This window comes from Simiduia sp., assembly GCF_058345725.1.
This window is the reverse complement of the sequence record NZ_JBTUOC010000016.1, coordinates 1-52,771: the sequence shown is the minus strand read 5'-3', so window position 1 is coordinate 52,771 and position 52,771 is coordinate 1. Positions and strand designations below refer to the sequence as shown.

Here is a 52,771-nt window from a genome sequence, read left to right as displayed (position 1 = left end):
AGGTAAATTTCTCAAATTTTATCGTGTGTGGTCCTGGCGCCCACATTTAAACACCCGGAGTGGGTTGTCCGGGCCACACTGTCATGGGGCGGCCCCGGGAATCCCCTGGACGACCAGAAGTGGCGCCCTGGGAATTCGCCGATTTTAGAGGAGGTTAGAAGGCAAACCTTAGCCCCAGTTCAAGGGACCGGCCTGGCTCGGGTGCGTAGGCGCGCAAGAAGGAGGTGGCATTGCGAATTTCGGCATTGCCGAGGTTGTTGCCGCGCATAAACACCAGCAGCGATTGATTGGCGCCCATTTCAAAGGCCCTGCTAGCGCTCACATCGACACGGGTGTAACCATCCACCGCCAGCTCGCCCTCGCCCGGGTGGCGCTGTTCGCTTACCTGGGTGGTGCGCAATTCGGCATTCCAGTGGCTGTCGGCGTAGCTGATTGACAGGCCAACTCGGGCGGGCGGGATGCGCGGAACGTCGCTGTCATCGTCCAGGGTTGCACGTACAGTGTCTGCCGACAGACTGAGTTCCCAATGTTCGGCAAAGGGCAGGCCCAGGGCGGCCTCGGCGCCGTAAAAGCGCGCGTCCTGCTGGGTGAATTGATACACCGGCAATTCGTCCAGTTCGGCGCCGGTGTTGGCCTTGTAAATAAAGCTGTCGATTTGGTTGTTAAACAGGTTCAGCTGCAGGTGTAGCGGGCCTTCATAGTGGTAGGCCAGCTCCAGATTGTTGCTGGTCTCGGCTTCCAGGGCCTCGTCGCCCAGGACGTAGTTTTGCTCGGCCAGGTGTGGGCCATTGGCAAACAGTTCCTCAACGGCGGGCGCGCGCTGAGCGCGGGCCAGGCCAAAGGTGAGGTGGCTGGCATCGGTAAAGTGCCAGTGTGCGGCACCCGAGACGCTCAGGGTGGTGAAGTCCTGCGCTGCGTGGCCCTGGGGCGCGAGCTCGGCGTACTCGCCGCGCAGGCCCAGTTCCAGTACCCACTGGCCAGTGGTGTATTCCTGCAGGGCAAAGGCACCCAGGTTCTGGAGGTCCGATTTGGGCACAAAGGCCTCTTCGCCAATGGCGGCGTAGTCGCGCACCTGATACTGCAAGCCCAAGGCGCCGCGTAGGGCGTCGCTATTGCGATGAATCAGCTCGGCGCGGCCCTCCCAAGCCTTGTTTGCAAAGCGCGTGCCTACTTTCTGGCCTTCTAGTTCTGTGTGCTGGTAGTCGGTGTAGCCCAGGCGGTAGGTGACTTTTTCGGCCCAACCGTCGCCTAAAGTATGTTCGCCTTTGAGGTCGTAGCGGGTTTGTTCCATGTCGATGCGAATAAACGCTTCTTCGTGCTCGTCATGGTCCTCTTCGTGCTCGTCATGGTCCTCTTCGTGCGCCTCATGATCCTCGTGATCTTCTTCGTGGTGTACGTGGGCACCCGGTGGAATACCGTAGTTATTGCTCGATTGTGATATGGCAAGGCCAATGAAGCCCGCATCGTAATGAAAGGCTGAGCCGAGTGCGTAGCTGTGGGCCTCGCGCTGGGTGTTTTCCACGCGCCCGTGGGCTTCTTCGGCCTCATCCTCTTCGTCTTCGTGCACCGAGGGGTGGTGAGCGTCGCCCGGGATTCGCACATCGTCGCTGGTGCTAGTGGTGCCGCTGAGGTGCCATGCCAACTGTCCGTTGCCGCCCTGCACAAAGCCCACGCCGGTTTGCTGCTGATTCACCGATTGATAGCGTAATTCGCCGGCGCCCTCGATACCTTCAATGGGGCTTGCTGGGATGCGGTTGTCCAGCACGTTGACCACGCCGCCAATGGCATCGTTGCCGTAGCGCAGTGTGGCTGGGCCGCGCAATACTTCAATGCGGTCGGCGAGCAAAGGCTCCACGGTGTTGGCGTGATCGGGGCTGGAACTGGCGGCGTCGCCTGTGCCCAGATGGTCTTGCATCACTTTCACCCGGTTGGCACTTTGGCCGCGAATAACCGGTGCGCCCACCCCGGGGCCGAAGCTGGCCGAAGTGATGCCGGGCTCTTGCTGCAGGGTTTCGCCGAGGGTGGCAGCCGCTTTGCGGCGCAGGGCCTCGCCGCTGAGAACCGAGGCGGGCTGGCTGAGGGTGTCGCCGGTTTTGCCGAGGGGCGAGGCGGTGACCACCACCTCCTCCAGGTCTGAGCGCTCAGTTTGTGCAAGGGTGGGGGCTGCGGCGCCGGCAACGGCCAGCCACAACGCAGTGCGACCCCAGTGAGGGGCGGATAAAGCAAATAGCATGTTCAGTACTCCACGGCCCGTACGGCAGGCGTCGGGCTCCAGCATTTAATAGATTGGGGGGTTAGGCTGAAATTTCGTGGGTTTGGGGCGGATCGCGCTTGCCGCGCTTTTCCAGGTCGCGGTGCAACCGGTGGTAGGGGGAAGTCTCCAGCCAAGTGCCGTGCTCGGGCGCCTGAAGCTGGGGCTTTTCATCGTTGCAGGCCAGCACTGTGGATTGCTGACACAGATAGCAATCGGCACTGAGTTGCTGGTGATCGTGCTGTACTTCGAGTGCCTGCGCAAAGACCAGGCACAGCGCCATGACTGCAAAAAGCAGCGCGCGGCGTTTGGCGAAGGCAGTGCGTCTCAGCATGGTCGGTGTTGTGAAGTTGTGGCTAAGTGGTCTAGTCTACTGATGTTGGTGCCAATCTGCCAGAGCCTGTGCAGACCACCCGAAAGAGGGCAATTTTTGACTAAAACAGCCGTGACTGAGGCGCAATTAGACCCCAATCAAACCCTGCGCTTGACCGTCAGCGGTCGATTTGGATTGGAGGCCCACGCGGCTTTTCGGGCCGCCTACCAGCCTTACCTGGGGCGTGTGCGCAAGTGCGAAGTGTGCCTGCGCGAGTGTACGGCCATAGACAGCGCGGGTTTGGCGCAACTACTGATATTGCGCGACCTGACAGGTCTGGGCCCGGCGCAATTTTCCTTGGTGGATTGCAGTAATGATGTGTGTAGATTGCTTGGCTATGCCAATTTTGAAAGCCTTTTTACCATAATCCCCCGCCCCTGAGCTGGGCAGCCCCTGTCGCAGCCTATATAATCCCCGCTCCTCGAAAACCAGCCACTGGAGTCCCGTAGTGGAGCGCACCGCCAACGTCAGCCGCGATACGCTGGAAACGCAAATTTCCGTAAACCTTAATCTGGATGGCAAAGGCCAGGGTCGGTTCGATACCGGCGTGCCGTTCCTAGAGCACATGATGGACCAGATTGCCCGCCACGGCATGATCGATCTGGATGTCACCTGCAAGGGCGACACGCACATCGACGATCACCATTCGGTGGAGGATATAGGCATCACTATCGGTCAGGCCATCGCCAAGGCGGTGGGGGATAAAAAGGGCATTCGCCGCTATGGTCATGCCTATGTCCCTTTAGATGAGGCCCTGTCGCGGGTCGTCATCGACTTTTCCGGTCGCCCGGGTTTGATCATGGAGGTGCCCTTTACGCAAAAGCGCATTGGCAACTTTGACACCGAGCTGTTTTGGGAGTTTTTCCAGGGCTTTGTGAATCACGCCCAGGTCACACTGCACATCGATACCTTGCGCGGCTTCAACGCGCACCATCAAATTGAAACCGTATTTAAGGCCTTTGGCCGCGCGCTGCGCATGGCGTTGGAGCAGGACCCGCGCATGGCGGGCCAGATGCCGTCGACCAAGGGCACCCTGTAACGATGGCGCAATCCATTGCAGTAATTGACTATGGTATGGGCAACTTGCACTCGGTGGCCAGCGCCCTGCAGCATGTGGCGCCCGACGATCAAGTGCTCGTCACGGCAGACCCGGCCCTGGTTGCCAGTGCCGATCGGGTGGTGTTTCCGGGCGTCGGTGCCATCAGGGATTGCCTGGCTGAAATCCGCCGGTTGAAGTTTGACCAGCTGGTGCGCGAGCAAGTTGCCAGCGGCAAGCCCGTGCTGGGTGTGTGTGTGGGCATGCAGGCGTTGATGACCCACAGCGAGGAAAATGGCGGCGTTGACTGCCTGAATATTTTGCCGGGCCAAGTGCGGTTTTTTGGCCAAGCGCTGCGCGGCCTCACGGGCACCGAGCGGTTAAAGGTGCCACATATGGGTTGGAATCAGGTGACCCAAGTGGATCACGCGCTGTGGCAGGGCATCGACGATCTCAGTCGATTCTATTTTGTGCACTCCTATTTTGTGCGCGCAGAAACGCCCGAGTTGGTGGTTGGCCGCTGTCATTACGGGGTCGACTTCGATGTTGCCCTGGCGCGCGACAATCTGTTTGCCGTGCAATTTCATCCGGAAAAAAGCCACACAGCGGGTTTGCAACTGCTGCGCAACTTCGTTAACTGGCGCGGCCAGTCTTAATTTCTTAGGTTAGGTATTCTCATGTTAATTATTCCCGCCATCGACCTCAAAGACGGCCAGTGTGTGCGCTTGCGCCAGGGCTTGATGGATGACTCCACCGTGTTTTCCGATGACCCAGTGGCCATGGCTGCTCAGTGGGTGGCGCAAGGTTGCCGGCGGCTGCACTTGGTGGATCTCAACGGTGCCTTTGAGGGCAAGCCGGTAAACGGCGAGGTGGTAAACGCCATTGCCAAGGCCTACCCAGACCTACCTATTCAAATTGGCGGCGGCATTCGCAGTGCCGAGGTGATAGAGGCCTACCTGGCTGCCGGTGTCAGCTATGTCATTATTGGCACCAAGGCGGTGAAAGAGCCGGCCTTTGTGACCGACATGTGCAAAGCCTTTCCCGGCCACATCATCGTGGGGCTGGATGCCAAAGACGGCTTGGTAGCAACCGATGGCTGGGCGGAGGTGTCCGACGTGCAGGCCACCGAGCTGGCCAAGCGCTTTGAGGCCGATGGCGTGAGCGCTATCGTGTACACCGACATCGCCCGTGATGGCATGATGCAGGGTGTGAATGTAGAGCAAACACTGACCATGGCGCGGGCCTCCAGCATTCCCGTGATCGCCTCGGGCGGTATTACCAATATGGACGATATTTGCGCCTTGAAGGCCGTCTCCGACCAAGGCATTTGTGGTGCCATTACCGGCCGGGCCATCTACGAGGGCACCTTGACCATGGCCGAAGCGCAGCGCTACTGCGACGCAACCTAAGCCGTTCGCACAGGAGAGCAGCATGGCATTGGCAAAGCGAATCATTCCCTGCCTGGACGTGGAAAACGGCCGTGTCGTAAAGGGCGTGCAATTTCTCGATATCCGCGACGCCGGCAACCCGGTTGAAGTGGCGCGCCGCTACAACCAGGCCGGTGCCGATGAAATCACCTTTTTAGACATTACCGCCAGCCACGAAGAGCGCGAGACCACGGTGCATACCGTAGAGGCCATTGCCTCCGAGGTGTTTATCCCGCTTACGGTGGGCGGGGGGATTCGGACAGTGGACGATATCCGCCGCATGTTAAATGCCGGTGCCGACAAGGTCTCTATCAACTCAGCGGCTGTGTTTAACCCGGAGTTTGTGAAGCAGGCCTCCGACCGCTTTGGCGCCCAGTGCATTGTGGTGGCGATAGATGCAAAGCGGGTGTCGGCGCCTGACGAGGCGCCGCGCTGGGAAATCTTTACCCACGGCGGGCGCAAGCCCACCGGCATCGATGCCGTGGAGTGGGCGGTGCGCATGGCCGCCTACGGTGCCGGAGAAATTTTGCTGACCAGCATGGATCAGGACGGCATGAAAAGCGGTTTTGACCTGGGGGTGACGCGCGCAATAAGCGATGCGGTGCCGGTGCCGGTCATCGCCTCGGGTGGCGTTGGCAACCTGCAGCATTTAGCCGATGGCGTGCTGCAGGGCGGCGCCGACGCAGTGCTGGCGGCCAGTATCTTCCACTTTGGCGAATACACAGTTGCACAGGCCAAAGCGCACATGGCGGCCCAGGGCATCGAAATGCGTCTGTAACGCCGCGCTCGCCAGAGCTGGTGCCTCGGTGGCGTCTGGCTTTGACGGCCGCATGCTTCCTTCGTTGTTTGCTTCGCTCCGGAGAATCTGAAGCCTCTGCCGGGTCGATGGCGCTTGAGTCGCGGTGGCGGCAGCCAGGCGAGAGTTGTATTGCGTCAATGATGCGGGCTTGGCGACTTGCACCTTTTGCGCAGTCACACCGATTAAGCTGATTAGCCCAGCCGCAAATCTGCTTGAGCGCTATTTATGTCGGCCGCGACGGGTCGGTATCCGGCGGTGCGGCACTAAATCCCATGATTATGAGGTAGGCACGACAAAGCCGATACCGGGTTGCCCGGGTATCGGCTTAATGTGGCACTTGCGCAGCGGGTGCTAGGCGGCGTGGCGGCCGTAGCGCTCGAGCGTGGGAATTAGCGGTGCCCCAGCGCCCATGATGAATTCGATAAACTCAGATGCACCGGCACGGGCTTCGCTTAGGCTATCAAAGGGGCCAATGGCCACGCCTTCGCGGGTGCGGTAATACCAGTAATCATCTTTGTTAAAAAAGCGTTCTTGACGTGTGGGGACGTGTCCCTGTTCACCCATTCGTTGAAGACTCATAGTAATGCCTATTCTCGTCATGTCAGTAAGCTGACTTTGCGACCTCTTTAATGCTGAGGCCATTCCCTCAAAACGAGGGGCCCTTTTACAGGGCAATCCGGTATTGGATTGCCAAGTCTAAGACCACGGTGGTGCCGGCAGCGACCCTAAAGGGTTCTTGCTAAGGGTGTTTTTGCTGTGCGGTAGCTTGCTTTGCACAGCGTTAGCCACACGCCTTGTTGCCAACCCGCTTAGTTTATCGAACATGAAGCAAATTACTTAGATCAATTTGGTATAGTTTAGACATATTTTTATCGTATTAACGTGCTAAGCCCTGTCTCCAAGGGGTTTTTACGCGCCAAAGAGGGGAGTTTGTGTGACGCGGCTCCTGCTGGTTGTGTGAAAGAAGTCTCAAATAGGTGTACGAGGGTACTAGTTTTATCTGTTTGTCCAGATGGGGCAGTTGTTGGGCTAATACCGCGAGCGTGGTGGGGTAGGGGTGGCCGATGGCGATGGCAAAGCCCTTTTCTTTGGCGGTTTTCTGCGCTTTTTCCAGTTGGGCGGCGATGGCCTCTGGAGTTTGTACATTGTCTAAAAAGACATCGCGTTGGGCTGTGGCAATGCCCTGTTGTTTGGCCACTGTAAACGCAACGCTCTGGGGGTGGGTTCTACTGTCGATAAAGTAGCGCTGCTGACTTGCCAGTGCACTCATCACGGCCTGCATGGGTAAAGCCTGGGTGGTGAGCAGGCTGCCCATGTGGTTGTTCATGCCCCCGGCCTGGGGAAAGCGCGCAAAGTGCGCGCGCAGGCGCTCGCCAATGTGTGTGGCGGGTAGATTCGCATCGAGGCCGCCTGGGTCCAGGCGCGCGCCATTAACCGTGGCCATGGGGATGTGCAGCATCACCGCCTTGCCGCGCAGCCAGGCCATTTGCGCCAGAGTTTGAGAGTGAGGTGCCTCGGGGAGTACGGCAAAGCTGAGTGCAAAGGGCAGCGCGATCAGTGCCTCGGCAGTGTCGCGCTGGTAGCCAATGTCGTCGATGATGATGGCTAAGTAGGCGCTGTCACCGTCGCGCTGGTGCGGCGCGGCGGCCAATCCCTGCACCGCTAATGCCGCTGCCAACCACAGCCACTGCCAACCGCTGCGCACGATTAGTCGTGTGTATGGCCGTTGGCGCTGATGACCGTCGCTTCGGCTTCCTTTGCCGGTGCATTGAGGGTGCGGCCAAACAGCTTATAGCCCTTTAACAGGTTAATGGCCTCAAACAACTGGTTGTCTTTCTCGAGCATTTCGCGGTGCTCCTGCTGCGCGCTAGTGCGCTGTTTGGCTTTGCTCTCTTCGCCGCCATTGGCGTTATCCAAATGCCCCGACAGATCCGCCTCAGTGTACTGCGATCGAGGGCGGATGGCGGTTAGTTTAGCGCGCTCTACATGGATGTCCGGCACTATGCCCTGGGCCTGAATGGAGCGACCGCTAGGGGTGAAATAGAGCGCGGTGGTGAGTTTAATAGCGCGCTCTTCACTAATGGGAATCACCGTTTGTACCGAGCCTTTGCCAAAGCTTTCGGTGCCCAAAATAATAGCGCGGCGATGGTCTTGCAGGGCGCCGGCGACAATTTCGGAGGCCGAGGCCGAGCCGTCGTTAATCAATACCACAATGGGCAGACCGTTGGTGATGTCTCCGGCCGTGGCGCTGTAGCTGTTGTCGGCGTTTTCAATGCGACCCTCGGTGTAGACGATGAGGCCCTCTTCGACGAAGGCGTCGACCACTTCCACCGAGGCCTGCAGCACGCCGCCTGGGTTATTGCGCAAATCGAGCACAATGCCTTGCAGCGGCGCTTTCTTTTGCAGCTTGTTGATGGCGTCAATCATGTCTTTGCCGGTGCCCAGTTGAAATTGGGCGATACGCACATAGGCGTAGTCATCGCTCATGCGGCGCGCGCGCACGCTTTTTACTTTAATGGCGTCGCGAATGAGGGTGAGCTCGCGAGGCTGGTCTTCGCCCTCGCGCACAATAGTCACCTCGATTTCGCTGCCCTTGGGGCCGCGCATGGCCTTGACGGCCTCGCTCAAGCTCATGCCCTTCACGGACTTTTCCCCAAGTTTAATAATCAGGTCGCCCGGTTCGATCCCCGCACGCGATGCCGGGGTGTCGTCCATGGGAGCGATTACTTTGACGAAGCCGTCCTCCATGCCCACTTCGATGCCCAGGCCGCCAAATTCACCGGTGGTATTGGTTTGCAAGTCTTCGAAGGAATTGGCGTCCAGGTAAGAGGAGTGCGGGTCTAACTCGGACAGCATGCCCTTAATGGCATATTCCAGCAGCGTGCGGTCGCTAATGTCTTCCACATAGCCCTGGCGGATGTGGTCGTAGACCTTCGTAAACGTGCGCAGGTCGTCCAGTGGCAGCAGACCTGGATCTTCGCTTTGGCTGTCGTCGGCCCACACCGGACCATTCAGGCATAGAGCCAGGCCGGCGGCGGCAATGAGTGGGACGACGCGCGAGGCGCGAAGGGAACGCGGATACTTCATGAAAGGGTTGCTCCTGAATCGGTGGGGCCGCAACGACAGTGTTCACTACAGTGTAATGCATGGCGCGGGCAATTGTTCATAGGTAGGCAATAAATAGGCACGGGAGTTCAGCGCATTCGGCGCGTTTGCGATCAGCCGCGACACCAGTGCGACGGGTCTAGGGGTTTGCCGGCGTGGCGGATTTCAAAGTAGAGGCTGGGTTTGGATTGGCCACCACTGGCGCCCACCCGCGCGATGACTTCGCCATCGGCGACCCAGTCGCCGGTTTCTTTGTACAGCACCTGATTGTGTGCATACAGGCTCAGGTAGTTGTTGCCGTGGTCGATAATTATCAGCATGCCCTGGCCGCGCATATACTCAGAAAAAACTACCCGGCCCTGGTGTATAGCCTTTACCTCTCGCCCCTCTGGCGCGCCAATGAGTACACCCTGCCAACGCAGTTGGTTGCCGGCCCGCAGGCTGCCAAAACGCGCCGTCAGCGTGCCCTGTGTGGGCCAGCCCATCTTACCTTTGCGCTGTGTAAAAGGCTGGCCGGGAAGGGCCAGTGCCACGTCGCTAAGCTGACGAGCCACTTCGGCCAATACTTTTTCAAGGTGGGCGCGATCGGCTTCTGATTTTTGCAGCTGAGCATCTTTTGAATTGATGGCGCTGTTGAGTTGGGCCAGAGTGCGTTGGCGTTCGGCTTTGCGCTCGGCCAGGCGCTTGTGCTCGCGCGCCAAATCTTGTTGGGTGGCGGTGAGTTTGGCGGTTTGTCGCTCGATGGCTGGGGCGATTTGCGCCAGCTCTGCCAGGGTGGTTTGGTAGGCGGTGATTTTGCCTTGGCGGTCCGCCAGCAGGGCCGCGTTGTAGTGTGCCATGCGCGAAATCAGTTCGGGCTGCGTTTGGGTCAATAGCAATTGCAGTTGTGAGGGGCTGCCCGATTTATAGGCCGCCACCAGTTGCTCGCGAAATTGCTGTTGCTGGCCGCGCTCGGCCTCGGTCAGTCGCGCCTGCTCGGCATTAAGCTCTGCTAGCTTTTTTTTTGTGCCGCCAATTCGCTGTTGATGCGCTCGATGTCTTTGAGCAATTCGGCAATGTCACTCTCATTGCGTTTGAGCTCAACACTGAGGCTGTCGCGGCTGCTTTTTGCCGCATCCAGTTCGCCTTCCAGCTTTTGAATCATGGCCTGTAGCTCTTCCAGCTTGGCTTGGTAAGCGGCCTGATCTTGAGCGAACAGGTGCGGGGCAAACCCCAGGCTGAGGGCGAAGGCTGTAGCGAGAATAAACTTCATAGTTGACCTGAGTAGAGTGGCACATTCACTGAGCGCCCAGCATAAAATGCTGGGCGCTCAAACGCCAGTGCGACATTACAGGAATTTGACGAGGTTCTTACCGGTCATTTCTGAGGGTTGTTCGATACCCATGAGTGCCAGCATGGTTGGCGCGACATCGGCCAGCGAGCCGCCGTCGGCCAGTGCCAGGCGGCGCTCGCCGGCATACACGAAGGGTACCGGCAGCGTGGTGTGCTGCGTGCTGACTTGGCCGGTGGCATCGTCAAACATTTCTTCCACATTGCCGTGATCGGCTGTGATCAAGGCCTCGCCGCCCACCTTGGCCAGCGCCGCCAGCACTTTTGCCAGTGCCTCGTCGACGGCCTCCACCGCTTGAACGGCGGCGTCGAAAACACCTGAGTGGCCCACCTGGTCGCAATTGGCATAGTTGCAAATGATGGCATCAAATTTTTGCGATTCGATGGCTGCCACCAGCTTTTCCGTGACTTCTGGCGCGCTCATAGCCGGAGCCAGGTCGTAGGTGGCCACCTGGGGCGACGGCACCAGGATACGCTCTTCGCCCGCGTACAGGGCTTCCTGGCCGCCGCTGAAGAAGAAGGTCACGTGGGCGTATTTCTCGGTTTCGGCTATGCGCAATTGGGTTTTGCCTAGCTTGGACAGATAGTCGCCCAGCGAGTTGGCCATAGACTCCGGCGGAAATGCGCAGGGCGCTTTGATATCGGCGGCGTATTCGGTGGTCATCACAAAATCCGCCAGTTGCGGTACCAGCTCGCGCTGAAAGCCGTCGAAGTCGGGCTCCACAAAGGCGCGGGTAATTTCGCGGGCGCGGTCCGGGCGGAAGTTCATGAAAATCAGCGCGTCGCCGTCGTTGACGGTGGCCACTTCTTGGCCTTCGGCCACAATCACGGTGGCCTTCACAAACTCGTCGTTTTCATCGCGCGCGTAGGCTGCGCGCAGGCCGGCGATTGCGTCGTCGGCATCGTACTCAGCTGCGCCGGTGGTCATCAGGTCGTAGGCAGCTTGCACCCGATCCCAGCGGTTGTCGCGGTCGAGTGCGTAGAAGCGCCCAATAATACTGGCGATGCGACCCACGCCCAAGGCGTCAAATTTGGCCTGGGCTTTGGCCAGCGAGGCCTCCGCGCTGCGCGGTGCCGTGTCGCGGCCGTCCAGCATGGCGTGCAGATAGATTTCTTTGGCGCCGCGCTGAGCGGCCAGGTCCAGCATGGCCAGCAGGTGATCCTCGTGGCTGTGCACGCCGCCGGGCGAGAGTAAGCCCATGACGTGCACGGCCTTGCCGGCGCTGACAGCTTTGTCGATGGCGTTGCAGTAGGCGGCATTGGTGAAGAAGTCGCCGTCGCTGATGGCTTTGTTCACGCGGGTGTAGCTCTGGTACACCACGCGCCCAGCACCCAGGGTCATGTGGCCCACTTCGCTGTTGCCCATCTGGCCTTCCGGCAGACCCACTGCCAATCCAGAGGTGTTAATCAGGGTTTTCGGATTCTCGCCCCACAACTTGTCCCAGGTGGGGATTTTGGCGGCGCGAATGGCGTTGTGTTCGGTGCGTTCGGAGTAGCCGAATCCATCGAGAATGATTAATACCAGGGGCTTTTTGGCAGACATGAACGGAGAGCCTTTTAAATCAACTGAAACGGGAGGGCAATTCTACCCTGTCCCGGGGTGATAACTCTATGACACCGACCCTTGATGCGGGCAATCTTTGGCCGATATGCCGCCGGTAAGTGGCACGGACGCGGTAAAACTGCGCGGCAATAGATTAAAGCTGTCTTGGTTGCGCCGCACTGGTCGGTTTAGCGCCGCGCTGTGGGGCGAAATGCCGGCCGAGGTGTCTGCATGCCATGCTTTTTGAAAGGCGAGTCGCTATACTGGCGCGCTCGCGAGACTCGAACAAAGGAACACCCGTGGATTTTATTATATTTCTCACCGAGCAGTGGTTGCTGGTGGCGATGTTGGCATTGTTGGTATACGTCTATTTCTGGCGCGAAGGGGCCAAAGCGGGCGCCACCCTGTCTATCCATCAGATGACTGCCCTGATTAACAAGGGTGACGCCGTCTTGATTGATATTCGCGACGCCGCCGAATACAAGGCCGGGCATATCGTCGATGCCATTAATCTGCCGCACAACAAGCTCGAGAAAGAGGCCGATGCACTGGCGAAGCATCAGGGCAAAACCCTGGTGTTGGTGGATAAGTTGGGGCAGCACACCGGTGCCGCAGGACGTTTATTGCGCGCCAAGGGCTTTGACGTGGCGCGCCTGGGCGGCGGCATGGCCGAGTGGCAGGGGCAGAACTTGCCACTGGTTAAAAAGTAAGACTTGTAACTCAGCACTTGAATGTGCGTCTAAGGGCCGCATTATTGTGGCAATAGCGCCTGACATTCAGGCCATTCAAGTGTGTAGGAGTCCCTATGACCGTCCCCGTTACCGTGTATAGCACCACCATCTGTCCCTACTGCGTGCGCGCCAAGCAATTGCTCAGCCAGAAGGGGGTGGCCTATGAAGACATCAATCTGGACCGCAATCCCGAACTGCGCACCGACGTCATGCGTCGCAGCGGACGCCGAACCGTCCCTCAAATTTGGGTGGGCGACACCCATGTGGGCGGTTTTGACGAGCTGTGGGCGCTGGACCGCGCAGGTAAATTGGACGCGCTGCTGGTTGGCGACACTGGCGGGGCTTGAATTTGGGCCCTGCGCCCACATGTTAGGAATTCTCTAACAACAACTCTAAATAATTAGCGATATCGAAAGGCACTAGTCATGACAGATGAAAACACTCCCGGCGCAGCAGCGGCCGAAGAAGCACAATCCTCGGCACAACAGTTTGCTCTGCAGCGCGTTTACCTGAAAGACATGTCTTTCGAAGCGCCCATGGGCGTCAAAGCGTTCATGAAAGAGTGGAAGCCGCAGGTCGATCAAGAGCTGAATACCAAAACGGCCAAAATTGACGACACAAACTACGAAGTGGTGTTGACCCTCACCATCACCGTCAAACTGGGTGAAGAAACCGCGTTTTTGGTGGAAGTGCAGCAGGGTGGCCTATTCCATATCAGCGGCCTGCCCGAGCAAGCATTACCGCAGCTGTTTAACACGGCCTGCCCGCAAATTTTGTTTCCCTATGCCCGCGAGGCCGTCGACAACCTGGTAGTAAAGGGCAGCTTCCCTGCGCTGATGCTGCCACCGGTAAATTTCGACGCATTGTTTGCGCACGCGGTTCAGCAAGCCAAGGCCAAGCAGCAGGCAGAGGGTGCAGCCCAACCCGCCACCGAGCAGTAATTCTGAGCGGTGCTACAGCGGCGCTTCGGCGCCGTTTTTCGTTTCTGGCTTGGCAAAGAGGCACGCCTAAAGGCACACTGCGCTCTTGTAGGATTTTTCCTGAATCAAAGGCTGGGTGATCTGCCATCCGAATGCACACGTTACATGCCCATTCTCTCGCCCGGATTGCGCGCTGGCTGGTCGGCCTGTGGTTGATTGCCGACGCGGCCGCGGACGTGCAGGTAGCGGGAGTACCGGAGCATTTGGCCGACAATATTCGGGCCCATCTATCGCTCTCCGCCGAGCCTTGCGATGCCCCCCGCTGGCGCTTAACACAACACCGCAAGGGGGCCAAAGACGAAGCCGCCGCGGCGCTCAACGCCTTTGGATACTATCACCCCACCATCGAACAGCAATTTAGCGAGCAGCAGGATTGCTGGCAGCTGCAGTTACAGGTTGATCCCGGGCCGAGGGTGCAGCTGCGCACCGTGCAAGTCACCGTTGATGATTTACCTCCCGATATCGATCCAGAGTTGCGCGCGCTCATTCAGGTGCCGCAGTTGCAAGTGGGCGACGACCTGGTCCATCAAGCCTACGACGATTACAAGTCGGCACTTTTGGAGGGCGCCCGCGCGCAGGGGTACTGGCGCGCCAGTTTCAGCGAGGCCGAGCTGGCCATCTACCCGGCCGAACTGGCGGCCGACGTGCGCCTGGCTTTTAATCTGGGGCCGCGTTTTTTCTTCGGCGAATACCGCTTTACCGACGTGGGCTTGGAGCCGCAGTTTTTGCGGCGCCTGGCCGGCAATGTCCGCGGCGAACCTTACACCAGCGATGCGGTGCAAAAAATTTACAGTCGCCTGCAGGGCAGCGATTATTTCCGGCAGGTGTTGCTCAATCCGCGCATCGATAACCAGGGCGGCGACCAAACGGTGCCAGTGGACGTGGACCTGGCCATGCAAAGCCAAACCAGCTTCGGCGCGGGCGTGGGTTTTTCCAGTGATCAGGGGGCCCGCCTGCGCGCCGATTACCGCAACCGCTTTGCCAATAGTCGCGGACATAAATGGCGAGTCGATGCGCTTTGGTCACAGGCGTTGAGAGAGTTTGGGGGCACCTACACGATTCCCCGCCAAGATGCAGCCCGCGAGTGGTACGACATCAACCTAGGCCTTATTCACGAGAATACGGTCAGCTACGAGAGCCGGGCGCTCACCAGTCGCATTCGCGCGGTGGAGGCGCTGCCCCACGACTGGGTGCTCAACACCAGCATCAACGTGCGCAACGAAAGCTACGTGATCGGTAGCGAGGCACCCGATCGCAAGTTGCTGATCGTGCCCGGCGTGGGTTTGAGTTGGGTCAGTGCACCCAATGAAGTACGCCAGACCATGGGTATTCGTCTGGAGGGCGATCTCACCGGCAGCAGCAAGTACTGGCTTTCCGATGCCGACTTTATGCAGCTGCGGTTCAAGTCAAAGCTCATAATACCGCTCTCGGAGCGGGGCCGGTTATTGGTGCGCGGCGAATTGGCCGGTACTTTAAAGGACGACTTTACCGACCTGCCGCCCTCGGTGCGCTTTTTTACCGGTGGCGACAACAGCGTGCGCGGCTACCAGTACAACTCTTTGGGTACCAAGAACGACGAGGGCGAGGTCATTGGCGGCAGCCATCTGGTGGTGGGTAGCGCAGAGTACGACTACCTGTTTTTACCCAGTTGGTCGGCTTCGCTTTTTGTGGACGCAGGTAACGCCTTTGATACCGTGCTGGAGCTAAAGCGCGCGGTCGGCCTGGGTATTCGTTGGTATTCACCCGTGGGCCCGCTGCGCCTGGACATTGCGCACCCGCTGGATCCAGACGACCCCAAAGACACCTACCGCCTGCATCTATCTGTGGGAGCCGATTTATAAATGGCGTGGGTAAAACGCACAGCTTTTTACCTCTCCGGCGGCCTGTGCCTGTTGCTGGCGCTGCTGTTCGTGCTGTTGGGCGCCTTGGTGTTTACCGAGGCCGGCGCCCGATTCGCGATGCAGCGGGCCCTCCCACTGCTGCCCGTGACAGTGCAATTCTACGAGCTCACTGGCAGCGTTTGGGGCGGCTTGCGCCTGCGTCAAATTAGCGTGTCCACCGATCAGCCGGACCTCTACGGCTTCGAGCACATAGCCGCGGGCGAGCTGCAGTTCCGTTGGCAACCGCTGGCGCTGTTGGCGGGCCGGGTGGATGTGGGCCAATTGTTGGTGAATGATGTAACCGTGCAGTTACCCGCTGCCGAGGCTGACGCGAGCCCGCCCTCGCTACCGGTGCTCGCGCTGCCGGTACAAATCGGCATAAAGCGCTTGCAGGGTCAGAATATCCGCATTCAGCAGCCCGATGGCGAATGGCACATTCCCGATTTTCGCGCGCGCTTGGTGGCCGGCGGCGACAAAGTGATAGTGTCCAACTTGCAGCTCAATTACGAGGGCGTGGACTATCAGCTCTCGGCGCGCGCGCGATTGCGCGAAATCCTGGAATTTGAAGCCAACCTCGGCTCCCACGGCGTGAAGGCCAAAGGCAGTTGCCAGGTGGAAACGGTTCTGGGGTGCCGAGCCAATCTGCAGTGGGAAAACTTCGAGCACCCGCTCACAGAAGATTTTGCCTCCCCCAGCGGTACACTTGACCTGCAATTGCAGGGGATGCAGCTGGCGGTGATCGGCGAGGCGGATTTGCGCTGGCCTTTTGAGCAAGCGCCGATCGATACGCGTTTGACGCTCGCTGGCGACGTGGATTTTGCGCAGTCGCAGGCGCAATTGCACTCGGTGGTAGGCACCTTTGCCGAGGGGCAGGTGCACGCCAGTGGCACCCTGAATTGGGCCGAGCAGTTCCAAATGGCGCTGCAGGTTCGGGCGGACAAACTGTCGCTGGCCCATTGGCTGCCGCCTGCACTGGCCGAGTCCTCCGTCAGTTTGCGCTCGCAATTGACCTTGCACACGCTGGCCGACGGCGTGGATCTGAACTGGTCGCTGGCGCACATGGATTTGAATTTTGGCGCCCGCCCGCTCACGGGCAACGCAGCGTTTTACGTGCAGCCGTCGGGCGTGGGCGTGCGCGGCTTGTCGTTGGTGGGCGAGTCGGGTCAATTGATTGGCGATGCCTACTATGGGTTTGACGAGCAGGTGCGGGTAAAGGCCGCGCTTAACACCCGCAATCTCGGCAATATGGTGCCCGAGCTGGCCGGCGCGGCGGATGTGCGCCTGGCGCTGTCGGGCACAGTGTCGGCGCCCACCGCCCAGCTGAGTGTGGACGGTCGCGCGCTGGCGCTGGCCGACTGGCAGGTGGGTGAGCTGCTGTTGAATGCCGATATCCAGGCGGGCGCGGCCGCCTCGGCGACCCTGCAGCAGCGCCTGTCGGGGTTAAAGGTGGAAACCTTTTCTGTGGCCGCCAAGTCAGTGACGCAGGCGGGGCAAGCACTGGGTGATGTTAGTGCGTCCATTGCGGGCACGGCCGGTGCCCACACGCTGCGAGTGCAGGGCGTGGCGGCCGAGGCGGGGCTGGCCCTCAATCAGCTGACCCTTGAGGGCGCCTTGAGCTTGCCGGCGGCACAGAATTTTAGCGACTTGTTTGAGGGCGCGCGTTGGCGCCCCCGCATCACGGCCTTGTCATTGGTCGATGGGTTTCACGCCCAGGCCTGGACGCTCGAACAGGCCAGTGCCGGCGAAGTGGACGCCTCGCAGCTTGTGTGGGAGCCCCTGTGCCTGCAGCAACAGCGCGTGCGCCTGTGTTGGGATAGTTTGCACGTGCGCGATTGGCAGGCGCTACAGGTCAGCGGGCGGGTGGCGGGGTTTTTCCTTGATCGCGAGCGCAGTCTCTATACCGATTACTACGACAGTTTGCCAGTGGGTTGGCAGTTGCGCGGCGAAGCCAGTGCCGACTGGCAGGTGGCGGCTAAATTTCCCCAGGGCGCGCTGACCGGGTTGACGCTGGATGTGGCCATGGCGCTGAAAGGTGCGGGGTTGCGCTACGAGGAAAGTGGTGAAACCGCACTGGATTTACCTATCGAGAGTTTCCGATTGCGCATTGCCGGCGATGAAAAACAATTGGACGCCCTGGGTACCGCCGAGCTGGCCGACCGAGAGCGCGTGACCTTCACCGCCAGTGCGCGCCAGTGGCTGGATGCCAATCGCGAGGCCGAAGGCAGTCTGCGCGGTAGTGTTAGCCAGCTGCGCTATCTGCAGCCTTTTGTGCCCAGCGTGCAGGCCCTGGATGGCAAGCTCACCATGGACCTCGCGCTCAGTCTCCCTAAGGGGCGCGCAGATCCGGTCTACGACGGCCGCATTGTGGTATCGGAGTTGTCCATGCTGGTGCCGGCAGCAGGCACTGAGGTAAATGATTGGCGCCTGGTGCTCGAAGCCGAGCGCGGCAATTTGCAGGTGTCGGGCGGCGGCAAGCTGGGCGAGGGCAGTGCCACGGTTGAAGGCCTGGTGACGCCGGCACGCGATATGTCGGTGCCCTTGTCGGAGCGTTTGTTTGACGCCAAATTGCGCATTGCCGGTCAACATTTGACACTGGTTAATCTACCCGACGTAACGTTGCGCGCCAGTCCCGATCTCACCTTGCGCGGTCGCGGCCGCGATTGGCGTTTGTCGGGCGAGGTGTTGGTGGAAAACTCCAGCCTCACATTAAAGCAGCTGCCGGAATCGGCAGTGGGCGTGTCGGAGGATGCGCGCGTGTACGGTGTCGAACAATCCCAGCCCCAGCGCAGTCTGCTGAACCTAACCAGCGACGTCACGCTGCGTTTGGGCAGCAATGTCAATTTCGAAGGCTTTGGATTGACCACCTCGGTGAATGGGAATTTGCGCTACAGCCGCGACGCGCTGCGCGCCAACTCGATGCACGGCGTGGTGGGGCTGCCTGAGGGGCGCTTTCGCAGCTACGGGCAAAAGCTCGATATTGAAGACGGCCGCATAATTTTTTCCGGCCCCGTGGACAATCCGGCGCTCGACGTGCGCGCCGCGCGTAAAATTGACGATGTAGAGGCGGGTATCTGGTTAACGGGTACGGCCAAGCATCCAAAAACAGAGCTGTATTCGAGTCCGCCTATGAGCGAGGCAGACATACTGGCGTACATCGTCAGCGGCAAGCCCATTTCGCAATCGGGCCAAGGCGACTTGGTGGATATGCAGTCGGCGGCGCTGAGCCTCGGGCTGAAGCAGGCGCTGCCGCTGCTGCAGCGCATTGGCGGCCAGCTGGGCCTGTCGGACATTTCCATTGAAGAGACAACCACGGGTGGCAGTTCCATTGCCGCCGGTAAACGCCTCAGCGATAAATTGTATGTGAAGTACGTCTACGGTCTGATCGGCGCGGCGGGCAATTTTGTGGTGCAGTACAAATTGTCCGACCAGCTCACTCTGGAAACATCCTCCGGTGAAACTCAGGCCATCGACTTAACGTACAGTTGGGATTCAAAACCACCCACACCCGAACAGGCCGCCGCAGAATTGGCTCCAGAGACGCCCAACCCCTAGCGAGCGGGCGTAGCTGTCACTAAATCTTCACCCCCGTGTCATACAGGGTTCACGCCGTAATCAGACACTGAACGCATGATGAAAAATGCGATCACACGGCTCAATCAGGCGGATACTAAAGCCTTTCTGTTTCTTGCTACCGCAACGAACCAAGGGCGGGTGCAAACACTCGCACGCTGTATATCCCGGCTCGCCGATGGCCCTTTGTATTTAGTGGTGGGCGTTTTGTTGGCGCTATTTGAGCCCCAGCGCGGGCGCGTATTTTTATTGGCTGGGCTGTGTAGTTACGCCTTGGAGTTGCCGCTCTACATAGGGCTCAAGCGTCTTTTTAAACGCGCTCGCCCGTTTCGTCAACTCAATTGCTGGCACAGTTTGGTGCCGGCAGATGAATTCAGTTTTCCCTCGGGCCACACGGCCGCTGCAGCTGTATTTGCCGGCTTGTTGGGAATTTTCTATTTGGATGCCTTTGTGCTGCTGGCCGCGGCGGTGACGCTGGTGGGCGCCGCGCGGGTGGTATTGGGCGTGCACTTTCCCGGCGATATTCTCGCCGGTGCCTTGCTGGGGGCCGGTTGCGTACTGCTGGTAAATGCCTGTCTCCTCGGCGCAGGCTTCTATTCACTGTCGTAAACCGGGGAGCAAAAGTGAAGCGAATATTGTATGGCGTACAGGCAACCGGCAACGGTCACATCACGCGCGCGCGCGCCCTGGTACCCTGGCTGCGACAGATGGGTTTCGAGGTCGATGTGCTATTGAGCGGCCGCCCGCGCGAAGAATTGTTTGGCATGGAAATATTTGGTCACTACCGCACGCGCAAGGGATTTACCTTTGCGCTTGCCGATGGTCGCGTGCGGCCAATATACACCCTGATTAACGCCGATATGGCTAAGTTCTGGCGCGACGTGCGAGACTTAAATGTCCAGGACTACGATTTAATTCTCACGGATTTTGAGCCGGTGACGGCCTGGGCGGCAAAACTGCGCGGGCGCGAGTGTATTGGCATTGGCCATCAGTACGCGTTTCGCGCCAAGGTGCCAAAGATGCCGTTTCATCTGGCGTCGCGACTTATTCTGCGTTGGTTCGCGCCGGTGAGCACCGCCATCGGATTGCACTGGGACAGCTTTGGCGGCCCGGTACTGCCGCCAATGATTGAGCCGGATCAAGCCTATCGGGCGCCGCTGCCCGGTTGCTATTTAGTGTATTTACCCTTTGATTCCACCGAGCGGGTGCTCGATTTATTGCGTCCGTTTACCGAGGTGAAATTTGTATTTTACAGCGGTGTGGACGCGCCCTTCAGCGAGGGGCATATCCAAGTTAAACCCTATTCCCGCTCGGGATTCAAAGAGGATTTGGCGGTGGCCGAGGGGGTGATTTGCGGCGCGGGCTTTGAACTGCCCTCAGAGGCCTTGAGTCTCGGTAAGAAATTGCTGGTGCAGCCTTTGCAAGGGCAATTTGAGCAGGGCTCTAATGCCCGTGCACTGGCGCTGCTAGAGCGCGCACAAATTATGCACCACCTAAATCCCGCGCCCCTGCGCGATTTTCTGGCAGCGCCGGCGGCTTTGCCTTTGCACTACCCCGATGTGGCGCAGGCAATTGCCAAGTGGCTAAAGGATGGCCGGCGCGAATCGGTGCAGGCGTTGGCCAACCGGTTGTGGAATCAAACGCAAGTTCAGCAGCCCAAGCTTGCCGTCAATTTCGAGCGGCATTTGACAGCTAGCTAGGTTGTCGACGGGCGGATTAGTGTTGGGGCAGGTAGCGGCGCACGATATCGTCGTAGGCACCCGTGGTTTTCAGCGACTTTAGCCCCGCATTAAAGTCGTCCCGGATTTTTTTATCGGCAAACAGCGCGTAGCGCGGTGCAATGGGAAACAGCGGGTGAATGGTAAAGGGTTGCTGCATCCCCGCGATTTGTTGGATTTCCATCAAGTAATACAGGAAAATTTTTAAATCCAAAACAATGACGTCTGTGCGTTCCATAAACAGCATAAATAATTGTGAACGCTGCTTGCTAACTTCTTCGAAGCGCGGATTGGCGCTCGCCATGGCGCCAAATGCCGGCCCTAAAAACAGCGCTGAGTTTTGAAAGGCGATGACTGATTTGTCGTGCAGGTCGTCGACGCTGTCGATAGTGAGCTGTCGGTGACTCAGTGTGACGGCCACATTCTGGTAGTGCACTATCGGGTCTGAATAGTAGAACCCTGCTATCTCGCCGGGTGGAAAATTAAAGGCACCATCAACCCGGCGCGATAATAACTCGGCCATCAGCCGTCGATTGGTGGAGTAGCTGAAGTGAATGTCGTAGCCGTGAAGCGCCAGCGCCTCTTGCATCAAATCGCTGACAATGCCTCGGCTATCCTCGACGATGAAATAGGGAGGAATGGACGACGAGGTGATAAACCTAAGCGCTCTCGCCTGAGTGCTGGCGCAAAAGCTAGTTAAGCTCAGCAGTATCACCCCGATGAATGCGAGTCTGCACACGGCCATAGTGCGCTCCTGATGCAAAGGGGCTGACCGGCGTGCCTAAGGCGCGCGGTCACTCTATTGAGATTAGAGGGGCCGCGCGCGTGGGCTAGGTTTTAATTTGAATTAAAACGCAGCGTCACATAATAAAAACTTACCAGCGTCGCGATCGGGCGGCGGGGCGGTCTCTTGTGCCCCCAGGAGAGGCGAGGGCTATTCGTCGTCGCTGCCATCATCGCCAGCTTCGTCGTTCATACCCAGCTCCTTGAGTTTGCGCGTGAGGGTATTGCGGCCCCAGCCCAAGAGATTGGCGGCGTCGCGCTTGCGCCCGGCGGTATGCTTGAGCGCCGTTTCGATAAGCGCGCGCTCAAAGGCGGGCACCGCCTGGCTGAGGATATCCTGCTGGCCCCGTGCCAGCGCCTGGTCGGCCCAGGCGCGCAGCGCCTTGTCCCACTCGCCATTGGTTATGCCCTTGTCCTGTGTCTCCAGTAGTTCTGGTGGTAGGTCGCTGGATTGCACTTCGCGCCCACTGGCCATGACGGTGATCCAGCGGCAGGTGTTTTCCAGCTGGCGCACATTGCCAGGCCAGTTCAGGTTGCACAAAATATTCTCGGCATCGCCCTGCAGGGTTTTCGGCTCGACGCCCAGCTCCCGCGCCGCTTTTTGCAAAAAGAATTGCGCCAGCTTGGGAATGTCTTCGCGCCGTTCAGCCAGCTTCGGAATATGAATGCGGATCACATTCAGGCGGTGAAAGAGATCTTCGCGGAAGCGGTGGTCGGCCACCAACTTTTCCAGGTTTTGATGCGTGGCGGCAATAATGCGCACATTCACTTTAACCGGCGTGTGGCCGCCTACCCGGTAGAATTCGCCGTCGGCCAGCACGCGCAGCAGGCGGGTTTGCGTATCGGCGGGCATATCGCCGATTTCATCTAAAAACAGGGTGCCGCCGTTGGCCTGTTCAAAGCGCCCCTGGCGCTGGCCGCCGGCACCGGTGAAAGCGCCTTTTTCGTGGCCGAACAGTTCGGATTCAATCAGATCCTTGGGAATGGCCGCCATATTCAGTGCGATAAAAGGCGCCTGCTTGCGCGGACTGTGCCGGTGCAGTGCGCGTGCCACCAGTTCTTTGCCGGTGCCGGACTCGCCGTTAATCAACACAGTGATGTTGGATTGCGACAGCCGGCCAATGGCCCGAAAAACTTCCTGCATGGCAGGGGCTTCGCCAATGATTTCTGTGCCCACCTCGTCATCTTCCGGCGCCGGGGCCTGCGCTTTTTGCTCTTGCGCGTGTGCCAGTGCACGTTTGGTCACCGCCACTGCCTCGTCCACGTCGAAGGGCTTGGGCAGGTATTCAAAGGCGCCGCCCTGGTAGGCTTGCACGGCGCTGTCCAAGTCCGAGTGCGCGGTCATGATGATCACGGGAACCGCCGGGTGACTCTCGTGAATTTGTTCCAGTAGTGCCAGGCCGTCGATGCCGGGCATACGAATGTCGCTGACAATGGCGTCGGGCAGGTCGCGCGCCAAGTTGGCCATGACACTTTCGCCAGACTCAAAGCTGCGGGTTTCTAGGCCCGCCTGTTGCAGCGATTTTTCCAGCACCCAGCGAATAGAGCGGTCATCGTCGATGATCCAAACGCGATTAGTTTTTTGCATTGGGCTGTTCCATGGGTATGTAAATCGTAAATTGGGTTTGTCCCGGCCAGCTTTCACATTCGATCAATCCGTGGTGCTGGTTGATGAGCTGTTGCGAGATGGCCAGGCCCAGGCCGGTGCCTTCGGCGCGCCCCGAAATCATGGGGTAAAAAATATCTTCTATCAGCTCTTTGGGAATGCCGGGGCCGTTATCGATAATGTCGATGCGGCACACCAACCCGAAGTGGTAGCGGCCGATGGTGAATTGCCGCTGGATACGCGTGCGCAGGGCTATGTGTCCCTGTTCGATTTGGTTTTCCTGCAGGGCCTGCATGGCGTTGCGCACCACGTTCAGCGTGGCCTGTACCAGCTGTTCGGCGTCGCCTAACAAATCGGGAATACTGGGGTCGTAATCGCGGGTGATCGTCACCTGGCCGCCGCTTTCGGCGTCGACTAACACGCACACACGCTCTAGAACCTGGTGAATATTAATGGGCTGTAAATTGGGCGGCTGGCGCGGGCCCAGCATCCGATCCACCAGGTTGCGCAGCCGGTCTGCCTCTTCGATGATCACCTGGGTGTACTCTTTCAAGCTGCCGTCGTCCAGCTCGCGCGCCAGCAATTGCGCTGCACCGCGAATACCGCCCAGGGGATTTTTAATTTCATGGGCCATACCGCGCACCAGATTGCGGCTGGTGTCTTGGGCCGACAACAGGGCCTCTTCCCGCGAGATGCGCAGCAATCTATCCAGGGGCTGAATTTCTATTAGCAAGCCGGCGGGCTGGCTTAGCGGTGTGACGGTGTAGTCCACGGTAAGGTGGGTGCCGCTGCCCAGTGTCCACTCCGCGCGCCGGCGTGTGAACTGGTGTTGTTCATTTAACGCCTCTTGCAGGTCTAGCCGGGCCGCCTCTGATTCGTGCACAAAGTTGATCAGTTGCTCGCCCACCACCCGCTCGCCGCTAATGGCCAACAGCATTTCTGCGGCGGGGTTGATGTGCTGCACCCGCAGCTTGGCATCGGCTACCACCACCGCGGTATTTAGGCTGTCGAGCAGGGTTCTGAAAGTGAGATCGGATTTAGTCACGGCAACACCATTGCGAGCCCGAAGGCAGGTGAACACAACCCTGCAAAAACTAAACCAAGTTGAAATTGCGCGATTTTCGGGCTGTGGTGGGGAAGTTGCTCCCCAAAGTGAGGCGTTTAGCCTAGCCCATAACGCGCTGACGCACCATATTGGTGCGTCAAAAGATTGAGGCGATTGCTTTTGGTGCTCTTGGGCTTAATTGCGCGGGGTGGGGCGGGGGACTTGAGCGCGGTGCACGTAAACGGTGACAGGGGATGATTCGGCCAGCACTCGCTGATCCTGGTCGTACACAATGACGCTGATTTGGTGCTCGCCCCGGTAAATCTCGGGCACGGTAATGCTGTTGCCGGTGCTGCTGCTGCCGATGGGCTCGCCGTTGGAAAGCAGTTGGTAGCGCAGGCCGGGCTCCAGCTTGCGGTTAACCTCAAAGCTGACCGTGAGATTGCGATCGCCGGGGTTCAGGTGAGTTTCCGGTGCCGGACTATTGATGTACAGCTGGTAGGGGGGCAATTCGGGGCTGTCCTTTGGGGCGCCCTTGGCCGGTAATTTAATACGCTCGGAGCCCGGCGCCACGTTGGTTTCCCGCAATTCCACCGCCTCGGCTTTGTCGGTGGGCGTGTCGGTAAAGATCACCTTGCCGTTTTCATCGGTGGTTTTGTAAATCTGCGCTTGGGCCAACGTGCACAGGGCCAGGCTAAGGGTCAGGCTGAGCAGTAATTTCATAAAGCGTTCCTCGTTAGGCGCGGCTGATTCGGGCAGCTGGGCACAGCAATAGCGGGAGTATAAACCAAGGCGGCCTATCAATCAGACAAACAAAAGGCCCGCAAGTTTCCCTGCGGGCCTTTTTGTGCTGCCGTTCTCCTCTTGCGAGGAGAATGGTCGCTTACACCGAGTAGTAGAGTTCGAATTCTACGGGGTGTGGGGTCATGTTGATCTTCTGGATGTCGGCCTTCTTCAGCTCGATGTACGAGTCGATGAAGTCGTCGGAGAAGACGCCGCCACGGGTCAGGAACTCGCGGTCTGCATCCAGAGCGTCCAGGGCTTGCTCCAGGCTTGAACACACAGTTGGGATTTCCGCTTCTTCTTCTGGCGGCAGGTCGTACAGGTCTTTAGACGCTGCTTCACCTGGGTGAATCTTGTTCTGAATGCCGTCGATACCGGCCATCAGCAGAGCTGAGAAGCACAGGTAGGGGTTGGCAGTTGGGTCTGGGAAGCGGGTTTCAATACGCTTGGCCTTGGCGCTCTGTACGAAAGGAATGCGGATTGACGCAGAGCGGTTGCGGGCAGAGTAAGCCAGCATGACCGGTGCTTCAAAGCCAGGTACCAGACGCTTGTAAGAGTTGGTAGAGGCGTTACAGAAGGCGTTCAGTGCGCGTGCGTGCTTGATGATACCGCCCACGTAGTACAGGGCCGTTTCAGACAGGCCAGCGTAGCTGTCGCCGGCAAACTGGTTCACGCCGTCTTTCGAGAAAGACTGGTGCACGTGCATGCCAGAGCCGTTGTCGCCAATCAGGGGCTTGGGCATGAAGGTGGCGGTTTTGCCGTAGGCGTGGGCCACGTTGTGTACACAGTACTTCAGGATCTGCACTTCGTCGGCTTTCTTCACCAGGGTGTTGGCGCCAACGCCAATTTCACACTGGCCAGCGGTGGCCACTTCGTGGTGGTGAATTTCAATTTCGAGGCCCATGGCTTCCATGGCGTTACACATGGCACCGCGGATGTCGTGCAAGCTGTCCAGTGGTGGCACGGGGAAGTAGCCGCCCTTTACGCGTGGACGGTGGCCGGTGTTGGCGCCGTCGAAATCATCGCCTGAAGACCAGGCTGCTTCTTCAGAGTTAATCTTGTAGAAGGAGCTGCCCATGCCAGAGTTGAACTGCACGCTGTCGAAGATGAAGAATTCTGGCTCAGGACCGAACAGGGCCTTGTCGCCCAGACCGGTTGAGGTCAGGTAGTCTTCAGCGCGCTTGGCGATCGAGCGCGGGTCGCGGTCGTAGCCTTGCATGGTTGAAGGTTCAACGATGTTACAGCGCACGATCACGGTGGGCTCTTCGGTGAAGGGGTCCATCACAGACGCGTCGTCGTCGGGCATCAGGATCATGTCGGATTCGTTGATGCCTTTCCAGCCGGAGATGGAGGAGCCATCAAACATGCGACCTTCTTCAAAGAAAGACTCGCTGATAGTGCTGGCTGGGTAAGATACGTGCTGCTCTTTACCTTTGGTGTCGGTAAAACGCAGATCGACCCATTTGGCTTCGTGTTCTTTGATCAGGTCTAAAGTTTTTGACATGGATGCCTCCGAGTAGTCAGACCGGTTAACAAATTGTGTGTTCATCGCGCCCTTCGAACGTTCCAGTCCATCGGACTGGGGCCGAACGTGGCGCCGATGAAGGGTAATCGAGTAAGGGCAAAATATATGCCAAATCGAAATATCCCGCGAAAGCCGCAATTTCGGGCTGTGCGCCAGCTGAGTGCACGGCGCGGGCAAAAATGGTGCACCAAGCTGGTGCTGCTGCGCCCTGCGCGCACCATTATAGGTCATATCAGCATTAAGGCGCTTATTTGTTGAGCATGTATAATGCGCGGCCGTTTATTTCAGCCCTATGACGCGCCACCACCATATTTGGGTGGCCTAAAGCGCCCAGCGCCAGAGGAGAGTTCTGCCATGCACTTCATCGTTAAACTGTTTCCCGAGATCACAATCAAGAGCCCGCCGGTGCGCAAGCGCTTTATCAAACAGCTGCGCGATAATTTGCGCGCTCAATTGGTGCAGCTGGACCCGGGCATTCAGGTGGTGCGCGATTGGGAAAAGATCGAAGTGATGTGCGAGCAGGGCGATGAAGCCCTTTGGGCGCGGGTGGCCGACGTGTTGTCGCGCACACCGGGCATTGCCAATTTCGTACGGGTGCAGCCCTATCCGCTGGGCGACATGCACGACATTTTTGAGAAAACCCTGGCGGTCTGGGGCGATCAGCTGGCGGGCAAAACTTTTTGCGTAAGGGTGAAACGCACCGGCCAGCACGCCTTCTCATCCATCGAGGTCGAGCGCTATGTGGGCGGCGGCCTGAATCAGCACACTCAAGCCAAGGGTGTCAGCCTTAAACAGCCGGACGTCACAGTAAAGCTAGAAATTCGCGCCGACACCCTCTACGTAGTGGAAGAGCAGACCCCGGGCTTGGGTGGCTTTCCGCTGGGGTCGCAAGAGGGGGTGCTATCGCTGATTTCCGGCGGTTTTGACTCCACTGTGGCCAGCTATTTGATGATTAAGCGGGGGGTGCGCACCCACTATTGTTTCTTCAATCTGGGCGGTAAGGCCCACGAGCTGGGCGTTAAGGAGGTGGCTTTCTATCTCTGGAACAAGTTTGGCTCCTCGCATCCGGTGAAGTTTGTGACCGTGCCCTTTGAGGGCGTGGTGAGCGAGATTTTGCAGCATGTGGACAACAGCTACATGGGTGTGGTGCTCAAGCGCATGATGTTGCGCGCCGCCAGCCAGGTGGCGGCCGAGCTGGATCTGCAGGCGCTGGTGACGGGCGAGGCGGTGGCGCAGGTGTCCAGCCAAACGCTGCCCAATTTGGCGGCCATCGACGCGGTGACCGACACGTTGGTATTGCGGCCGCTGGTGGTGATGGACAAGGGCGATATCATCGATATTTCGCGCGCCATCGGCACAGAGGATTTTGCCGCCACCATGCCCGAGTACTGCGGTGTGATTTCCGTCAAGCCCACTACGCGCGCCAAAATGGACAGGGTGCTGCACGCCGAGAGCAAGTTTGATTTCGACACTCTGGAGGCCGCCATCGCCGCGCGCAAGACCCAGTTCATACAGGATGTGGTGGCCGACCTGGAGCAGACGGTGGTCAGTGTCGAGCAGGTGAGCGACCCGGCAACCAGTGTGGTTATCGATATTCGCCACCCCAACGAAGAAGAGTTGCGACCGCTGCGGCTGGCTAACGTTGAACTGCTGAAAATTCCATTCTTTGCGTTGAATACGCAATTTGCCAGCCTGCCCGCCGATCGCCAGTACCTGCTCTACTGCGATAAGGGGGTAATGAGTCAGTTACACGCCGAACACCTGAAAGATGCCGGCCACGCCAATGTGGGTGTCTACCGGCCAGAGGTGAAAGCGGCGGGCTGTGAGCTCAACCGCTAGAGCGCTGGCGCGCGCCTCAGGGGGCCTCTGGGTCGGGCGCCCTCAGGCGCAAAAACATACCGTGGCGCGCAAAAATGTCGGCACCCTCGGCGCTGGCCGCCACTTCGAGTATCGCTTGCTCTAACCGGGCGTGGTGCCGCGCGTAATCGTCTATTTCTGGTTTGATGCACAGCACAATATCCAGGGCCGGCAGTGCCAGGCGTCGATAGGCAAAGGAGGGCGACAGGGCCACCAGCGGCGGCTCCATGTGCTCTTGAAAATCCACCACCAGTCCCAGACGCCCCTTGGCAAACATGCGCACGATGGCGCGGTCGGGGTTGCTGTCATCGGTCAGCACCCCTTCCGGCAGCAGTTTAAACAGCGTGTGGCTGGTGGCCTGTGGCGCGTAGATTACCTGGCCCTGCAGCTGGTTGAGGGCGGTAATGTCCGGAAATTGCGCTCGGTTCACATACACCGTGGGCCGCAATAGTCCGAGCGGCTCCGTGGAGCAGTGGTAGAGCTGGCGTACCGGCGCGATATACAAGCTGCTCACCAGGGCCAGCGGCAGGCGACCGGAGCGGGTGAGTTGCACCAGCCGCTGTTGGGGCAGCTGCTGGAAGCTAAGCGGTTGTTGGGTGCGCAGGGCGGCGGCGCGCAGCAGGTCGATGGTGACGCCCTCGGCCCTGGCCGTTTCTTCGTTAAGGTATTGAAATGGTGGGAATTTTACAAAAGTGTAAGCGAGCGGATCGGCGGCTCTAGCCGGTATAATGCTAAGCAGGCAACACAGGGCCGGCAGAAGCCGGTGCAGCAGCGTACGAAGGGGCATGGTGGGTCCGTCGGTGGTTGGCGCCTCAGCCTTAAGGCTAGTAGAGCTTGGGCGCTGGGTAAATGAATCCGACTTTTGTACCCTTTTGACTGTTTATTGAGCACCGACACCGGTATAATGCGCGCCCTTTATTCTGTAGCTTTTCTGCAGTAGCTTTATTTTATCGTACCTTTATTTATACCCCCCTTTTAAGAGATTCCTGTTGTGATCGAGAAATTACGCAATATTGCCATCATCGCCCACGTTGACCATGGCAAAACAACCCTTGTGGACAAGCTGCTAAGCCAGTCCGGCACCCTCGATCGCAAGAATGTGGGCACCGAGCGCATCATGGACTCCAACGATCAGGAGCGCGAGCGCGGCATTACCATTCTGGCCAAGAACACCGCCATCGAGTGGAACGGCTATCACATCAACATCGTAGACACCCCCGGCCACGCCGACTTTGGCGGTGAGGTAGAGCGCGTGCTGTCGATGGTGGACTGCGTGTGCCTGCTGGTAGACGCCGTCGATGGCCCTATGCCGCAAACCCGCTTTGTAACGTCAAAGGCCTTTGAAAAGGGCTTGAACCCCATCGTGGTGATCAACAAGGTCGACCGCCCAGGCGCGCGCCCCGATTGGGTAATGGATCAGGTGTTTGATCTGTTCGACCGCCTGGGTGCCACCGATGAGCAGTTAGATTTCCCCGTCATATACGCCTCTGCGCTGAACGGCATTGCCGGCATGGAGCTGGACAACATGGCCGAAGACATGACGCCCCTGTTCCAGCTGATCGTCGATAAAGTGCAGCCGCCAGAAGTGGACCGCGACGGCCCCTTCCAAATGCAAATTTCGGCACTGGATTACAACTCCTACGTGGGTGTTATCGGTGTGGGCCGCATCAAGCGCGGTAGCGTCAAGCCCAACCAGCAGGTGGTGGTTGTGGATCACGAAGGCAAGACCCGCAAGGGCAAAGTGCTGCAGGTTATGGGTTACCTGGGCCTTGAGCGGGTTGAAGAAACCGAAGCCTTTGCCGGCGACATCGTGTGCGTGACCGGTATTGAAGGTCTGAATATTTCCGACACCCTGTGCGACCCGCAAAACGTCGAGGCGCTGCCTGCGCTGATGGTGGACGAACCCACTGTGAGCATGACCTTCCAGGTCAACGACTCGCCCTTCGCCGGTAAAGAAGGCAAGTTTGTGACCTCGCGCAATATCAAAGACCGCCTGGATCAAGAGCTGATTCACAACGTGGCGCTGCGCGTGCAACAGGGCGATACGCCGGATAAATTTATTGTGTCGGGCCGCGGTGAACTGCACTTGTCGGTACTGATCGAAAACATGCGCCGCGAAGGCTTCGAGCTGGGCGTGTCGCGCCCCGAAGTTATCCGCAAAGAAATTGACGGCGTAATTCACGAGCCCTTCGAGCAGGTGGTGATCGACGTCGAAGAGCAGCACCAGGGTTCCATTATGGAAGAGCTGGGTTTGCGCAAGGCCGAGATGACTAACATGGAGCCAGACGGCAAGGGCCGCGTTAAGCTGGAATTCATCGTGCCCTCGCGCGGTTTGATCGGCTTCCGCGGTTTGTTCCTGACGCTGACCTCGGGTTCCGGCATTATGACCAGCATTTTTGACCACTACGGCCCGGTCAAAGACGGCGAAGTGGCCAAGCGCATCAACGGCGTGTTGATCTCCATGGTGAAGGGCAAGACCCTGGCCTACGGCCTGCACCCGCTGCAAGATCGCGGTCGCCTGTTCCTCGGTTCTGCGGTAGAAGTCTACGAAGGCCAGATCATCGGTCTGCACAGCCGCGGCAACGACCTGGTGGTTAACCCCACCAAGGCCAAACAGCTCACCAACGTGCGCGCTTCGGGCACCGACGATGCGTTGACGCTGTCGCCGCCAATCAAGCACACCCTAGAGCAGGCGTTGGAATTTATCGAAGACGACGAGCTGGTGGAAGTGACGCCACAGAGCATTCGTCTGCGCAAAAAATTGCTCACCGAAAACGAGCGCAAGCGCGCCAAGAAGTAATTCTAGGCTGTATAAAAAAACCGGCTGCGGCCGGTTTTTTTATGTCCGCCTCACCCATAGCCTACACTGAGCGACTGCTCCCTAAGCTGGCCCCAAAAATGAAACAAACTCAAAAAGCCTCCGCCCCAAACTTTTCTGACCCGCGCTTAATCGAGGTATGGCAGGAGTGGCTAAAGGCGCCCGCTGGTCAAGCGCTCGATAAATGGTTGAAGTATCAGCTGCCGAAATTGCATTTGCGTTTTGAGGATGCCAAAACCGAGCGCGCGAGTCTGGCGCTGGCGATGATTGAAGCCCTGCGTTTTCAGCAATTGGCGGCCGCCTGCGAATACGTCTTTGAGCAGGACGCAGACGATACCATTGATTGGGTAGCGTGGGATGCTCAGTGGCAGCCGGCACAATTAACGCGCATGGACCCGGCCGTCTTCTGGGGCTGGCTCAGTTTGCGCGTGGAGGGTAAATTGCCCAACGGGCGCGCCTACCATCAGTTCGAATGGCAGGGGCGTCGGCACTGTTTTGCCGCTCTGTCAGGTGCCGTCAGTGCCGGCAGCGCTTTACAGCTGTTGTGGCACGGTCTGCGCCCCAGCTGGCGAGGCCTATTGGACCAGCGCGCCGTCGCCAGTGGCTGGACGGATCGCGACGTGGCGCATTTTATTAGCCGCCAAACCCAAACGCCGCCCCTGTGGTTGCGTGTGTTGCCAGGCCAGGATGCCAAGACACTGTGCGCCCAATTGCAGGCCGATGAAGTTCAGGCCAAGCTGCAGGGCGAGTGCCTGTGTGCAACCGGTGGCCGAGGTGTGCAGGCCACGCTGCCCTACAAGCGCGGCCAGCTGGAAATTCAAGATCTCGCCAGTCAGCAGATTGCGCTGGCCGTCGACGTGCAGCCCGGCCAAAAAGTGTGGGATGCCTGCGCCGGCGCCGGCGGTAAATCCCTGGCCATTGCCGCGCGTATGCACAACAAGGGCTCGCTCTATGCGACTGATCTGCACGAGCATAAATTAACCGAGCTAAAGCGCCGCGCCAAGCGCGCCGACATTTCCAATATTCGCAGTTTTACCTGGGATGCCAAGGCGCCCTTAAAGCTGCCGCAGGAAGTGGCGCGCCAACAGGGTTTTGATTGGGTCTTGGTAGACGCACCCTGCACTTCGGCCGGCACCTGGCGCCGCAATCCCGATGCGCGTTGGCGCTTTGCAGCGGCAGATTCGCAAGAGCTCATCGTCATACAGCAAAATATTTTAATGCAAGCGGCACCTGCCGTGCGCGCGGGTGGTCACCTGGTATACGCCACCTGCTCGTGGGACGTGGCAGAAAATGAAGCACAGGTGGGGTGGTTTCTGGCGCACCATAGCGCGTTTAATTTGGTCGAACAGCAATTGCTGGGTTGCCCGGCAGAGGATGCAGATACCATGTTTGTGGCGGTGTTGCACAAAGTCTAAGCGTTGAGGTGTAACGCTACAGCTGCGCGGCTGCCAGGGCGTGTTCACTTTATCTGCGGCGAGGGTAGGTATGATCAATAGAGGTTTTTGGTTTATAGTGCACCAAAAGTACCGCTGCTCGCCTGTGGCCGCAAGTCAGGAGGCTCTAGGGGTGGTCGCTGCCAAGGAAATTCGCCCGTAGCGCGGGTGGCGCCGACAAGGTTGCGATGAATCGCTCGGTACCCATGCCGTCCATTCCTTTTTCTGCAAAAAAACATGCCTGTTGGTATATCTAGACATAAGCGACAAGGAAGATTGCGATGATGTTTAAACGGCTTGTTATTGTGCTGAGCTTTTGGCTTGGCGTTGCCTGTGCCGACGAAATCAATATCCCCAAATTCGATGGCGAGATCGTCAGATATTTAAACCCCAGTGGCGGGGAAATTCGCTTGGGGGAGCGCACGCTGGAGCAGGTGACTTTCTGGTTTCGCACTCTGGGCGGCAATAATCATCAGTGCCAAATGGCCGGCATCGGCAAATCCAGAGATGGCGAAACCTACCGTTACAGCCAGATCGAATCAAGCGTACACTGCTCGCTATCTATCATTGTGTTAAACGACGCCGTGGTTCTGATCGATAATGCCAATCAATGTAAAAAAATCAGCTGTGGTCAGAGAGCAGCTATTAATGGCACGGTATTTCACCAGGAAAAGTAGCGCAGGTTATGGACTGAGATTGTGCCAGCATCCATTGTGGGTGCAACTGAGGCGCCAGCAAATTCATGGTTAAACGTAAGGGCAGTAAGTTAACAAGGGAGAAAAATCAGTGAAACGGAAGTTGCTATGTTTATCGATACTGTGGGTGTCTTTGCTGGCCCATTCAGGCGAGCTCTTCTCCTTTAATACCTACAAAATTCAAATGCGCGCGTTGGATTGGATTAGGTACAAAGACCCCGAGATAGGTAAGAAAAAACTGACGCCGGACTCGGTGATGCCCTTTGTGCAAAAGGATGGTGCTGTCTATGCGATAGCCTTTTTCACCTATGAAAGCGCTGGTGAATACGGGTTTACTTATACCTGCGTACAGATGGATGAGCATGGTGAGCTGCTGGGTTTCAAGCCAGCCGTCGGCGTATACAAGGGTAAGTGGGGTGACTATAGGCCCGTCAACTCCGGATGCAGTGGTGGCTAGTTGACATTTATCGCGTAATCCATGCTCTGCGTTTTTACGATTAGCGTTTTGCCGTGCGGGGAATAAATGCCGTGATCCGTATTGATGCTGCTGCGAGCCTATAAATAGGCGGTATAAATTGAAAATCACGTGTGTTTTTTTAGGGCAATATTTAAAGCCCGCAGGGAGGGATGAAGAGTGAATAAGGGAGTGGCACTGCAGACGATTCAAGTAAGCATTCAGTGCTTTCTGGGTGATTTCGCACAGTAGAGTCCCCGCTCGCTTAGATGCAGAGCTGGCAATTTTCTTTCGGCGGGTAGATGGTTTTCCAGGCGCCGGGGGCGATATGAATACAACTTTTTCTATAGGGCACGCAGAATTTCCAGATTGGATATTGAAGCTGTTCGGGGTTGAGCGCGCTGTATTAACTAATTCCTACGACATAAGCACTGATTATGGATGATCTAATTTCTCTGTTGTTGAAGCCATTGCTCCTCGTACTGCTTTGGCTGTTCAGGGTGGTGTTTTTTATTGTGGTTGAGGTGGTGCACGGGTATATCACCTGGGCGGTCGGTTGGTGTTTTTATCGCTTGTTGAGTCTTGGTCGCTACCCGAAGGTGGGTGTTTGGCAGGATGATCGCGCATCCATCGCCACGGCTTTGCTGGTGTCGCTGTCTGGCGCTGTATTGATCGCCCTGTTGATCATGGCGCTAATAATTCTATGAGGCGAGGAGAGCCGCTGAACTAAGTTTAATGCCGATTGTAATCGTGTTTAGTGGGTAAGCGCCCAAGGCCTCAGTGCTTGAGTTGCCGATTTTCTTGAGCGCCATTGCTCAATAGCTCGGTTTCCCGCTTAACGATGTGATAGCACTCGCAGCTTTTCTGTTCCAATACTTTCCGGTTAAGAATGTGTACAAATCCGTCTTCAAGGCTAATCGCCCTTTGATTTTCGAGCGCTGCAGATGCAAGGTCTATATCCGTGGGGCTGGAGTCAATTTCTTTGGCTATGGTAGTTAAATTGGTCAATATTTTTTCACCCGAGAAGCGATCATCGGAAGTGAGCAGCCAGCGACATAGCTTTTGCGAAACTGAGTGGTCTTTGTTGCACAGAACAGTGTGGGTGGTATGTGTCACTAATGTCAAAAGATAGCGCAGTAACAGGGTTTGCATATCGCGATAATCGGCGCATTCGCGGCGCATAAATTTTACCGGCAGTCGATAGCAATAGCCCGCGACGCTGACAATGCTTTTGACCGGCGTACTACCGCCTCCCATTAAGTAATTAAGCCCAATAACACCCTCGTTCCCCACGGAACAAATTTTTCCCTGGCTGCCATCGCCTAAGATACAAATTTGTGAAATTGCTGACGACGAGGGAAAGTAAACGTGTTGCAGTTTGGCGGCTGGTTCGTGTAGCACCTTACCCAAGTGTAACGCGGTGAGTTCCAAGTGGGGAAAAATACGCAATTGCGCCGAAATGGGGAGGGCGGCGAGTAATTGATTGTTAAGTGGATCGCAGTTTGTTGCCATGCCAGTAAACCAGATTGTGCGCCCATTTGCTGGACCGGACAATATTAAGGTTTTCATCTAAAGGCCGGCTTGAGTATTCAGTGTACATGAAATACGCGCGGTGCGGATATTTACCGTGCTGGCGGGTGATTAGAGTAGCTGGAGGGCGATTAGCGCCCAACGAATACGGTACCTTTCACCTGCGCAAACACGGCCATACCCACCTGCAACTGTAAGTGGGCCACTGATTGGCTAGACAGTTGCGCCACTAACGACTGCTCTCCCAATTGCAAATGCACTTGCTGCACGCCATGTTGTGAAGGGTCTATGGCGGTGACGGTGACCGGCAGAATGTTGAGGATGCTGCTGTCTTGCGCGTGGCTCAGCGCCAGACTGACGTCGCGGGCGTCGATGGCAATGTAGGAGGCGGGTGACGCGTAATCGGTGGCAATACGCAAGCTGTGGCCGCCTCCGATATTAAAATGTTGTAACCCCGCCCTGTCTGCCTGTAGCGTTGGTTGTGCGCGCAAGATGCTCACCAGGTGACCCCGCTGCTGGGTTATGAGTGGGTGGTTGAGTAAATCTTTTACCGGTCCGCTGACAGAGCCTTGCTGGTCCACCAGCACCAGGTAATCGGCCAGCGCCAGGAGTTCGTCCAATTGGTGTGTGACCAGTGCTATGGGCATCTGTTGTCCCAGTTGCTTAAGTGCCGGCATCAATTGGTGTCGGCGCTTGCGATCTAATCCGTTAAAGGGTTCGTCCATTAGCAGTGCTTGGGCAGGCTTGAGCAGTGCGCGCGCCAAGGCCACGCGTTGTTGCTCGCCACCGGAAAGATGATCGGCGCGTTGATTGAGCAGCGGTTCCAGCCCCAACAACGTCGTCCACTGCCGCCAGTGGTCTTCGGCGATGCGGTGCTGGCCCAAGCGAATATTGTCGGCAGCGTTTAGGTGCGGTAACAGGCGCGGTTGCTGAAAGACCATCGCCAGTTGACGGCGCGCCGGCGACAAAAAGGTGCGCGCGTCTTGCCAGCAGTGGTCGTTGAAGTTGATAGTGCCCGGTTGCGGTCTCAGGCCCGCCAAGGCTTCAAGTAGGCTGGTTTTACCGCTACCCGAATGGCCAAAAATCACCGTGATGCCCTGGGTGGGCAGCGCTAAACTGTGTTGACAGCGCGGGCCTGTAAGTTGAATACGCCAGCTCACGATCGGCTCCGGCGCAGATAGAGCGGCGCGATGACCAGCACGGCAATGGCGAGCATAACCAGCGATAGTCGATGGGCCTCGCTGTAATTAAGGCCTTCTACGGCGTCGAAAATGGCAATGGAAGCCACCTGCGTTTCGCCGGGTAAGTTGCCGCCAATCATCAATACCACGCCAAACTCGCCCAAGGTGTGCGCAAAGCCCAGCACCGCAGCACCCACAAAACCGCGTGCGCACAGCGGTAAAACCACTCGTCGAAACTGCCCGGCCAGTGTCACGCCCTGTACGCGCGCCATGGCCAACAATGTGTGATCGAGTTGTGCGAAGGCGGTTTGCAGTGGCTGAACGACAAAGGGCAGTGAGTAAACCATGGATCCCAGCACCAAGCCGCTAAAGCTGAATGCCAGCGGTTGGCCGGTACTGGCCAGCCACTGGGCGCCGAGCCAGTGGTGGGGCGAAAAAGCAATTAACAAGTAAAAGCCGATTACCGTGGGCGGCAAAACCAGGGGCAGTGCGACGCAGATCTCGACAATACGTGCGCCTAAGCTGCGCGACTGGTGCAGCCACCAAGCGAGCGGTGTGGCCAGCAGCATGAGCAACAGCGTGGTGACGGCGGCCAGCTGCAGGGTTAAGGCCACCGCCTGCCAGGCGCTAGGGGTGAGCATACTCGACTCCCCGCGGGGCCGACGACAGTGGTGTGTAGCCCTGTTGATGCAGCAGGCTTTGGACTGTGTCGCTGAGTAAAAATGCCACCAGTGCACGGGCGGCGGCGGGTTCTTGGGTGCGGTTCAGCACCACCAGCGCTTGGACAATGGGCGTGGGTAGCAGCTGGGTGACATCGAGTTGTGTGTACTTGGCATTGGCGGGTTGTAGTGACGCCGCGGCAAAGGCGCTGTCTATATGGCCGGCGGCAAACCAGTGCTGCACCTGCGCGATGGCTGTCGCCGTCATGGTGCGTCCAGAAAATGCTTGGTGTTGTTGCGCGGCCTTTTCCAGCAGGGTCTCGGCGGCGGCGCCGTAGGGCGCCAGGTGAGGGTTGGCCATGCCCAGGCGTTGGGTGCGCGCCAACAGTGCCAGCCAGTCGGTGCCGTCGTGGCGGCTGATCAATAACAGTCGCCCGTGCGCGTAGGCAATGGGTTGCTGGGCAATCCCTTGGCTGTGGAGTGCGTGTGGGTATTCAGCGTTGGCCGCCAGGTAAACGTCGAAGGGCGCGCCCTGGGTGATTTGCGCATACAGTTGACCGGATGCGCCGGCACTCAAGCGCAGGTCTATGTCGGGGTGCTGCTGGTTGAAAAGCGGCACCAGTTGGTGCAACGCGGGACTGAAATTACTGGCGACGGCGACGCGTAGGGGTGCTGCAAAGGCGGCGGAGGCCAGCAGGTTTGCCAGCAAAAAGATGCAAATACAGTGTCGAGTGCGCAAGCGCGATTCCCCGCTCAGTGAACGATGCGCCATCTTAGCAAAATTAGCGGCGCCGCTGCGGGCGGTATTGGAAGCTCTCCGGGTCAGTGTCGGCGCTCGTGGTCGTCCAGCATGGCGCTGACAGATCGCTCATTGGCGCGTTCGGTTTCTTTTTTTAGCAGCTCCCGCAGGCGCGCCTGATTGTCGATACCCAGTGCCCGGCACTCAATGCCCAGCATGTGTTCGCGTTGGTGCGCCAGCTTGCCTTGCATTTTGATCAGGTTATCGTCGTCCGCTTCAATGGTTAGAATAATTTCTTCGCCAGGAGTCAGGTTGTGGGGCCGCACCAGCGCGGCAAGGGCACCGTTAAAGGAGACGTCCACAATGTGCACGTCAAATTTCTTTTGGGTGGTGGTCAGAGTTGCGTAGGCCCGGTAGTTAACGCGTGGAAAATAGCGGCGTTCGCGGTCTTCTGTGGTGGTGTTTGACATGCTTTTATCCTTTTCTTACTCGCCGATAACGGCTGTGACTTCCGTGCGCCTTGCGATCGGGCTTGCCTAGCCCGACGGTTGTAAAGAAGTTGCGGCCCGCCGACTGCACCTGGGCGGCGCTGAGCAGCCGTTTTTGGCACTATAGTTTCAATCGCGTCTGAGGCCAAGACCTATTTACTTCAACTGGCAGCTTGCCCCAGCATGTGCAGTTCGCGCTCGGCGGCTACCGGATCGCCGGTGTTGAGCTCTATCAGCCGGCGCAGGTGACCGACACTCTGGACGTCTATTTGCTGGCAGACCACGCCAATCTGACGGCCGTCACCGTGCGACCAGCCCACCGTCATGTGAATGGCGGTTTCAGGCTCCAGCTGCAGGCTTAGCTCGAAAGGTTCGTGGGCGTTGAGCGTGCAGTGCTCAGGCAGGTTGATGAGCGCACCTTTCAGCGAAATATCCACCAGTTCGCAGCGCCAGCCCTGGCCATCTTGCAGCAGTTCAATCTCGCCGCTAAAAGTAACGCGGGCGAAGTGTCTGCGATCTTGCTGGTTTGTCACGGGGCCTCCGGCACTGGCTTGCGCATATGGATTAAGTGTAGCCGCTTTGCTCGACGGTGGGGTGTGTGTCAGCGCTTATGCCCCTATAATGGCGCATCTTCACGGAGGACACCCATGTTAAACCTCAAGTCAATGTTATGTGTACTCGCCGCCAGCTTGCTGCTGGCCGCCTGTGGTCAGGAACGCGCGCCCATCGCCAGCCAAGTGGCCGATAACGGTGCAGTAGAAACGCGCGAAAGCCCGGCTCCCGCCAGCAGTGTTCAGCCCGATGCGGCGGCTAGCGCCGACGCCGAGCAGTGTATCGACCCGGCGAAAATTAACGCCAATCGCATGTGCACCATGGATTACACCCCCGTGTGTGGTTGTGACGGCAAAACCTACAGTAATGCCTGTAAAGCCACCAACGCAGGGCTGGCCAATTGGGTGGCGGGTGCGTGCGACGCCACGCACTGATTGCGCTCACACTGCTGCTGGGTTGCGCCGGCGCCAGCGGGGCTAAGCTGGCGTCTATCAATCTGTGTGTGGATCAAATGCTGTTGCGGTTTGCTGCGCGCGAGGATATTGCCAGCGTGACCTATTTTGCCGGCAACCCGATGATGTCGCCCCAGGCCGATTTGGCAGTGGGTTTGCACCGCAACCACGGGTTAGTGGAGGAGATTATTCCGCTGGCGCCCGATGTGGTGTTGGCTGGGCAATACGGGGCGCGCGAAGCGGCAGAACTGCTCACGCATTTGGGCTACCGGGTGGAGCGGGTGCCCCTGCCCACCAGCTTGGCCGATATCGATCAACATTTACAGCGCATGGCCGAATTGTTGGGCGACCCGCCGGCGCTGCTGGCTCACCGGCAAGCCTGGTTGGCGCGCAAGGCGGCACAGGAGGCGGCCAACGGTGCTGTTGCCGAAGCGGATCGCCCGCGGGCGTTAATGTTGGGGCCCAATCACATCGCGCCGGGCGCCGGAACGCTGGAGCACGAACTGCTAAGCCTGGCGGGATTTCGCAACTGGGCCGCTGATCAGCAGGGATTTGCCACTGTGAACCTCGAGCAATTGGTGCTGCAACCACCCGATTTGCTGATTGTCGACACTCTGGCCAATGGCCAGTTTTCCCTGGCCCACGAAGTGCTTTCGCACCCGGCGCTCACGGTAGCGATGCAGGGCGGTCAGTTGGGCAGCTTGCCGGGCAACCTGTCGGTGTGCCCGGCGCCCCATATCAACGCCCTGTTAACGTCGCTGCTGGCGCTGCGCGCCCAGTTACCGCCAGTCGGCGCCCATTAAGCGGCGGCGATATTCGGCTTGTCATTGTAAGGAATGTCCGTGAAGTACCTGGGATTACTGCTGTTATTACTGATTGTATTGGGTGCGTCGTTAACCTTGGGCGCGGTGGATGTCTCGGTGGCTGCGGCGCTGGCCGACGCCTGGGCAGGCGAGTTGACCGCCAGCCGCAGCATTGTTTTTGAAGTGCGCCTGCCACGCGCCCTGTTGGCCCTGATTGTGGGCGCCAGTTTGGGCATGAGTGGTGCCGCCATGCAGGGCCTGTTGCGCAACCCTCTAGCCGAGCCAGGCGTCTTGGGCGTGAGCGCGGGAGCGGCCCTGGGCGCGGTGATCACCCTGTATTTTGGTCTGGCGACTTGGGGCTGGCTGGTGCTGCCGGCGGCGGCCATGGCGGGCAGTTTCGCGGCGCTGTTTGCCATCTATGCGCTGGCCGGTCGCAGCCAGAGTGTGCTGGTGCTGATTTTGGCGGGTGTCGCGCTTAACTCCCTGTTTGGCGCCCTTGTGGCGGTGGCGCTCAACTTTGCCGACAACCTGTTTGCCCTGCAGGAAATCATCTTCTGGCTCATGGGATCGCTCGCGAATCGCAGCATGGATCACGTCCTGATTGCACTACCCACCTGTCTGCTGGGCATGGCGCTGATCTACAGCCGCCACGCCTACCTGGATGCGCTCACCTTAGGGGATGATACCGCCAGTAGCCTGGGCTTTGTGGCCGGCCGGGAGCGTTTATTGCTACTGGTGGGGATTGCCCTGGCGGTGGGCGGCGGCGTGGCGGTGTCGGGTAGTATCGGATTTGTGGGGTTGATTGTGCCGCACTTGTTGCGGCGCTGGGCCGACCATCAGCCCGGCAAGCTATTGATGCTATCGGCCCTGGGCGGTGCGCTGCTGGTCGCCGGCGCCGACTTGTTGGTGCGACACCTGGATGTGGCCCGCGAAATGAAACTGGGGGTGGTCACAGCACTGCTGGGCGCGCCTTTCTTTATTTACTTATTGGTTAAGGGCAAGCGGCAGCTTATTTAAATGACACACTCTTCTCCCTTGTCGCTGGCGTGCGATAGCCTGAGCTATGCCGTGGCCGATCGCACGCTGTTAAACAATGTGGGCTTTTCAGCCCAAGCCGGCCAATTGATCGGTCTTATTGGCCCCAATGGCGCCGGTAAGAGCACCCTGCTGAAATCACTGGCGGGGCTGCTGGTGCCACAGGGCGGACAGGTGCACTTGTCGGGCCAACCACTGGAAACCTGGGCACCGCGCACGCGCGCAAAAACTCTGGCGCTGCTGGCGCAACAGGAGGCGCCGGCCTGGTCGCTATCGGTGCGGGCGCTGGTGGCATTGGGGCGCCTGCCGCACACGGGTAGTCTGGATGTTGCGCTGGCGCGCGACGGCAAGCTCATCGACATGGCGCTGGCCGCCGCCGATGTGGCGCACCTGGCGGCGCGCACCGTCGATACCTTATCCGGTGGCGAATTGCGCCGGGTTCAATGCGCCCGTTTGTTTGCCACAGTGGCCGATGTGTGGCTCGCAGACGAGCCTATCGCCGCCCTCGATCCGCTGCACCAGCTGCAAATAATGCAGTTGTTGAAAACCAAGGCCGACACTGGGTTGGTGATTGCAGCCCTGCACGACCTGTCGCTGGCGGCGCGTTTTTGCGACCGCATTTTGCTGATGAGCGCGGGCGAGTTGGTGGCCGATGGCACGCCGGCGGCCGTACTTACCGAGGCGAATTTAGCCAAGGTGTATCGCATTCAGGCGCAGGTGCGCCACACAACCGAGGGTGTGGCAATAGTGGCGCAGGCGCCTTTAGAGGCCGCACCTGGGGTGGAGGTGCCGCATGTCTAGTGGCCAGCGCCGAGACCAATTAAACGCCTGGTGCAGAGCTAACGGTATCCACATCGAGTGCCTCGCCATAGGCCAGCAGGTGCCAAGCCTGGTGGACGCAGGCGACTACCCGGTGCCGGCCGGTGTGCGAGCGAGGGCGGCAGAGATTGCGCGCGGCCTGCGCATGGACGAGTGGCACGCGCTGGTGGATGTGTCGCGCCCACAGCTTGCGCAAACTCTAGACTACCAGGTGCTGCGTTATTCGGAGATGTTAGCCCTGCGCGAGGCCGGCCTGTATCCGGCGGGCTTGGCGGCCACTGTCTTGGTATGCGACCGCGCACAGGCGCAGTTGCTGTGGCAAAAGCGGTCGGCTTCCAGCCACCTATTTCCGGGTTGCCTGAGTCTCCTGGGCGGCGGCTTTAATCCCGAGCGCGCCGGTGTGCTGGAGCACGATCACAACGATCTGCGCCGCACCGCCGTGCGCGAAGCCCGCGAAGAGGCGGCTCTTTCGCTCGCTCTCCCAGAGGATGCCTGGGTTTCCATGACGCGCGAAACCAACACCGGTGCCGTGCAAATCAATTTCCTGGGTGTTGCCGCCGACTTCGCGACAGCCCAGGCAGACGAAGTCGAGGGCGAGCTGTGTGTCGCGCCGGTGCCAGACTTGGACGCCGTGGCCGACTTGTCCGGATTCACCGATCTCGCAAAAGCGGCACTCTACGCCTGGGGGCTGTGCCGCTAGGCAATGGCGTGGCGCCTGCGCTATGGTTAAATGGCAGGTGGCCGCTACTCGTGCGACCCGTCGCCTGCAATTGCCGCGAATAACGCCTCGGAGGGTTGTATGCATGCCGCGTGACGCACAGCGAAGTAGCCAGCGCAGCTTGTGGACCTGGGTGGCGCGGCGGTGGTGTTACGGCCTCCTGGTCGCCTTTGTGGCTCTGCTAGTGCAGGGCGCGCACGGGAAGCTGGTCGGCGATAAGCACAAGGCTATCAAACCACCGGTAACCCTGCTGGTGTTTACGAATTATCCACCCTTCCTTTACGCCGAATATTCGCCCCCCGCGCAAGACCTGCCGGCCGGCGTCGAGCCATCTAGCCCATCTGCGGCGCCCTTATCTGCGATATCGCTGCCTCCGCCCGCCGCCGGCCCGCAACAGCCGGCTAGGTCAGTTGCGCCACAAACTGCGCCTGCCGACTATGCATTGAAAGGCCTTTACTTAGACATAGTGACCGCAACTTTTGATGCCATGGGCGAGCCCTATACGCTGCTAGAGGTGCCGCTTAAGCGCGGCTTGCGCATGGCCGCCGACGGCGAAGGTTTAATTGTGGGCATTCTTAAAACCCAAAAACGATTGCGCAAGCTGCAGTTTTCAGCGCCTTTTTATCGCGAACGCACAGTGATATTTACGCGCGCCAGTGATGGCCGCCGGCCCGTTTCTGTGGCGGATTTAACGGGTATGCAAGTGGGCACGCTGTTGGGCTGGAGTTACGGCAAAGATTTTGACGAGGCGCGTGCAGCAAATCAATTTAGTGCGGCCAATATTGATTTGGAGGCCAGTCTGCGCATGCTGAGCGCCGGCCGTTTGGACGCCGTGGTGCACACCGAATTGTCGGGTATTCACCTGCTGCGGCAACTTAATTTACACAACAAGGTGCGCGTAGCCGACAAAGCATTTTACTTTGGCGATGTGTATCTCGCGAGCAAGCGCGGATTGCACACGCGCTTGTTAAAGCGCTTTTCACAGCAGCTGTTACAGCCCGATCACCAGGCGCGACTCGCCGCCATGATTCACCAATATCGCAGCAATCTGCCCAAGCCCGCAACCAAATAGCGTCGGTGCAAAATTTACAATCCGCGCCGCCGGCGGTGTAAATAGCGCAAGAATTTAGTTGCTAAAGACCCCTATCGCTCGCCGATAATCCGCTGGCACAGTCTGTGCATTTCTCCTTTTGAAGCCGGCAGGGCGCAATTTCCTAGCGCTTCGCCGGTGTGAGTTAACGCGTAATAAGGAGATGGAGTATGAACGCAGAGAATATTAATTCGATTATTAAAGTGCTAAACGGCGGCATTGAATTTTACGAGACGGCCGTGGAAAAAGTGGATAACACCGCCATTGCCGGCGTGTTTAAGGCCATGATTTTGGCGCGCAAAAATGCCATAGTGAAGCTGCAGCCTTTTGCCAAAATGAGCGAAGGCGAGCGGGAAACCGGCAGCGCCTTGGGCGTGAAAGCCCGAGAGATTTACACCAACGTGATTGGCCTCATTGCCGATGACAAAGACCACGCCTATATCGAACAGCTCGAAGAGGTGGAGGACGCAACCCTCGCAGAAATTAAAGACGCCATGGAAGCCAACCCCGCGCCCCTGTACGCCTCCACCCTGCGCGAAGTGTATCTAGAAATGAAGCAGTGCCACGACCGTATGCTAAACCTGCAGCGGGTAACGGCTTGAATCTAGCGCGCGGCGAAAGCCGCGCTCCTTACTCTTTGAGAACCACCTGGTAAAAATACAAATAGTAGGGTAATTGAGGGCGCGAATACCCAGGTCGCTAGCGGTAAACGCGCCATCTTTTTTACCTGTATTCAGGCGTGAATTATTCAGCCGGTAGAATGTCTGCAAAATAAGTCGTCGCCATGGGTTCGCTATACCAAGGGGTGGCATCGTACCAATAAAGCGTAAAGCCGTTTTCCAGGGGGATAGCCACCGGTACGTACTCTAGCCCCAATGCGGTAACAAGGTCTTGCTGTGGCGCCCAGCGGTTAGCAGTGGCCGAATAGTGTGCGAAAGACGCCGTGCCACTATCTGTGTTTTTATCCTCTATCATCGGGACCCAAGAGACAACAGCATCGTGTTGGGCGTTTTTGGCCGCGCGTAACCTAGCGGGACCAGGCGCAGTGCTAATAAAACTACCGATATCCGGCTGGCGCAAAAGGGTGCCATCTGTGACTGTGTAGTGCCTGACCTTTTCGTTAATGCCATAAAACACATTGCACACATCTAACGTACAAACAGTCGCGCTAATATCACTGCTGTAGCGACTACTGCCTGTGTTATTGACTATGTCGGTAAACGTTGAGGGAGTCCCCCAACCAGACTGCCAGTTGAAAGGCGCAATGATTAATGAGTCGGCTGATGCTTGGGCTATTACAAATTGGCCCTCGCTGGTGGCGTCAAAGCTCAAAAGTCCGTAGCCTTCGCTTGCAAGCGGTGTACTGAAGCCCTGAGTTTCATTCCAGATACGAATTTCAGCAACACCGTAATTTTGTATTTTCAAGACGAGAGAGTCGGTCTCTTTATGTAGCCGATGCTGCCGCAGGATACCGGTGCCAAGCGCTTGCGGTGTTCCAATAGCGCCGTCGGTTTCAATATAGGAATAGACAGTTTCTGACGGCGCGCTACCTGGTTGCTTTCGGTCCCAGATCAAGAGCTGCCGGCCGTTGCTGAGCACTTTGTGTGCAGCGATCTTGCCCAATACATGCGCGTCGGCGTAGGTTTGGCTGGTCCAATGGCCATCTGTCGTTAGCGTGTGAATACTGGTGGTGTTGGTTGCGGTATCACCTGCAAGTATCACAATGGGCAGTGCATCGTTCCCCGTGTTCTGGCTAACCGTGAAGCGGCCGTCTACGTTGCCGAGCTCCACGCGGGTTAGTGGCTCGCCCAAGTTTCCATATTGGCAGATAAGCTTGCCACTTTCGTTATAGACAAAGGCGAGAAAGTCGCCGGACCTTGCAGCCCAAGGGAAAGAATTACTGTCTGGTACGTCTGCAATAGTTTGCTCTGTCCAGGCGCTTGAATTGGTTTGTCTTAGGTATTTAATCCGAACGTTACTGCCGCGATACTCTGCGATGGGAAGGTAGCGCTCATTTTCTGTCAATACTGAGTTGCCGATAGTCCATAGATTGTCGATATCGTCCAGATAGCTGGTGGGCATATCGACGCTGCCACCACGGTAAAATTCCTCTGCACCTTGCCAGTTTTCACCCGGGTTGCGGGTGTCCAGGGAGAGTGAGGAGCTCTCATCTCGTAAAATCGCGGTAATTTTTCCGGTGCTCGAGAGTTGAAAGAATGTTAGCTCCCGGGCTGCATGCTCGTGTGCAGCTTGCTGAAAATTGCTACAACTTACTTTGAGGGCAATGGGCGTACTTCCCGCAGTGCCGCTCGGAGCTTGGGTGGTACAGGCATAATTCGGAAACTCGGGTTGCCTAGTCACTTCAAGGGTATAGGCTGTGCCTTCTTCCAGTTGGGTGGGAAATGCAAAGGTGCCCGCATCGGGGATTATCAGTGTTTCGCCATTCAGTGTTAGGGTAAGACCTGTGGCCTTCAGGCCAGCGACTTCCACGCTGGCCGTAACCATGGCTGGCGCGGGCGGTGTTATGGGCGTTACCGGTGCGGGGGTAGGTTCAGGTGCGCCACTGCTGGAGCCGCCGCAGCCCAGCAACGTTATAACTGTGGCGGCCAGCAGGGCCGCTAAGGGGCGTCGAACGTCCTTATTCATCTTCAAGCTTCCTTGGGGTAGAAAAACGAAAGTGCGAAATGGGTGGCGAAGTGTGCCACAGCACGAGATCCAGATTCAACGGGACACTGGCGTTTACGCCGTCACTTAAGGCTCGCGAGAACCTCCAGGGACAAAGGTTTTAGCAACGTCTGTTTAAAGGGCGAGGCTTCAATGCGCTCGTCAAATGCCTGGCCGCTGACAGCAATAATGTCCGGCGGATTGTCGATTATGGACTGAATGTTATGGGCCAGATTGATGCCATCGCCGTCCGGCAATTGAATGTCCGTTAGAATTAAATCAAACGATTGCTGTCGCACGCAGGTTAGCGCACTTGTCGCGTCGGCGCAGCCGGTCACCGCCCAGCCCAACCCCTCTAACAACAGGGTAGTGGCGTTGCGGGCGTCGGTGTTGTCTTCTACCAGCAATAGCGAGCGTTTACCGGCGGTGGGCTTTAAGGGTTTTCCGGGTGCCGGCGTTGCCTGTGCTTGCTGGGCTTTGCGCTGGGCCAGGTGGCGGGTGATGCAGCCGATAAGATGCCGCTCTTGCACGGGTTTGCCGAGGTGTTCATCGCAGCCGGCGGCCAGGCACTTTTCTTTTTCACCCAGCATGGTTTGCGCAGTGAGCGCGATGATGGGGGCGGTAAAGCCCTGTTCGCGCAGGTGCCGGGTGGCGCTGAGGCCGTCCATTTCCGGCATCTGCATGTCCATCAAAATCAGGTCTATGGGGTGACCCTGGGCGGCACTGGCCTGCACCGCTTCGATGGCGGCGCGGCCGTTGTCCGCGAAGGACGTGGTGGCGCCATAGCGGGAGACCCAATGGCCGAGCAGCTTGCGCAACTCGGCGAGGTCGTCGGCAATTAAGATGTGGCCATTGATACCCAGGCTGGGCAGGGGAGCGCTCGGTGACTGGGTTTCAATTTTTAGCGGTACCCAGCGCACTGCGTCCGGCAATTGGAGTGTGTCAAATTGCAGCGTGAAGCAGCTGCCGCGGCCAACTTGGCTGGTGGCGGTGATGGTGCCGTTCATTCGCTCCGCCAGTTTTTGGCTGATGGCCAAGCCCAGCCCCGTGCCCAACTCCTTGCGCGACTTCGCGCCTTGAGCTTGTTCAAAGGGGCGGAATAATTTGCGCAATTCTTCGGCTGCAATGCCAATGCCGGTATCTTGCACCTTAAACGCGAGTTGCTGCTGTTTTTGCCGTGCGTTAACGGTTAATCGCACTTCGCCATGGTCGGTGAATTTAATCGCATTGCCGATGATGTTAATTAAAATTTGCTGCAGGCGCGTGGGGTCGGAGATGAGCTGTTCGGGCAGGGCGCTGTCGCTGTCGATGTAAAAGCCGATGTTTTTTTCCTGCGCTTTAATTTCCATCAAGCTGCAAATGTTAGACAGCAATTCGTTCAACTGTACCGGTTGCAAATTCATGTCCAACTTGCCGGCCTCAATTTTTGACAGGTCCAGCACGTCGTTGAGCAGGCTCAGCAGATAGCTGCCATTGCGCCGAATAATGTGCACATACTCCTGTGTGGGGCCCTGGGTGACTTCGTGAGCCAGCAGGTCGGTATAGCCCAGAATGGCGGTGAGCGGTGTGCGCAGTTCGTGGCTTAGGTGTGCCAAAAATTCACTTTTCGAGCGGTTCTCGGCCTGTGCCTGTAGGCGTTTTAAGCGCTCTTTCTCCATGTCGCGGCGCGCTACGGCGTAGCGGATGGCCCGGCTCAGGCGCGCCGCGGAAAGCTGCGATTTGACCAGGTAGTCGACGGCGCCGGCCGACAGCGCGTGGGCGTCGAGATCGCTGTCGTCGTGGCCGGTGAGCATGATAATGGGAGCGTGAAAGCCCAGCTGTTGCGCCTCGCGCATCAGGTCTAGTCCGGTAAAGGCGCCGAGCGAATAGTCGAGCAGGCACACGTCGTGGTTATCGCCCTGAAAATAACTGCGCGCCTGCGCCGGCGTTTGGGCCCAGTCCAGCTGGTAGGCCTGAGCGCCGCCCAGGTCGTTCAGAAAATCCCGCGCGATGATGTAATCATCTTCGTCGTCTTCAACTAAAAGCAGTTTGATCATAGCTCAGTGCGCATCGCTTTATTAATGGCGGCTTAATAGTTGGGCGCCTTGCCCGGTAGTTCGACAAACTCTACCCAGTAGCGGCCCAGGGTTTTCATGAGTTCCACCAGACCGTCAAAAGTAACGGGTTTGGACAGGTAGGACGCGGCGCCCAGATCGTAGGACTTCAGCATATCTTCCTCGGCCTTTGAGGTGGTGAGAATAACCACGGGAATGCGGCGCAGCAGGGGGTCTGCCTTGATGGCGGCCAAGGCCTGACGGCCGTCCATACGGGGCATGTTGAGGTCGAGCAGAATTAAGTCGGGTTGCAGGCTGGTGTCGCGCTCGGCAAACTTGCCCTCGCCCTTTAAATACTCCAGCAGTTCGACACCGTCGTCGACGATATTCAATGTGTTGCGCACCAGACTTTCTTCCAGCGCATCGCGCGTTAATAGCTGATCGTCTTTGTCGTCATCTGCCATCAGGATATTGATGGATTTTGCATTGGCTTGCATAGGGTGTCCTTACGTTGGGCTGGCGCCTGGCATGGGATTGCTGGTGGATTGCAAACCAAGTTCGGCATTGGTCAATTGCGTGGCCGCCGCTTGTTGCAGTGGCAGGGTAACTATAAAGGTCGCGCCTTCGCCGGGCCGGCTTTCGGCGGTGATGGCACCACCGTGGCGCTCGACAATGCGGCGGCAAATGGCCAGGCCAATACCGGTGCCGTCGTAGGCGTCGCGCGTGTGCAAGCGCTGAAACGCGCTAAAAACCTTGTCGAGAAATTGTTCGTCAAATCCGATACCGTTGTCTTTGACGGCTATTTCGATGGCGGGAATTGTCTCGTGGGCATCGGTTCCGGCCAGTTCAGTGGTTTCAGACAGTGGCAGTTGCGCTGCCCGCGCGCTGATATGAATTTTCGGTTGGCTGCCCTCGGCGACAAATTTGAGTGCATTGCCCACCAGGTTTAAAAACAGCTGGCTCATTTGCATGGGGTCCGCCGAAATTTCTGGCAGCGGATCGGCGGTAATGGTGGCGTTAGTTTCTTCTATTTTAAACTGCAGATCGTCCAGTATCCCGGCCAATGTGTCATTGAGGTTTACCTGCTCAAAGGGCTTGCTGCGGGTGGACACCCGCGAAAAAGCCAGTAGATCCTCAATGAGTTTAGACATGCGCGAAGCCGCGCTTTGCATGCGCGCCACATAGTCTTTGCCGTCGCCTAACTGCTCGCTGTAACGGTCCTGCAAGCGGTCGCCAAAGGCGCGAATTTTGCGTAGTGGCTCTTGCAGGTCGTGGGAGGCGACAAAGGCAAAGCTTTGCAGCTCCCGGTTGCTGCGGCTTAGCTCCTGCGCGTAGAGCTCCAGTGCCTGAGTGCGCTCGGCCACCTTGCGCTCGAGTAATTTTGCGTACTCGGCCTGTTGGCGCGACGTGCGGCTGGTGAGCATGGCGATAATAATGATAAAACCTATGCCCAAGCAGTTGGCAAACAATACCGCCTGGGAGATTTGTTTACGGCGCACGGCACTTTCGTCCATGATGGCTTGAATGTACTTAAATTCTTCCTGTTCGATGGCGCTGATCAATTCAGACAGCGCGCTTAAACTCTGGCGGCTGGCGGCCATAGTTTCTGACAGGGAGCGAGCCTCTTGCTTTTCGCTCTCGGTTTTGTGTTCGCTCAATTCGATGGCCGTGGTACTCGCTTGCCGTTGCAGTAACTTGGCCTCTTGGTGGCGTTGCGTAGCGTCGGCGAGGGCCTGATCGTGCGAGTTAATGATCTGCAGCACTTCCTCAAAGCGCGAGCGCTGAATGGGTAGCTCGGTGCTTAAGTCTTGCAGTTGGGTAATCAGGGTTTTGACCTCGTCGACGGCGGTGTTGTATCTGTCTAGCTGTGCGTCCGCCTCGTGCAGCATGTACTCGCGCAAGTGGACTTCTGCGTTTTGAATCGCGAGGTAGGTGTTGCCCGCCAGCTCCAGAATATTTTTGGTGCTGCCCGAGCGACTGGCGTTAGCATCCAAGACCTTTAAGCTCTGGTAAGTTTGCAGGCTGTTAATGATGAACAGCAAGCCGAGTGCGCCCATCAAAAATGCCCAAAAGTATTTTAGGGTATTGGATTTATCGGCCATAACAGCAACTGGGGTCTCTGCGTTAGGAATGATGGTCAAGCAAGGTTGCGCACGCTTTGCAAGCCTCCGTCACTTTTGCGAGGCTGGCCAATACCGTTTCTGGTGGTTGGCCCTGCTGGGTTTGCAGCTTGGCAAGCTCGGTGTTGACGGAAATATTGTTCAGTTTATTGCGTAGTTCATGGTGCAGTTGCCGGGTGTCGCTCATGGTGCAGGCTCCTGGGTTTTATATTGGTTCAGACGGTTGTAGAGTGTTTTTAAACTGATGCCTAACATCTCCGCAGCTTTTGGTTTGTCGCCGTCCACAGATTCCAGCGTCATCGCAATCAACTGGCGCTCCATCGCTTCGATGGTGGTGCCCGGCTGTAAGTTGCTTACATTACTGGCGGCGTTTGTGTCTAGGGTTTGGCCAAAGGGTGAACCCAGCTGGGCGGGCAGGGTGAGTTCGGACTCTGTTTTATCGGTCATGATAACGGCGCGGTGCAGGGCGTGGCGCAGTTCGCGCACATTGCCTGGCCAATTGTAGCTGCACAGGGTGTTAAGTGCGGCTTCGCTCAGGTGAAAGTGGGTGTTGTACTCGCTGTTAAAATCGTCCAAAAAAGCCTGACACAGCAGCGGGATATCGTCGCGCCTGTCTCTGAGGGGCGGCAATTGCAGAGGGAACACCGCTAGCCGGAAGTAAATGTCTTCGCGCAGGTAGTTGCCCTCGGCCAATTCCTGGTGGCTGCGATTAGTGGCCGAGACTACTCTGCAGGCCACCTCCAGTTCGTTGGTGCCGCCGAGCCGTGTCACTTTGCCCGTCTCTAACACGCGCAGTAAGTTGGGCTGTTGATCGATGGGCATTTCGGTCACTTCGTCCAAAAACAGCGTGCCGTGATTTGCGCGTTCAAACAGGCCTGGTTTGCGCGCCACGGCGCCGGTAAACGCCCCCTTTTCATGGCCAAAAAGTTCGCTGCCAATCAGCTCTTTGGCGATGGCACCGCAGTTGGCAGCCACCAGTTGGCCCTGGGTACCGGAGGCGTTGTGAATGGCTGTAGCAATCAACTCCTTGCCCGTGCCGCTTTCGCCTTGGATGAGCACATTGGCTTGGGTCCGCGCGACTTTTTCTATCTGATCGTAGAGCGCGCGCATGGGTTCAGATTCGCCAACCAGCACGCCAAAGTGGCGTTGGTAGCTGAGGCTGGCGTTGGGCGATTTGTCTGCCGTGCCCACCAGTGCGTTGAGTTGATCCAGGGTAACGGGTTTCAGCAGATAGCTGACGCCGGGGCCGGCCATGGATTTAATGTTGGATTTAATGGCCGAGTGGCCAGTTACGAAGGCAATGCGCGCTGGCGTGCGATCCAGCGGCAGGGCGTTAAGTACATCGAAGCCGCTGCCGTCTGGCAGCATTAAATCCAACAGCAGTGTGTGGTATTTGGTGCGTGCCAAGAGGGCTTTTGCATCGGCCACGCAGTGGGCGACATCCACTGGGTGGCCCATGTTTTCCAGCAGTGCCTGGGTGGCTTCCGTAAAGCTTTGGTCGTCGTCAACCAGCAATAGCTTGTGCATGAGCGCTGTTTGCTCCTTGTAAGTCCGTGGTTCACACGGCCTTGGGCGGCGCTCTATCAGGCTGGAGCGCAACTGTGGGCCGGGTGTTTGTACGCGCTCGCGCTCGGCGCAGATTCCATCATTCGATACGCGTGTGACGGGCCGTATATTGATGGCCTCAGTTTGGCTTATGCTGCTTTAGTTTGGTGGCAAATTTATTGATTTCAAGCACTTATTGTTGCTGAGTCTGTATTTTGCGAAGGGCGTTGGGCGATGCGCTGCGCCCATTGGGCCCCCGGGTTTACCCAGTGGCGCTATTCATCATACCCCACAGCGTTTCCCAACGGGGACCGGCTGCTTAACATGCGCCAACAGTGGTACTTTGGTCGCAATAATGTTGGACGGCAAACCCTTTCAATGTTTGGCCCGCCCGTCGCGAATCGGCCGGCGCTCACTCCTGTTGCTTGGTGGGTGCTAGCTTGTCTGTTGGGGTATCGGAGGCCTGCGCGTGCACGGGTTTTTTTAATAGCCCGGAGAACTGGAAAATGAGAAAAGCAATGATCGACAGGGTGACGGCAATTTCATAGCGACTGTAGGCCACCGACACGCCGATGGCGCCGGTATTCCAGAGCCCCGCGGCG

The 52,771-nt window shown here is 58.0% G+C and carries 51 protein-coding genes and 1 pseudogene; 25 read left to right on the top strand and 27 right to left on the bottom strand.

Annotated features, from left to right (window positions below; all coding sequences use genetic code 11):
• Nucleotides 1–154 precede the first annotated feature (154 nt).
• Nucleotides 155–2,233 carry a TonB-dependent receptor gene (locus tag ACW8F6_RS04225; RefSeq protein WP_491574599.1) on the bottom strand — a complete coding sequence of 693 codons (2,079 nt, stop codon included), beginning with the start codon at nt 2,231–2,233 and terminating at the stop codon, nt 155–157.
• Nucleotides 2,234–2,294: 61 nt separating this feature from the next.
• Nucleotides 2,295–2,585, bottom strand: coding sequence for a hypothetical protein (locus ACW8F6_RS04220; RefSeq protein WP_491574598.1), 291 nt, complete (start codon nt 2,583–2,585; stop codon nt 2,295–2,297).
• A gap of 96 nt (nt 2,586–2,681) precedes the next feature.
• Here ACW8F6_RS04220 and ACW8F6_RS04215 point away from each other — a divergent pair, with 96 nt between their 5' ends.
• The 5 genes from ACW8F6_RS04215 (at nt 2,682) to hisF (ending at nt 5,865) form a co-directional block, all read left to right on the top strand.
• The gene (locus tag ACW8F6_RS04215; RefSeq protein WP_491574597.1) at nt 2,682–3,005 is read left to right on the top strand and encodes an STAS domain-containing protein; all 324 of its coding nucleotides are present in this window, start codon (nt 2,682–2,684) and stop codon (nt 3,003–3,005) included.
• Between the two features lie 67 nt (nt 3,006–3,072).
• Entirely contained in the window at nt 3,073–3,663 is a 591-nt protein-coding gene (gene hisB, locus ACW8F6_RS04210) for an imidazoleglycerol-phosphate dehydratase HisB (RefSeq protein WP_491574596.1), read from the top strand.
• Nucleotides 3,664–3,665: 2 nt separating this feature from the next.
• The gene (hisH, locus tag ACW8F6_RS04205; protein WP_491574595.1) at nt 3,666–4,316 is read left to right on the top strand and encodes an imidazole glycerol phosphate synthase subunit HisH; all 651 of its coding nucleotides are present in this window, start codon (nt 3,666–3,668) and stop codon (nt 4,314–4,316) included.
• Nucleotides 4,317–4,337: 21 nt separating this feature from the next.
• The gene (gene hisA / locus ACW8F6_RS04200) at nt 4,338–5,069 is read left to right on the top strand and encodes a 1-(5-phosphoribosyl)-5-[(5-phosphoribosylamino)methylideneamino]imidazole-4-carboxamide isomerase (RefSeq protein WP_491574594.1); all 732 of its coding nucleotides are present in this window, start codon (nt 4,338–4,340) and stop codon (nt 5,067–5,069) included.
• Nucleotides 5,070–5,091: 22 nt separating this feature from the next.
• Nucleotides 5,092–5,865, top strand: coding sequence for an imidazole glycerol phosphate synthase subunit HisF (hisF, locus tag ACW8F6_RS04195; protein WP_491574593.1), 774 nt, complete (start codon nt 5,092–5,094; stop codon nt 5,863–5,865).
• Between the two features lie 372 nt (nt 5,866–6,237).
• On the opposite strand, the gene ACW8F6_RS04190 is transcribed toward hisF, so the two are convergent.
• The 6 genes from ACW8F6_RS04190 to gpmI all read right to left on the bottom strand — a co-directional run bounded on the left by ACW8F6_RS04190 (nt 6,238) and on the right by gpmI (nt 11,863).
• On the bottom strand, nt 6,238–6,465 hold the full coding sequence (locus tag ACW8F6_RS04190) for a DUF6316 family protein (protein WP_491574592.1): 228 nt from the start codon (nt 6,463–6,465) through the stop codon (nt 6,238–6,240).
• 298 nt (nt 6,466–6,763) lie between these two features.
• Nucleotides 6,764–7,591, bottom strand: a complete 828-nt coding sequence (locus ACW8F6_RS04185) for a divergent polysaccharide deacetylase family protein (RefSeq protein ID WP_491574591.1) — start codon at nt 7,589–7,591, stop codon at nt 6,764–6,766.
• Between the two features lie 2 nt (nt 7,592–7,593).
• Entirely contained in the window at nt 7,594–8,973 is a 1,380-nt protein-coding gene (locus ACW8F6_RS04180; RefSeq protein ID WP_491574590.1) for a S41 family peptidase, read from the bottom strand.
• A 131-nt stretch (nt 8,974–9,104) separates the two neighbouring features.
• Nucleotides 9,105–9,908: a murein hydrolase activator EnvC family protein gene (locus ACW8F6_RS04175; protein ID WP_491574589.1), complete on the bottom strand. Its 804-nt coding sequence runs from the start codon at nt 9,906–9,908 to the stop codon at nt 9,105–9,107.
• 74 nt (nt 9,909–9,982) lie between these two features.
• Nucleotides 9,983–10,243, bottom strand: a complete 261-nt coding sequence (locus ACW8F6_RS04170; protein WP_491574588.1) for a hypothetical protein — start codon at nt 10,241–10,243, stop codon at nt 9,983–9,985.
• A gap of 75 nt (nt 10,244–10,318) precedes the next feature.
• Nucleotides 10,319–11,863 (bottom strand): 2,3-bisphosphoglycerate-independent phosphoglycerate mutase, encoded by a 1,545-nt coding sequence (gene gpmI, locus ACW8F6_RS04165; RefSeq protein WP_491574587.1) that lies wholly within the window; start codon nt 11,861–11,863, stop codon nt 10,319–10,321.
• A 299-nt stretch (nt 11,864–12,162) separates the two neighbouring features.
• On the opposite strand from gpmI, the gene ACW8F6_RS04160 reads away from it, so the two are divergent.
• The 7 genes from ACW8F6_RS04160 (at nt 12,163) to ACW8F6_RS04130 (ending at nt 20,724) form a co-directional block, all read left to right on the top strand.
• Nucleotides 12,163–12,573 (top strand): rhodanese-like domain-containing protein, encoded by a 411-nt coding sequence (locus tag ACW8F6_RS04160; protein WP_491574586.1) that lies wholly within the window; start codon nt 12,163–12,165, stop codon nt 12,571–12,573.
• Between the two features lie 95 nt (nt 12,574–12,668).
• The gene (gene grxC, locus ACW8F6_RS04155) at nt 12,669–12,941 is read left to right on the top strand and encodes a glutaredoxin 3 (RefSeq protein ID WP_491574585.1); all 273 of its coding nucleotides are present in this window, start codon (nt 12,669–12,671) and stop codon (nt 12,939–12,941) included.
• Between the two features lie 78 nt (nt 12,942–13,019).
• Nucleotides 13,020–13,535 carry a protein-export chaperone SecB gene (gene secB, locus ACW8F6_RS04150; RefSeq protein WP_491574584.1) on the top strand — a complete coding sequence of 172 codons (516 nt, stop codon included), beginning with the start codon at nt 13,020–13,022 and terminating at the stop codon, nt 13,533–13,535.
• Between the two features lie 131 nt (nt 13,536–13,666).
• Nucleotides 13,667–15,415, top strand: coding sequence for an autotransporter assembly complex protein TamA (locus ACW8F6_RS04145; protein WP_491574583.1), 1,749 nt, complete (start codon nt 13,667–13,669; stop codon nt 15,413–15,415).
• Complete coding sequence (locus tag ACW8F6_RS04140) at nt 15,416–19,006, top strand: translocation/assembly module TamB domain-containing protein (RefSeq protein ID WP_491574582.1); 3,591 nt, start codon at nt 15,416–15,418, stop codon at nt 19,004–19,006.
• Between the two features lie 78 nt (nt 19,007–19,084).
• Complete coding sequence (locus ACW8F6_RS04135; RefSeq protein ID WP_491574581.1) at nt 19,085–19,633, top strand: phosphatase PAP2 family protein; 549 nt, start codon at nt 19,085–19,087, stop codon at nt 19,631–19,633.
• A 14-nt stretch (nt 19,634–19,647) separates the two neighbouring features.
• Nucleotides 19,648–20,724, top strand: a complete 1,077-nt coding sequence (locus ACW8F6_RS04130) for an MJ1255/VC2487 family glycosyltransferase (RefSeq protein ID WP_491574580.1) — start codon at nt 19,648–19,650, stop codon at nt 20,722–20,724.
• A gap of 16 nt (nt 20,725–20,740) precedes the next feature.
• On the opposite strand, the gene ACW8F6_RS04125 is transcribed toward ACW8F6_RS04130, so the two are convergent.
• From ACW8F6_RS04125 to glnA, 5 genes are all read right to left on the bottom strand, one after another.
• Nucleotides 20,741–21,487: a substrate-binding periplasmic protein gene (locus ACW8F6_RS04125; protein WP_491574579.1), complete on the bottom strand. Its 747-nt coding sequence runs from the start codon at nt 21,485–21,487 to the stop codon at nt 20,741–20,743.
• A 189-nt stretch (nt 21,488–21,676) separates the two neighbouring features.
• Nucleotides 21,677–23,113 (bottom strand): nitrogen regulation protein NR(I), encoded by a 1,437-nt coding sequence (gene glnG / locus ACW8F6_RS04120; RefSeq protein WP_491574578.1) that lies wholly within the window; start codon nt 23,111–23,113, stop codon nt 21,677–21,679.
• Complete coding sequence (gene glnL, locus ACW8F6_RS04115; RefSeq protein ID WP_491574577.1) at nt 23,100–24,176, bottom strand: nitrogen regulation protein NR(II); 1,077 nt, start codon at nt 24,174–24,176, stop codon at nt 23,100–23,102. The genes glnG and glnL overlap by 14 nt, the downstream gene beginning before the upstream one ends.
• A 195-nt stretch (nt 24,177–24,371) precedes the next feature.
• On the bottom strand, nt 24,372–24,899 hold the full coding sequence (locus tag ACW8F6_RS04110; RefSeq protein WP_491574576.1) for a DUF4124 domain-containing protein: 528 nt from the start codon (nt 24,897–24,899) through the stop codon (nt 24,372–24,374).
• Between the two features lie 160 nt (nt 24,900–25,059).
• Nucleotides 25,060–26,463, bottom strand: a complete 1,404-nt coding sequence (gene glnA, locus ACW8F6_RS04105) for a glutamate--ammonia ligase (protein WP_491574575.1) — start codon at nt 26,461–26,463, stop codon at nt 25,060–25,062.
• 375 nt (nt 26,464–26,838) lie between these two features.
• Here glnA and thiI point away from each other — a divergent pair, with 375 nt between their 5' ends.
• A complete protein-coding gene (gene thiI / locus ACW8F6_RS04100) occupies nt 26,839–28,323 on the top strand; it encodes a tRNA uracil 4-sulfurtransferase ThiI (RefSeq protein WP_491574574.1) in 1,485 nt (494 codons plus the stop codon).
• Between the two features lie 16 nt (nt 28,324–28,339).
• On the opposite strand, the gene ACW8F6_RS04095 is transcribed toward thiI, so the two are convergent.
• Complete coding sequence (locus ACW8F6_RS04095; protein ID WP_491574573.1) at nt 28,340–29,128, bottom strand: substrate-binding periplasmic protein; 789 nt, start codon at nt 29,126–29,128, stop codon at nt 28,340–28,342.
• A 204-nt stretch (nt 29,129–29,332) separates the two neighbouring features.
• Between ACW8F6_RS04095 and typA the strand changes: the two genes are divergently transcribed.
• From typA to ACW8F6_RS04070, 5 genes are all read left to right on the top strand, one after another.
• Nucleotides 29,333–31,141 carry a translational GTPase TypA gene (typA, locus tag ACW8F6_RS04090; protein ID WP_491574572.1) on the top strand — a complete coding sequence of 603 codons (1,809 nt, stop codon included), beginning with the start codon at nt 29,333–29,335 and terminating at the stop codon, nt 31,139–31,141.
• A 98-nt stretch (nt 31,142–31,239) separates the two neighbouring features.
• Entirely contained in the window at nt 31,240–32,574 is a 1,335-nt protein-coding gene (locus ACW8F6_RS04085) for an RsmB/NOP family class I SAM-dependent RNA methyltransferase (protein ID WP_491574571.1), read from the top strand.
• 299 nt (nt 32,575–32,873) lie between these two features.
• A complete protein-coding gene (locus ACW8F6_RS04080) occupies nt 32,874–33,269 on the top strand; it encodes a hypothetical protein (RefSeq protein WP_491574570.1) in 396 nt (131 codons plus the stop codon).
• A 109-nt stretch (nt 33,270–33,378) separates the two neighbouring features.
• Nucleotides 33,379–33,744 carry a hypothetical protein gene (locus ACW8F6_RS04075; protein WP_491574569.1) on the top strand — a complete coding sequence of 122 codons (366 nt, stop codon included), beginning with the start codon at nt 33,379–33,381 and terminating at the stop codon, nt 33,742–33,744.
• A 434-nt stretch (nt 33,745–34,178) separates the two neighbouring features.
• Entirely contained in the window at nt 34,179–34,448 is a 270-nt protein-coding gene (locus ACW8F6_RS04070) for a hypothetical protein (protein WP_491574568.1), read from the top strand.
• Between the two features lie 70 nt (nt 34,449–34,518).
• On the opposite strand, the gene ACW8F6_RS04065 is transcribed toward ACW8F6_RS04070, so the two are convergent.
• The 6 genes from ACW8F6_RS04065 to ACW8F6_RS04040 all read right to left on the bottom strand — a co-directional run bounded on the left by ACW8F6_RS04065 (nt 34,519) and on the right by ACW8F6_RS04040 (nt 38,871).
• Nucleotides 34,519–35,253 carry a Crp/Fnr family transcriptional regulator gene (locus tag ACW8F6_RS04065; protein ID WP_491574567.1) on the bottom strand — a complete coding sequence of 245 codons (735 nt, stop codon included), beginning with the start codon at nt 35,251–35,253 and terminating at the stop codon, nt 34,519–34,521.
• A gap of 149 nt (nt 35,254–35,402) precedes the next feature.
• On the bottom strand, nt 35,403–36,431 hold the full coding sequence (locus ACW8F6_RS04060) for a molybdenum ABC transporter ATP-binding protein (RefSeq protein ID WP_491574566.1): 1,029 nt from the start codon (nt 36,429–36,431) through the stop codon (nt 35,403–35,405).
• Nucleotides 36,428–37,093 (bottom strand): molybdate ABC transporter permease subunit, encoded by a 666-nt coding sequence (gene modB, locus ACW8F6_RS04055; protein ID WP_491574565.1) that lies wholly within the window; start codon nt 37,091–37,093, stop codon nt 36,428–36,430. Before modB ends, ACW8F6_RS04060 begins: the two co-directional genes overlap by 4 nt.
• Nucleotides 37,080–37,850, bottom strand: a complete 771-nt coding sequence (modA, locus tag ACW8F6_RS04050) for a molybdate ABC transporter substrate-binding protein (protein WP_491574564.1) — start codon at nt 37,848–37,850, stop codon at nt 37,080–37,082. The genes modB and modA overlap by 14 nt, the downstream gene beginning before the upstream one ends.
• An 83-nt stretch (nt 37,851–37,933) precedes the next feature.
• On the bottom strand, nt 37,934–38,320 hold the full coding sequence (locus tag ACW8F6_RS04045) for a PilZ domain-containing protein (RefSeq protein WP_491574563.1): 387 nt from the start codon (nt 38,318–38,320) through the stop codon (nt 37,934–37,936).
• A 179-nt stretch (nt 38,321–38,499) separates the two neighbouring features.
• On the bottom strand, nt 38,500–38,871 hold the full coding sequence (locus ACW8F6_RS04040; RefSeq protein ID WP_491574562.1) for a PilZ domain-containing protein: 372 nt from the start codon (nt 38,869–38,871) through the stop codon (nt 38,500–38,502).
• A gap of 114 nt (nt 38,872–38,985) precedes the next feature.
• Here ACW8F6_RS04040 and ACW8F6_RS04035 point away from each other — a divergent pair, with 114 nt between their 5' ends.
• The 7 genes from ACW8F6_RS04035 to ACW8F6_RS04005 all read left to right on the top strand — a co-directional run bounded on the left by ACW8F6_RS04035 (nt 38,986) and on the right by ACW8F6_RS04005 (nt 44,409).
• A complete protein-coding gene (locus ACW8F6_RS04035; RefSeq protein WP_491574561.1) occupies nt 38,986–39,324 on the top strand; it encodes a Kazal-type serine protease inhibitor domain-containing protein in 339 nt (112 codons plus the stop codon).
• Nucleotides 39,306–40,145: an ABC transporter substrate-binding protein gene (locus ACW8F6_RS04030; protein WP_491574560.1), complete on the top strand. Its 840-nt coding sequence runs from the start codon at nt 39,306–39,308 to the stop codon at nt 40,143–40,145. Before ACW8F6_RS04035 ends, ACW8F6_RS04030 begins: the two co-directional genes overlap by 19 nt.
• 39 nt (nt 40,146–40,184) lie before the next feature.
• Nucleotides 40,185–41,162, top strand: a complete 978-nt coding sequence (locus tag ACW8F6_RS04025) for a FecCD family ABC transporter permease (protein ID WP_491574559.1) — start codon at nt 40,185–40,187, stop codon at nt 41,160–41,162.
• Nucleotides 41,163–41,981 (top strand): ABC transporter ATP-binding protein, encoded by an 819-nt coding sequence (locus tag ACW8F6_RS04020; protein WP_491574558.1) that lies wholly within the window; start codon nt 41,163–41,165, stop codon nt 41,979–41,981.
• Nucleotides 41,974–42,699 carry an NUDIX hydrolase gene (locus tag ACW8F6_RS04015; RefSeq protein WP_491574557.1) on the top strand — a complete coding sequence of 242 codons (726 nt, stop codon included), beginning with the start codon at nt 41,974–41,976 and terminating at the stop codon, nt 42,697–42,699. Before ACW8F6_RS04020 ends, ACW8F6_RS04015 begins: the two co-directional genes overlap by 8 nt.
• Before the next feature lie 103 nt (nt 42,700–42,802).
• Nucleotides 42,803–43,789 carry a substrate-binding periplasmic protein gene (locus tag ACW8F6_RS04010; RefSeq protein ID WP_491574556.1) on the top strand — a complete coding sequence of 329 codons (987 nt, stop codon included), beginning with the start codon at nt 42,803–42,805 and terminating at the stop codon, nt 43,787–43,789.
• 188 nt (nt 43,790–43,977) lie between these two features.
• Nucleotides 43,978–44,409 (top strand): ferritin-like domain-containing protein, encoded by a 432-nt coding sequence (locus ACW8F6_RS04005; RefSeq protein ID WP_491574555.1) that lies wholly within the window; start codon nt 43,978–43,980, stop codon nt 44,407–44,409.
• A gap of 142 nt (nt 44,410–44,551) precedes the next feature.
• Here ACW8F6_RS04005 and ACW8F6_RS04000 read toward each other — a convergent pair whose 3' ends face one another.
• From ACW8F6_RS04000 to ACW8F6_RS03970, 7 genes and pseudogenes are all read right to left on the bottom strand, one after another.
• Entirely contained in the window at nt 44,552–46,453 is a 1,902-nt protein-coding gene (locus tag ACW8F6_RS04000; RefSeq protein ID WP_491574554.1) for a hypothetical protein, read from the bottom strand.
• Between the two features lie 101 nt (nt 46,454–46,554).
• Nucleotides 46,555–48,507, bottom strand: a complete 1,953-nt coding sequence (locus ACW8F6_RS03995) for a response regulator (RefSeq protein ID WP_491574553.1) — start codon at nt 48,505–48,507, stop codon at nt 46,555–46,557.
• Between the two features lie 32 nt (nt 48,508–48,539).
• The gene (locus ACW8F6_RS03990) at nt 48,540–49,001 is read right to left on the bottom strand and encodes a response regulator (RefSeq protein ID WP_491574552.1); all 462 of its coding nucleotides are present in this window, start codon (nt 48,999–49,001) and stop codon (nt 48,540–48,542) included.
• 9 nt (nt 49,002–49,010) lie between these two features.
• Nucleotides 49,011–50,606: a sensor histidine kinase gene (locus ACW8F6_RS03985; protein ID WP_491574551.1), complete on the bottom strand. Its 1,596-nt coding sequence runs from the start codon at nt 50,604–50,606 to the stop codon at nt 49,011–49,013.
• Between the two features lie 22 nt (nt 50,607–50,628).
• A complete protein-coding gene (locus ACW8F6_RS03980; protein ID WP_491574550.1) occupies nt 50,629–50,811 on the bottom strand; it encodes a hypothetical protein in 183 nt (60 codons plus the stop codon).
• Nucleotides 50,808–52,151, bottom strand: coding sequence for a sigma-54-dependent transcriptional regulator (locus ACW8F6_RS03975; protein ID WP_491574549.1), 1,344 nt, complete (start codon nt 52,149–52,151; stop codon nt 50,808–50,810). The genes ACW8F6_RS03980 and ACW8F6_RS03975 overlap by 4 nt, the downstream gene beginning before the upstream one ends.
• 430 nt (nt 52,152–52,581) lie before the next feature.
• Nucleotides 52,582–52,771 (bottom strand): annotated as a pseudogene (locus ACW8F6_RS03970) (hypothetical protein); the annotation flags it as partial.

What these genes read in the sequence shown, in the direction of transcription:
- ACW8F6_RS04140 (WP_491574582.1), top strand. Translation starts at nt 15,416, where the DNA reads ATGGCGTGGGTAAAACGCACAGCTTTTTACCTCTCCGGCGGCCTGTGC.
- hisA (WP_491574594.1), top strand. Translation starts at nt 4,338, where the DNA reads ATGTTAATTATTCCCGCCATCGACCTCAAAGACGGCCAGTGTGTGCGC.
- ACW8F6_RS04190 (WP_491574592.1), bottom strand. Translation starts at nt 6,465, where the DNA reads ATGAGTCTTCAACGAATGGGTGAACAGGGACACGTCCCCACACGTCAA.
- ACW8F6_RS04225 (WP_491574599.1), bottom strand. Translation starts at nt 2,233, where the DNA reads ATGCTATTTGCTTTATCCGCCCCTCACTGGGGTCGCACTGCGTTGTGG.
- grxC (WP_491574585.1), top strand. Translation starts at nt 12,669, where the DNA reads ATGACCGTCCCCGTTACCGTGTATAGCACCACCATCTGTCCCTACTGC.
- secB (WP_491574584.1), top strand. Translation starts at nt 13,020, where the DNA reads ATGACAGATGAAAACACTCCCGGCGCAGCAGCGGCCGAAGAAGCACAA.
- thiI (WP_491574574.1), top strand. Translation starts at nt 26,839, where the DNA reads ATGCACTTCATCGTTAAACTGTTTCCCGAGATCACAATCAAGAGCCCG.
- ACW8F6_RS04220 (WP_491574598.1), bottom strand. Translation starts at nt 2,585, where the DNA reads ATGCTGAGACGCACTGCCTTCGCCAAACGCCGCGCGCTGCTTTTTGCA.
- ACW8F6_RS03990 (WP_491574552.1), bottom strand. Translation starts at nt 49,001, where the DNA reads ATGCAAGCCAATGCAAAATCCATCAATATCCTGATGGCAGATGACGAC.
- ACW8F6_RS04010 (WP_491574556.1), top strand. Translation starts at nt 42,803, where the DNA reads ATGCCGCGTGACGCACAGCGAAGTAGCCAGCGCAGCTTGTGGACCTGG.
- ACW8F6_RS04015 (WP_491574557.1), top strand. Translation starts at nt 41,974, where the DNA reads ATGTCTAGTGGCCAGCGCCGAGACCAATTAAACGCCTGGTGCAGAGCT.
- ACW8F6_RS04170 (WP_491574588.1), bottom strand. Translation starts at nt 10,243, where the DNA reads ATGAAGTTTATTCTCGCTACAGCCTTCGCCCTCAGCCTGGGGTTTGCC.
- ACW8F6_RS04145 (WP_491574583.1), top strand. Translation starts at nt 13,667, where the DNA reads ATGCACACGTTACATGCCCATTCTCTCGCCCGGATTGCGCGCTGGCTG.
- ACW8F6_RS04020 (WP_491574558.1), top strand. Translation starts at nt 41,163, where the DNA reads ATGACACACTCTTCTCCCTTGTCGCTGGCGTGCGATAGCCTGAGCTAT.
- ACW8F6_RS04070 (WP_491574568.1), top strand. Translation starts at nt 34,179, where the DNA reads ATGGATGATCTAATTTCTCTGTTGTTGAAGCCATTGCTCCTCGTACTG.
- ACW8F6_RS03995 (WP_491574553.1), bottom strand. Translation starts at nt 48,507, where the DNA reads ATGATCAAACTGCTTTTAGTTGAAGACGACGAAGATGATTACATCATC.
- ACW8F6_RS04110 (WP_491574576.1), bottom strand. Translation starts at nt 24,899, where the DNA reads ATGAAATTACTGCTCAGCCTGACCCTTAGCCTGGCCCTGTGCACGTTG.
- ACW8F6_RS04180 (WP_491574590.1), bottom strand. Translation starts at nt 8,973, where the DNA reads ATGAAGTATCCGCGTTCCCTTCGCGCCTCGCGCGTCGTCCCACTCATT.
- glnG (WP_491574578.1), bottom strand. Translation starts at nt 23,113, where the DNA reads ATGCAAAAAACTAATCGCGTTTGGATCATCGACGATGACCGCTCTATT.
- ACW8F6_RS04000 (WP_491574554.1), bottom strand. Translation starts at nt 46,453, where the DNA reads ATGAATAAGGACGTTCGACGCCCCTTAGCGGCCCTGCTGGCCGCCACA.
- ACW8F6_RS04085 (WP_491574571.1), top strand. Translation starts at nt 31,240, where the DNA reads ATGAAACAAACTCAAAAAGCCTCCGCCCCAAACTTTTCTGACCCGCGC.
- ACW8F6_RS04095 (WP_491574573.1), bottom strand. Translation starts at nt 29,128, where the DNA reads ATGCCCCTTCGTACGCTGCTGCACCGGCTTCTGCCGGCCCTGTGTTGC.
- ACW8F6_RS03980 (WP_491574550.1), bottom strand. Translation starts at nt 50,811, where the DNA reads ATGAGCGACACCCGGCAACTGCACCATGAACTACGCAATAAACTGAAC.
- ACW8F6_RS04045 (WP_491574563.1), bottom strand. Translation starts at nt 38,320, where the DNA reads ATGTCAAACACCACCACAGAAGACCGCGAACGCCGCTATTTTCCACGC.
- glnA (WP_491574575.1), bottom strand. Translation starts at nt 26,463, where the DNA reads ATGTCAAAAACTTTAGACCTGATCAAAGAACACGAAGCCAAATGGGTC.
- ACW8F6_RS04005 (WP_491574555.1), top strand. Translation starts at nt 43,978, where the DNA reads ATGAACGCAGAGAATATTAATTCGATTATTAAAGTGCTAAACGGCGGC.
- hisH (WP_491574595.1), top strand. Translation starts at nt 3,666, where the DNA reads ATGGCGCAATCCATTGCAGTAATTGACTATGGTATGGGCAACTTGCAC.
- ACW8F6_RS04065 (WP_491574567.1), bottom strand. Translation starts at nt 35,253, where the DNA reads ATGGCAACAAACTGCGATCCACTTAACAATCAATTACTCGCCGCCCTC.
- ACW8F6_RS04035 (WP_491574561.1), top strand. Translation starts at nt 38,986, where the DNA reads ATGTTAAACCTCAAGTCAATGTTATGTGTACTCGCCGCCAGCTTGCTG.
- gpmI (WP_491574587.1), bottom strand. Translation starts at nt 11,863, where the DNA reads ATGTCTGCCAAAAAGCCCCTGGTATTAATCATTCTCGATGGATTCGGC.
- ACW8F6_RS03975 (WP_491574549.1), bottom strand. Translation starts at nt 52,151, where the DNA reads ATGCACAAGCTATTGCTGGTTGACGACGACCAAAGCTTTACGGAAGCC.
- modB (WP_491574565.1), bottom strand. Translation starts at nt 37,093, where the DNA reads ATGCTCACCCCTAGCGCCTGGCAGGCGGTGGCCTTAACCCTGCAGCTG.
- ACW8F6_RS04135 (WP_491574581.1), top strand. Translation starts at nt 19,085, where the DNA reads ATGAAAAATGCGATCACACGGCTCAATCAGGCGGATACTAAAGCCTTT.
- hisF (WP_491574593.1), top strand. Translation starts at nt 5,092, where the DNA reads ATGGCATTGGCAAAGCGAATCATTCCCTGCCTGGACGTGGAAAACGGC.
- ACW8F6_RS04080 (WP_491574570.1), top strand. Translation starts at nt 32,874, where the DNA reads ATGATGTTTAAACGGCTTGTTATTGTGCTGAGCTTTTGGCTTGGCGTT.
- ACW8F6_RS03985 (WP_491574551.1), bottom strand. Translation starts at nt 50,606, where the DNA reads ATGGCCGATAAATCCAATACCCTAAAATACTTTTGGGCATTTTTGATG.
- ACW8F6_RS04125 (WP_491574579.1), bottom strand. Translation starts at nt 21,487, where the DNA reads ATGGCCGTGTGCAGACTCGCATTCATCGGGGTGATACTGCTGAGCTTA.